The organism is Phocaeicola salanitronis DSM 18170 (genome assembly GCF_000190575.1).
Taxonomy (GTDB): domain Bacteria; phylum Bacteroidota; class Bacteroidia; order Bacteroidales; family Bacteroidaceae; genus Phocaeicola; species Phocaeicola salanitronis.
Window position 1 is genome coordinate 3413185 of the sequence record NC_015164.1, and the last position, 57124, is coordinate 3470308.

The following is a 57124-nucleotide window of genomic DNA, read 5'->3' on the forward strand; positions in this document are numbered from 1 at the left end:
AATTGTTTTCTTGCCATGAAATACAACCTGCTTCCGATGGGGACCCATCCGCACGAATGGTTTATGTTTCATGGCGCGCAATTCGGTTACAAGCATGCCAATTATATGGCTTTAGAGAATTGGGTAAATGTGTATGACGGCGATTTGGGTACAGCTTTGTCGGACACATATACGTCAGATGCTTTCCTTTCGAATTTCAGTCGCAAGCAAGCCAAACTGTTCGATGGGGTACGGTGTGATTCCGGAGACGAGTTTGAGTTTGTAGAACATCTGATTGCCCGGTATAAGGAATTGGGGATTGACCCTACTACGAAAACCATTATTTTCAGCAATGCGCTGGATTTTGAGAAAGCGCTTCACATTTTTGAATATTGTCAGGGGAAAATTCGTTGTTCTTTTGGCATCGGAACGAATCTGACTAATGATACAGGCTATACTCCTTCTAATATCGTGATGAAGTTGTCGCGTTGCAAGATGAATGTAAACCAGGAGTGGCGCGAATGTGTGAAACTGTCTGATGATATGGGAAAGCACATGGGAAGTAGCAAAGAATTGGATGCTTGTCTGTATGAATTGCGCTTAAAGTAGGCTTAAATGTGTAAAATTGTTGCTGAATTTGATAAAAAACTTTCATTCTATTTTGTTTTATCGAAATAATGTCTACCTTTGCATCCGTAAAATAAAAAAAGAAACAGATGAATGCATTGTTTATACATATTTTGCTATGCGGTTTGATTATTCTATTGGTGAAGCCAGTGGGAAGCAAGGCGCGTGCGTAAATGTATAACGGTACAAGATATATGTAAAGCCTTTCCCACTTCTATGTGCGAAAGGCTTTTTGTTTGAATGACGATTAAAGATAATAAATGCTATGAGTGAAAGATTGTTTATTTTTGACACGACCTTGCGCGACGGGGAACAGGTTCCCGGATGCCAGTTGAATACGGTTGAAAAGATTCAGGTGGCAAAACAGTTGGAAGCGTTGGGTGTGGATGTGATTGAAGCCGGATTCCCGGTTTCCAGTCCGGGTGATTTTAATTCGGTGATTGAGATATCAAAAGCGGTTACGTGGCCTACCATTTGTGCGTTGACTCGTGCCGTGCAGAAAGATATTGACGTGGCAGCCGAAGCTTTGAAGTATGCCAAGCATAAACGTATTCATACGGGTATAGGCACTTCCGACTCGCATATCAAGTACAAGTTCAACTCCACGCGTGAAGAAATCATCGAGCGTGCGGTGGCTGCCGTGAAATATGCCCGCCGCTATGTAGACGATGTGGAGTTTTATGCCGAAGATGCCGGACGTACCGACAATGAATACTTGGCACGGGTGGTTGAAGCGGTTATTAAGGCGGGAGCCACGGTGGTGAACATTCCCGATACTACGGGGTATTGCCTGCCGGATGAGTATGGGGCTAAAATCAAGTATTTAGTCGACCACGTGGACGGCATTGACAAAGCTGTCATTTCTACCCACTGCCACAATGATTTGGGTATGGCTACTGCCAATACCATCAGCGGTGTGCTGAACGGTGCCCGTCAGGTGGAAGTGACCATCGACGGTATCGGAGAACGTGCCGGCAATACAGCGCTCGAAGAAGTGGCAATGATTTTGCGTTGCCACAAGCATCTGAACATTGATACCAACATCAATACCCAGAAGATTTATCCTACCAGCCGTATGGTTTCCAGCCTGATGAACATGCCCGTGCAGCCCAACAAGGCGATTGTGGGACGGAATGCCTTTGCACACTCTTCGGGTATCCATCAGGACGGTGTGCTGAAGAACGTGCAGACGTACGAAATCATTAACCCGAAAGACGTGGGAATCGATGATAATGCGATTGTACTGACTGCCCGGAGCGGACGTGCGGCATTGAAGCATCGTTTGCATGTGCTGGGTGTGGAAATGAATCAGGAGAAGCTGGACAAGGTGTATGAGGATTTCCTGAAACTTGCCGACAAGAAGAAGGATATTACCGATGACGATATTCTGGTGATTGCAGGTGCCGACCGCAATGTGAATCATCACATCAAGCTGGAATACTTGCAGGTGACCAGTGGTGTCGGCGTGCGTTCGGTGGCAAGCCTGGGCTTGAATATCTCGGGCGAGCATTTCGAGGCTGCCGCTACCGGTAACGGGCCGGTGGATGCTGCCATTAAGGCGGTGAAACAGATTATCAAACGTCAGATGACCTTGAAAGAGTTCACCATTCAGGCAATCAGTAAAGGGAGCGACGATGTGGGTAAGGTACACATGCAAGTGGAATACGACGGACAGATGTATTATGGCTTTGGTGCCAATACCGATATCATCGCGGCTTCAGTGGAAGCGTATATCGACTGCATTAATAAATTCAGAAAATAACGGAACGAGATAACATTTGAAACGTATGGCTAATACTTTATTTGATAAGATTTGGGATGCACACGTGGTGCAGAAAGTGGAAGACGGTCCCACGCAATTGTACATCGACCGCCTTTATTGTCACGAAGTGACCAGTCCGCAGGCATTTGCCGGCATGCGGGCGCGGGGATTGAAATGCTTCCGTCCGGAACGGATTTATTGCATGCCCGACCATAATACGCCGACACACGACCAGGACAAACCTATCGAAGACCCGGTTTCGAAGGCGCAGGTGGATGCATTGGCAAAGAATGCCGCTGATTTCGGATTGACTCACTTTGGTATGATGGACAAGCGGAACGGCATTATTCACGTGGTGGGTCCCGAACGGGGACTGACATTGCCAGGCATGACGATTGTCTGTGGCGATTCGCATACTTCTACACACGGTGCGATGGGAGCGGTTGCCTTCGGTATCGGCACCAGCGAGGTGGAAATGGTAATGGCTTCGCAATGTATCTTGCAGGCACGTCCGAAGACCATGCGTATTACCATTGACGGCAAATTGGGAAAAGGAGTGACTGCCAAGGACGTAGCCCTTTATATGATGTCGAAAATGACGACCAGCGGCGCGACCGGTTATTTTGTGGAATATGCCGGCGAGGCTATCCGTAGCCTGACGATGGAGGGACGTCTTACTTTGTGTAACTTATCTATCGAAATGGGTGCCCGTGGCGGTATGATTGCTCCCGATGAAGTGACTTTCGAATACATCAAAGGGCGTGAATATGCGCCGAAGGGAGCAGATTGGGACAAGGCTGTGGCGTACTGGAAGACGTTGAAGAGCGATGAAGATGCCGTGTTCGACAAAGAAGTGCGTTACGATGCCGCCGATATCCAGCCGATGATTACTTACGGAACCAATCCCGGTATGGGGATGGCAATCACCGCTCACATTCCTGTTACGGAAGGAATGAGTGACGTAGAGAAGGCGTCTTTCGAAAAGTCCCTGCATTATATGGGCTTCCAGCCGGGAGAACCCTTGCTGGGAAAGAAAGTCGATTACGTGTTCCTCGGCGCTTGCACCAACGGTCGTATCGAAGACTTCCGTGCTTTTGCATCTATCGTGAAGGGACGTAAGAAAGCGGAGAACATTACCGCTTGGCTTGTGCCGGGTTCGTGGATGGTAGATGCGCAAATCCGTGAAGAGGGGTTGGATAAAGTGCTTGAGGAAGCAGGCTTTGCTATCCGTCAGCCGGGATGTTCGGCTTGTCTGGCGATGAACGACGACAAGATTCCCGCAGGCAAATATGCCGTATCTACCAGCAACCGTAATTTCGAAGGCCGTCAAGGTCCTGGCTCACGCACGTTGTTGGCAAGCCCGCTGACCGCAGCCGCCGCAGCCGTAACGGGAGTGATAACAGATCCGAGAACATTAATGTAAGTTTTTGAGTTTGTAAGTTCGTGAGTTTGTAAGTTTCCCATAATTTATTGAAAAACTCAAAACTTAAGAACTCAAAAACTAAATAACTAAGAACACATGAAACAGAAATTTGATATAATTACCAGCACTTGTGTGCCTTTACCGCTCGAAAATGTAGATACCGACCAGATTATACCGGCACGTTTCCTGAAGGCCACTACACGCGATGAAAAATTCTTTGGTGATAACCTGTTCCGCGATTGGAGATACAATCCGGACGGTTCGCTGAACAAAGACTTTGTGTTGAACAATCCGACATATGGCGGGCAAATCCTGGTGGCAGGCAAGAACTTCGGAAGTGGTTCCAGCCGCGAACATGCGGCGTGGGCGATTGCCGGTTACGGCTTCCGTGTAGTAGTATCCAGTTTCTTTGCCGATATCCACAAGAATAACGAATTGAATAATTTCGTGCTTCCGGTGGTGGTAAGCGAAGGGTTCCTGAAAGAACTGTTCGACTCTATCTTTGCCGACCCGAAGACGGAAGTAGAAGTAAACCTTCCTGCCCAGACCATCACCAACAAGGCGACAGGCAAGTCGGAAACCTTCGAAATCAATGCCTATAAGAAGCATTGTCTGATGAACGGGCTGGACGACATCGATTTCCTTGTAGAAAACAAGGATAAAATCGAGGCTTACGAGGAAGAACACAGATAACACGTTATATTTTTCACCACAGATTACGCAGATTTTTTCTGTTTATAATTAATTTTTGATTAAAGATTAATGAATATCCTCATAGATAAAAGGAGTTAGAAGGGAGTTATGCCTTCGGCAGGAGTTAAATGCCAATAGCACAGAAGTATTGGCTTCTTAACTCCTTGCCGGCTAAATGCGGACATTTATAAAAGATTAAATCTGTGTAATCTGTGGCGAGTAAAAAAAGTTTTATGGAAAATCATCCGAGAATAGAAATCATGGACACCACGCTTCGCGATGGCGAGCAGACCAATGGCGTGTCGTTCGTGCCCCATGAAAAATTAATGATTGCCCGCTTACTGCTTGAGGACTTGAAAGTCGATCGTGTGGAAGTCGCTTCGGCACGGGTGTCTGAAGGGGAATTCAATGCGGTAAGGATGATATGCGACTGGGCAGCACGGCGGAACATGCTTCCGCGGGTCGAAGTGTTGGGGTTTGTCGACGGTCACGTGTCGGTCGACTGGATTCACGACGCTGGATGCAGGGTCATTAACTTACTTACGAAAGGCTCGGAGAAGCATTGCACCTACCAGCTGAAGAAGACCCTTGACGAGCATATCGAGGACATACGGGCGGTGGTATCCTATGCGCATGAGCGGGATTTGGATGTCAATGTGTACCTGGAGGACTGGAGCAACGGCATGAAAGATTCGCCTGCTTATGTCTTTGGGCTGGTCGACGGCTTAAAGGATTGTGGTATCCGTCGGTTCATGTTGCCCGATACGTTGGGAATCCTCAATCCGTTGCAAGTCATCGAGTATATGCGGAAGATGAAGAAACGTTATCCCGACTTGCACTTCGATTTTCATGCGCACAACGATTACGACCTTGCCGTGAGCAACGTGCTGGCGGCTGTGCTGAGTGGGGTGAAAGGACTTCATACCACCATCAACGGTTTGGGCGAACGGGCGGGCAATGCTCCCCTTGCCAGTGTGCAGGCGATTTTGAAAGATCATTTCCATGCCGTGACCAATATCGATGAAAGCCGTCTGAACGATGTGAGTCGGGTGGTCGAGTCGTATTCGGGCATGAGTATTCCTGCCAATAAGCCGATAGTGGGCGAAAGTGTTTTCACGCAGGTAGCGGGCGTGCATGCCGACGGGGATAATAAGAATAACCTGTATTGCAACGATTTGCTTCCCGAACGTTTCGGCAGGGTACGTGAGTATGCTTTGGGAAAGACTTCGGGCAAGGCGAATATCCGCAAGAATCTGGAAAGCCTGGGCTTGGAACTGGACGAAGATTCGATGCGGAAGGTGACCGAACGTATCATCGAATTGGGCGACCGGAAAGAACTGGTGACACAGGAAGATTTGCCCTATATCATCAGTGATGTGCTGAAACACGACGGAGCGCAAAACAAGGTGAAACTGTTGAGTTATTTCGTCACCCTTGCTCAAGGATTGAAGCCGATGGCTACGCTCAGCATCGAAATCAACGGCAAGGTGTATCAGGAAAGTTCATCGGGCGACGGTCAGTATGATGCTTTCGTGCGTGCCTTGCGCAAGATATATAAGGGTACGTTGCAGCGCAAGTTTCCGATGCTGACCAATTATGCCGTGACCATTCCTCCCGGCGGACGTACCGATGCCTTTGTGCAGACCGTCATCACGTGGAATTACGAGGACCGTGAGTTCCGTACCCGCGGTTTGGATGCCGACCAGACGGAAGCGGCAATCAAAGCGACCATTAAAATGTTGAATATAATTGAAGAATAAGTTTTGAGTTCTTGAGTTTTTAAGAATCGTATTTAAGAACTCAAAAAACTCAGGAACTCAAAAACTCAAAAACTTAAAGACCTATGGAATTTAAAATTGCAGTATTAGCCGGTGACGGCATCGGTCCTGAAATCTCTGTTCAGGGTGTCGATGTCATGACGGCTGTTTGTGAGAAGTTTGGACATAAAGTAAGTTACGAATACGCTATCTGCGGTGCAGATGCCATTGATAAGGTGGGCGACCCGTTCCCGGAAGAAACCTATCAGGTATGCAAGGATGCCGATGCCGTATTGTTCTCGGCGGTGGGAGACCCCAAGTTCGATAATGACCCTACGGCAAAGGTACGTCCCGAGCAGGGCTTGCTTGCCATGCGCAAGAAGCTGGGACTGTTTGCCAATATCCGTCCGGTGCAGACCTTCAAATGTTTGTTGCACAAGTCTCCCTTGCGTGCCGAACTGGTGGACGGTGCCGATTTCCTTTGCATCCGCGAGCTGACCGGAGGCATGTATTTCGGCGAGAAATACCAGGACAACGATAAGGCGTATGACACCAATTATTATACCCGTCCCGAAATCGAACGTATCCTGAAGGTCGGTTTTGAGTATGCCATGAAGCGCCGCAAGCACCTGACGGTAGTCGATAAGGCGAATGTGCTTGCATCGTCACGCTTGTGGCGTCAGATAGCCCAGGAGATGGCTCCTCAATACCCCGAAGTAACCACCGACTATATGTATGTCGACAATGCGGCAATGCGCATGATTCAGGAACCGAAGTTCTTCGATGTCATGGTGACCGAGAATACGTTCGGAGATATCCTGACCGATGAAGGCTCTTGCATCAGCGGCTCGATGGGGTTGCTTCCTTCGGCTTCTACGGGCGAAAGCACACCGGTGTTCGAACCCATCCACGGTTCGTGGCCGCAGGCTAAGGGGTTGAACATAGCCAATCCGTTGGCGCAAATCCTTTCCGTAGCCATGTTGTTCGAATACTTCGATTGTAAGGAAGAGGGTGCCCTGATACGCCGTGCCGTAGACGCTTCGCTGGATGCTTGCGTGCGTACGCCCGAAATCCAGGCAGAAGGCGGTGCCAAGTATGGTACAAAAGAAGTTGGCGCATGGATTGTGAATTATATTAAAGAAGCGTAAAGTTATCGGATTGAAACGCAGATTAACGCAGATTTCCGCAGATTGTATTTTTTCTATTTTTATCTTTGCATGGTAAAAAGAATCCGTGGAAATCTGCGTTAATCTGCGTTTTACCCAAAAGAATTTCTTAAATATGCGAAGACTGATTATCATAGCGTGTGTCTGCCTGTGCTCGTTCGGACTGTATGCCCAAAACTATAACGAACTGGTGGAAGAAGCGATGGCTTGTGCACAGAAGGACAGTTTGGCGCGTGCCGAACAGCTTTTCCGCGAAGCCTTGAAGCTCGACCCCAAGAATGCCCGCAACGCCTTGCTTTTTTCCAATCTCGGCACGGTCTTGAAGCGTCAGGGAAAGGCGGATGAAGCCATCGAAGCCTATACCATGGCGTTGAATATCACGCCATACGCTACGGCTATCCTTCTGAACCGTGCGGCATTGTATCTGGATAAAGGCTTGCTCGAAAAAGCATACATTGATTATTGTAACGTCATCGACCTTATTCCCGAAGAGAAGGAAGCACGCCTGTTCCGCGCCTATATCTATATGCAGCGGCGCCAGTACAAGGAGGCACGCATTGATTATAATGTCTTGCTGGGGAAAGACATGAAAAACAAGCCGGCACGCATCGGATTGGTGATGCTCGACCAGAAGGAAGGCAAATACATCGCCGCGCGCGACCGTCTGAACCAGCTTGTGGCAGAATATCCTGAAGACGCTTCGCTCTTGAAGATGCGTGCCAATATCGAGCTGGAGCAGGGCTTCGCCGATGCGGCGTTGCTCGACCTCGAAGCTGCTTCTGCATTAGAACCTGATGACGCTGATGTTTACGTGATGATGGGCGATATTTATGTGCAGCAGAAGAAAAGACGGCAGGCACGGGAAGCATACGAGCATGCTATCGAGCTGGGCATCCCGGCACCTCAGTTGGCAGAAAAGCTGAAGGAAGTCAAATAAATGAAGAATGAAGAATTCCATGCGGGCGAAGCCGATTCTTCATTCTTAATTCTTCATTTATCAAAGCTTTCTGTACTCCAGCGGGCTCATGCCTACATAACGCTTGAAATATTTTCCGAAGAAAGAGATGTTGGCGAAGTTCAGCGAATCAGATATGGCTTGGATGGTGAGGTTCGTGGATTTGAGTTGCGATTTTGCGTCCATAATCACCATCGCAGCGATGATGTCGACACACGTTTTTCCCGTGGTTTGTTTTACTACGGCACACAGGTGTGCATGGGTGATGCCGAGTTTCTGTGCATACCAGCCTACGTTGCGTGTCTGGCTGTAGTTTTGCGTGACCTGTTGCATGAAGCTGCGGCAGATGAGTTCGCTTTTCGAAAGGGAGTTCTTGTCGTATTGTCGGCTTTTATAGAGGATGGATATGCCGGTATGGATATCGGCATAGAGGTTAGGGGCTATTTCGCGGCGTATCTTTTCGGTAAAACGTTCGTACATGGCAATCAGCATCTGCAGGTATTGTTCGAGCATGGCGGCTCCTTCGGGTTTCAGGGGAATGGCGGGGCGTCCTAATGTCAGGAAGATGGCGTCGAGCATGGAATGCGATTGTCCTCCCCGCTCGATAAATTTTGACGAGAATCCCAAAAAATAAATTCTCAGGTCCCCTTTTATTTCGTTTATCTGGAAGATGCTTCCCGGCATCAGGGTGATTACCTCGTTGGGATGCACGTGCATCTCGTTCAGGTTGACCAGGGCTTCCACTTCGCCTTCGAGGCACAATACAAATATTTCGCATTTAAGCCTTACCGGATAGTGGGTATACAGCCCCAGCAGGTCTTTGTTTATGTCGGTCCCGATTACCCAGTCCTCGGGTAAGTCTATTTTAGGCAATTCGTTTTCTTCCATGGAGCAAAGTTTTTTCAGTTAACAATTAATAATCGGGTGAAATGCGGAATGCATAATCAATTATTAATTGTTAACTGTTAATTATTAATTAATCATGAGCCGGATTTTTTTGAGCTGGTTGGTGTCGGAAGTGCCTCCGTACAGCAATTCATACTCGCCGCTAATCAGGTTCATGTTGTTGGTAGAAGTGTCAAACCATAAGAAATTGTCATCGGACAGGGTGAACTTGATTTCTTTGGTTCCTCCTTTGGGTACATAGACCCGCTTGAATGCGCGGAGCGTATGCGAAGGGGCATCGGCATCGCCCGGACGCCTGAGGTATACTTGCACCGTTTCTTCTCCGTCACGGGTTCCGGTGTTGCTTACCGGAATGGTGAGGGTCAGGGTTTCGCCCTTGCTGAAGGTGTTTTGGCTTAGCCGGGCTTTGCCGTAGTCGAAGGTGGTGTAGCTCAGTCCGTGTCCGAAGCGGAAGAGCGGCGTTTCGGTCATGTAGCGGTAGGTGCGTCCTTTCATTGCATAATCTTCGAAGTCGGGAAGCTGTTCCGTGTTGCGGTAGAATGTGACCGGAAGCTTTCCGGCAGGGTTATAGTCCCCGAACAGGACATCGGCGATGGCTGTTCCTCCGGCTTGTCCCGGATACCACGCTTGAATCATGCCGTCGCAGATTTCGCTTTCGGGAGCCAGTCCCATTGCCGAACCGGAATAGTTGATGAAGACAATGGGCTTGCCCAGCTTCTTCAGCTCGCCCACCAGCTGGCGCTGGATAGCGGGAAGCTCGATGCTGGTGCGGTCTCCTCCGCGGAATCCCTCGGCGTCTACCGGCATTTCCTCGCCTTCCAGAGTGGGCGAGATTCCTCCGGCAAAGAGGATGACATCGGCATCTTTTACTTTGTCTGCCGTTGCTTGCAGGTTGACCGGAATGTCGCGTCCCATGTCAAATTCCAGTTGGGCGGCACGGTCGTTGCTATAGAAGACGAATTCGAATTTCACGTCATACTGCTTTCCTTTCTCGGCTTTCAGGGTGTAAAGGGTGGCATGGTTTTGCACGTATTTGCCCGATGCCACTTCCTCTCCGTTGATGTAAAGGCGGATGATGCCTTGTGCCGAGAACTGGAAATTGATGTCTTCGGTCTTTTCGGGAGTGAACACGGACTCATAGCGTGCGGAGAAGTTGGAAATGTTTACTCCCGGAGCGAATACGGTTGCGCCTAACGTGGTGAAGTGGAAAGGAGTGGAGGTCTGTACGACCGTAGCGGGTATGCCTTCCAGCTTGATGTTGTTCCAGTAGGTCGACCTGAAGCCGGGTTTCCCGTCGATGGCGCATTGTGCGAACACGCTTTCCAAGGCTACCGGAGAGGTGCGGTCGCATCCGAATTCATAAATCAGTTGGGAAGCGGGAAGGCGTTTTTTCAGGGCTTCGTACAGGGTCTCGGTATGCGAAGGGAATCCGTTGTAATTTCCCCAATGCATGATGGAATCGTTGGCGTTCGGGCCTACTAAGGCAATCTTCATGTCTTTCCGCAGGGGCAAGATGTTGTTGCGGTTCTGTAAGAGCACGATGCTTTCGCGTGCCATCCGCAGGGCAAGGTCCTTGTGTGCTTGACAATCTACCACCGAGTAGGGAATCGTGTCCCAGCAGACATCTTTGTCCATTTCTCCCAGCTCGAAGCGGGCTTTCAGGAGGCGTTTTACCGAAATATCCAGTTGGCTTTCAGCAATCAGTCCGGCTTTTACGGCTTCGGGCAGCGACTTATAGTTGCTTCCGCATTCCAGGTCGGTTCCGCTCAGCACGGCTCCGGCGCTGGCATGCGCCTTGTCGGGATGGGTTTCATGGTCGCCTTTGCGCCAGAAATCGCTGATGGCTCCGCAATCGGAGACTACAATCCCCTGATATCCCCATTCGTCGCGGAGGATATGGGTCAGCAGGCGGTTATTCCCGCAACAAGGTTCTCCCTCCAGCCGGTTGTAGGCGCACATCACTTCTTTGACATGCGCTTTCTGCACAAGGTCTTTGAAGGCAGGCATATAGGTCTCCCACAGGTCGCGCGGGGCGATGTTTTCGGCATTGAACTCATGCCGGTTCCATTCCGGACCGGAGTGGACGGCAAAGTGTTTGGCACAGGCGTGCAGCTTGTCGTACGGAGCGTCTTCGGGACCCTGCAAGCCTCTTACTACTGCCATTCCCATTTGCGAAGTCAGATAGGGGTCTTCTCCGTAAGTCTCTTGTCCGCGTCCCCAACGCGGGTCGCGGAAGATATTGACATTGGGTGTCCAAAAAGTCAGCCCCTGGTAACGCTTCAGGTCGCCTTCCTTGCGGAATTGGGTATATTTGGCACGTGCTTCGTCTGATACGGCGGTAAACACTTGGTAAAGAAGCTCGTCATCGAACGATGCCGCCATGCCGATGGTTTGCGGGAATACCGTGGCAATGCCTGCGCGTCCTACTCCGTGCAAGGCTTCGTTCCACCAGTCGTATGCCTTGATGCCCAGACGCGGAATGGCGGGGGAAGTGTTTTGCATTAACGATGCTTTCTCTTCCAGTGTCAGTCTGCCTACGAGGTCGTTGGCACGTTCTTCGGGTGTCAGCTTCGGATTCTGATACGGAAGCTGTTGCCCCATTGCGGGCAGGACGGCTATGAAAGCCAGTGTCCCCATCCATGTCTTCAGTTTGTTTCTCATGCTTTTTCAGGTATTAATTAATGTGCTAATGAATAATGTGCTAATGAACAATGTGCTAATTAGCTCTTGCTCGTCAATTATTAATTGTTAATTATTAATTATCAATTGTCGATTGCTGATAGTTTCTCCTTCAGGTATTGCCCTGTGTACGAAGCCGCGCATTGCGCCACTTCTTCGGGTGTGCCGCATACGACGAGGTTTCCTCCCTGCCCGCCTCCTTCCGGACCTAAGTCGATGACATGGTCGGCGCATTTGATGACGTCCAGGTTGTGTTCGATAATCACCACGGTATGCCCCCGCTCGATTAAGGCGTCGAAGGCCTCCAAGAGTTTCTTTATATCGTGGAAGTGCAAGCCTGTGGTGGGTTCGTCGAAGACAAAGATGGTGGGCTGTACCTTTTCGATGCTGAGGAAATAAGCCAGCTTCACACGCTGGTTCTCGCCTCCCGACAGGGTGGACGACGATTGCCCCAGCTTGATGTATCCCAGCCCTACTTCCTGCAGGGGCTGGAGCTTCTTCACGATTTTCTTTTGCCCGTGCGCGGTGAAGAACTCGATGGCTTGGTCTACGGTCATTTCCAGTACATCGTAGATGTTCTTTCCTTCGTATTTCACCTCCAGCGTGTCGCTCTTGAAGCGTTTCCCGTGGCACGACTCGCATTCCAGCACCAGGTCTGCCATGAATTGCATCTCTACGGTCACCGTTCCTTCGCCCTTGCATTCCTCGCATCGTCCGCCTTCGGTGTTGAACGAGAAATAGCCTGCCGTATATCCCATTTGTTTGGCAAGGGGCTGTTCGGCGAAGAGCTTCCGGATTTCATCGTAGGCTTTCACGTAGGTCACCGGGTTGCTTCGCGAAGACTTGCCTATCGGGTTCTGGTCTACGAACTCGATGTCCTTCACCATGCGGATGTCGCCTTCCAGCGATACAAACTCGCCCGGACGCTCGCTGGCTTCGCTGTATTCCCGCTTCAGTGCCTTATAGAAAATGTCGCGCACCAGGGTGCTCTTCCCCGAACCGCTCACTCCGGTCACCACCGTCATCACGTTGAGCGGGAAACGCACGTCGATGCCTTTCAGGTTGTTTTCGCGTGCGCCTTTCACTTCGATGTAGTTGTTCCACGAGCGGTGCGAGGCGGGGAGGGGAATGGTGTCTTCGCCCAGCAGGTATCTCACGGTGTAGCTCGGGCTTCCCGGCTTCAGGTCTTTCATGTCGCCTTCGTACACGATTTCGCCTCCCAGCCTTCCGGCTTTGGGACCGATGTCGATGATGTAGTCGGCGGCACGGATGATTTCCTCGTCGTGCTCTACCACTACCACCGTATTGCCCAATTGTTGCAGCTGGCGCAATACCTTGATGAGGCGGTCGGTGTCGCGGCTATGCAGCCCGATGCTGGGCTCGTCTAATATATATAAGGAGCCTACCAGGCTGCTTCCCAGCGAGGTGGCAAGGTTGATGCGCTGGCTTTCTCCGCCCGATAGCGAATTGCTCAGGCGGTTCAGCGTCAGGTAGCTCAGCCCCACGTCTTCCAGAAAGGCGAGGCGGCTGTTTATTTCGTTCAGAAGCCGGGCGGCGATTTGCATGTCGTGCCCGCTCAGTTCCAGGGTGCGGAAAAACTCCTTGAGCCGGCTGATGGGCATGTCTACCAGTTCGGCGATGGTGCGTCCCCCTACCTTTACATATAAGGCTTCTTTCTTCAGCCGGCTTCCGTGGCATTCGGGGCAGGTGGTCTTCCCCCGGTAGCGTGCCAGCATCACCCGGTATTGTATCTTGTACTGGTTCTCTTCCAGCATCTTGAAGAACGAGTCGATGCACACCTTGTCGCGCGGGCCGTGCCAGAGGTAATCCTTTTGCGCCTGGGTCAGCTCGTAGTAAGGCGCAAAGATGGGGAAGTCGTGTTCGGGAGCTTCGCGCAGGAAGGCTTGAAGCCATTCGCCCATTTTCTCCCCGCGCCAGCACATCACGGATCCGTCGTATACGCTCAACGCACGGTTGGGGATGACCAGGTGCTCGTCGATGCCTATCACCTTGCCGAAGCCTTCGCACTTCGGACAAGCCCCTAAGGGCGAGTTGAACGAGAACATCTGGTCGCTCGGCTCTTCGAACTTGATGCCGTCCGCCTCAAACTTCGTGCTGAACCGGTAGAGGCTGGTCGAACCGTCGGGCTGGTAGAAGCGGAGCAGGCAGGCTCCGTCGCCCTCGTACATGGCGGTCTCCGCCGAGTCGGTCAGGCGGCTTACCGCGTCTTTCGAGTCGTCCGCGCTCATGCGGTCTACGAGCAGGTAGACCGTATCTTTCGGGTTGTACTGGTATTCTTCGATGCGCACCATTTTCCCGTTGACTTCCAGCCGGGTGAAGCCTTCTTTCATGTCGGTCTCGATTTGCTGGGCCACGTCGCGCCCTTCACGGGGCAGGATGGGGGTAAGCACCGTATACCGTGTGCCCTTCGGATACGAAAGCATGCATGCCACGATGTCTTCGGGGCTGTCTTTCTTGACCAGTTGCCCGCTTACGGGCGAATAGGTCTTCCCTATGCGGGCAAAGAGCAGGCGCAGGTATTCATAGATTTCGGTCGAGGTGCCCACCGTAGAGCGCGGGTTGCGGCTCACAACTTTCTGTTCGATGGCGATGGCGGGCGGGATGCCTTTGATAAAGTCGCATTCGGGCTTGCTCATGCGTCCCAGAAACTGGCGGGCATACGAGGAAAGGCTTTCCACGTAGCGCCGCTGCCCTTCGGCGTAGAGGGTATCGAACGCCAGCGACGACTTGCCCGAGCCCGACAATCCGGTGATGACCACCAGCTTGTTGCGCGGGATGTTTACGTCGATGTTCTTCAGGTTGTTCACCCGTGCGCCTTTTATGGATATATAGTTGGTTTCAGACATGCGTTTTCATTCAATGGTTTTTCCGGCAAATGTAGGGAAAATAACTGGGAAAAACAATGTAAGACGTTATCTTTGCAGAAAAGTTACCGTTATAATGGAGGTGTAGAAAGATGATCTTAGTCTTATCCGGTGCGTTTACTGGAACTCTTCAAGCAATTCAGGAGTTATCACGAAAACGATTTCCGAAAACGTGCCATTGATTTGAAAGGCTACAGAAGTTTCCCAATTTGCCCGGTCGGTAAAGAAGCTTCGAGGAATGGAAACACCTCCGCATTTCATTGCAGTGATGTATTTCCATGCCGGAACGACTGAAGACGGGATTTCGTGCGGATTCGGATTGTCGCCCACGATTTGGCTGAACTGCATGTTGTTATTGGGGGAAATGGTTTCGCTTTCGCTGAATTTATGGCGAGAGTCGTACATGCCATCGATATACACATGATAAGCTCCCCATGACGAAAGTTCTATGGTAATAGGTGTTTCGGTTGCGTTGTGTATGATAAAGTTATACTGTACTTCATCCTCTTCCATGCGGCAAGACGATAATAAGAAAATCATGCATGCACAAAGTATGCTCCAGCCTATCCGTTTTTTTGTTTCCATATACTTTCGGCGTTTTCATTATCACAATATGTCCGGAAATCCGGATGAGGCAAAGATAGCGTTTATTTTCTGTATAGCAATAAATAAAATTGTGTATCTTTGTCCCCCGACTATAAAATGTACGTAATCAAAAAAAGAATCATGAAAGCGAAGATGATTTTGACGGCTTGCTTGCTTTGCTTGTCCGTATGGCAGGCTATGATGGCGCAAACCGTATATCCGAAGCGGGAGTTCCGCGGAGCGTGGATACAGTGTGTGAATGGACAATTTCAGGGAATGCCTCCCCGGCAGATGCAGGCGATGCTTGTCAAGCAATTAGATAAATTGGAAAAGGCGGGTATCAATGCCATTATTTTTCAAGTACGGGCAGAGTGTGACGCGCTGTATAAATCTTCATACGAGCCTTGGAGCCGATTTCTGACAGGGGTGCAAGGGCAGGTGCCCAATCCGATGTGGGACCCTTTGCAATTTATGATAGACGAATGCCACAAGCGGAATATGGAGCTTCATGCGTGGATTAACCCTTATCGGGCGCAGACCAAGGGCACGACGGCGCTTTCTCCGCTTCATCCCTATAATAAATATCCCAACCTTTTCGTGCGCTATGCCGGCCAGTTGTATTTCGACCCCGGACAGCCCGAGTCGCGCAAGTACATTTGCCGCATTGTGCGCGACATTGTCTCGCGCTACGACATCGATGCCATCCACATGGACGATTATTTCTATCCCTATCCGGTGAACGGTATGGACTTTCCGGATAACGTCAGTTTTGCGGCATACGGAAGGGGCTTTACGAACAAGGCGGACTGGAGGCGCGATAATGTGAACGTATTGATAAAGGAGATTCACGAGACGGTGCGCCAGTGCAAGCCGTGGGTGAAGTTCGGCGTGTCACCTTTCGGTATCTACCGCAACAAGAAATCAGACCCGAACGGAAGCAATACGAACGGGCTTCAGAACTACGATGACCTGTATGCCGATGTGCTGTTGTGGGTGAACAACGGCTGGGTGGATTACAACATCCCGCAGGTATATTGGGAAATCGGGCATCCGGCGGCAGACTATGACACCTTGGTGCGCTGGTGGGCGAAGCATTCGGCTGCACGTCCGTTGTATATCGGTCAGGACGTAATGCGTACGGTTTCGAAAGCTGATCCGAAGAAGCCTGCCCAGCATCAGATGCCGGCAAAATATCAGTTGCAGCGCTCGCTTCCTGCCATCGGAGGAAGTTGCCAGTGGTATGCCGCCGCGGTGGTGGACAATCCGGGAAGTTATTGCGACATGCTGAAGAAGGTTTATCACAAGTATCCTGCCCTCCAGCCCCGTTATCCGTTTATGGACGACAAGGCTCCGAAGAAGGTGCGCAAGGTGAAGCCGGTATGGACCGAAGACGGATACATCCTGTTCTGGACGGCTCCGAAAGCCAAAGACGTGATGGATGAGGCGGTGCAATACGTGGTGTACCGCTTCGGGAATAAGGAAGATGTCAACCTGAAAGACCCTTCGCACATCGTAGCCATTACGCGCGATTGCTTCTATAAGCTTCCGTATGAGGACGGGAAGACAAAGTACCGCTATGTAGTGACTGCCCTCGACCGCTTGCAGAACGAATCGAAGGCGGTGAAGAAGAAGGTGAAGCTGTGATGCGTCAATGTGCCAATGTGTGAATGTGCCAATGTGTTTTGCTTGTCACACCGGGTTTGTAATCCGCATCCTCAGCAAATGTTTTCGGATTGCAAATCCGGCGTAAAAATAAATTATAGTCGTGAAAAGTGGATGAATAGTCGTGTTTTTCGCTTATATAGTTAGCAAAATGGACTTTTGTGCCGCTTTTTCTTAGAAGGAATTTTGCAAATGCAAGGGATTTTTCTTAATTTTGTGTTAACAGAATGTGTCGGGAATGGCTTTTCATAGTAAAAAGTTATCCCTTCATTCCCGACAAAAGTGAATCTAAATCAGATTGTGCTTTAAAGGGATGGGCAGTAACTTTAAAATGCATAGACTATGAAAAAGTTAGTATTGACAATGTTGTTTGGGCTGATAGCTCTTGCAGGGTATTCGCAAGCTCGTTGGGACGTTCAGTTTGGTATGAACTTCAGTAACATGACGAAGTTGGATGAAACAAAGGCTTTGCCCGGTTTTAAGTTGGGAATAGGGATGGATTATGCCTTTACTGACAATTGGTCTTTCCAGTCGGGATTGATGTTTGCTTCAAAGGGTTTTAAAGTAAAGGAAGGCGGTTGGAAAGCTACCCAACGGCCTATTTATTTGGATATTCCTTTGCTGGCTGCTTATAAATTCAATATTACAGATGACATTAAATTTGTAGTTGATGCCGGTCCTTACTTGGCAATTGGATTGGGAGGTAAATATAAAGACGATGACGATGATGATTGGAAGGTTTTTGATGATGAAGGCTCAAATTGGAAACGCTTTGATTTAGGTATCCAATGGGGGGTTGGTGTAGAATTAGGTGAACACTATTTGGTTAATTTTACCGGTCAGAATGGCTTCATTACTCCGTATGATTTTCCTAGCGAATATGATGGAGACAAACCGAAAAATATGACTTTCACAATTGGTATAGGTTATAGATTCTAAGTCATATACCCATACATCTAATGTGCAAATGTGCTAATACGGAATTGGCACATTTGCACATTCTTATATTAGCACATTACTTTATATGTCCTCGAATCTTTTCCAGATAGGCACGCATCCTCCCGGCATCTTTCTGGCTGATGATGTCCAGCAGCTCGTTCAGTTCGGTGCGGATGCCTTCCACGTGTGCCGGGGTGCGGGGGTTGAACAGGATTTCCTGTAACAGGTAATCGTCTTCGCTCAATACGCCTTTGGCGATAGCCATGTGGCGTTTGAATGTGGTGCCCGGCGCATCCTGGTGCTTCATCACCGCCGCAAAGGCGAAAGTAGACACAAACGGGATGGAAAGCGAGTATGCCATGGTCTCGTCGTGCTCCTCGAACGTATATTCGAAGATGTTCAAGCCCAGGCGTTGATACAGGTCTTTAAAGAATATCTTGCCCAGATGGTCGCCTTCCTTGATGATGATGGCGTTCTCCGAACTCAGTTGGTCTAAGTTAGCAAAGGTCGGTCCGAACATCGGGTGGGTAGATACATAACGGAATCCGCATTGCTCGTAGAACGCCTGCAGGTCGGTCTTGACCGAAGCGATATCGCTGATGATGCAATCCTTGGGCAAGAACGGCATCACCTGGTTGAAGGCTTGAAGGGTGTATTTTACGGTTACGGCGTTGATGACCAGTTCGGGACGGAAAGCCTCGATTTCTTCTTCTTTCGTAAACCGGTAGCAATTGTACATGAAGCGCAACCGCTTCGGGTCGGTTTCGAATACAGCCACTTCGTGCTCAAAGCTCAATACATCGGTAAAGAAGGAGCCCATTTTGCCGGCTCCCAATATCAATATTTTCATCTTTTTCAGTTAGGAATTAGGAGTTAGAAGAAGTTAGGGGGAGTTATGCTTCGCTTTGCTCACAGGAGTTAAAAGCCAATACTTTTACTTACGTAAATCATAGCAGCACTATTGGCTTCTAACTCCTTCTAACTCCTTTAGCTCCTGAATACATCATTTATTGATAATCTCTAATTGCTGGCGCACACTTTCTTCGTGGATGGCTTCGAATACGGTCTTTACGAATTCTGGATCCATGCCGCAGAGGCTTCCCTGCGCTCCGCGCTTGTCGAGTATTTCGTTGTAGCGTCCGGTTTGGAGCACGGTCATGTTATGTTCTTTCTTGAACGTACCGATTTCGCGGCAGATACGCATACGCTTGGCGAGGATTTCCATCAGGGTATTGTCACACTCGTCTATCTGCTGGCGCAATTCGTGCAGGCTTTCGGTGGTCTGGTGCTCCTTGCGGATGACCAGCAGGTTGAGGATGTAATCCAGCACATCGGGCGTTACTTGTTGGGAGGCATCGCTCCAGGCACTGTCCGGATTGCAATGTGATTCTATGATAAGCCCGTCGAAACCTAAGTCCATGGCCTGCTGGCAGAGCGGGGCAATCAGTTCACGTTTGCCTCCGATGTGGCTCGGGTCGCACAGGATGGGCAGAGCCGGGATGCGGCGGCGCAATTCGATGGGGATATGCCATTGAGGCAAGTTGCGGTAGATTTTCTTGTCGTACGAAGAAAAGCCGCGGTGGATAGCTGCCAGACGTTTCAGCCCTGCGGCGTTGATGCGTTCCAGTGCGCCAATCCATAATTCCAAGTCAGGATTAACAGGGTTCTTTACCAATACCGGGATATCCACGCCTTTCAGCGCGTCGGCTATCTCTTGTACGGCAAAGGGGTTTGCCGAGGTGCGTGCGCCAATCCACAGGATATCGATGCCGGCTTTCAGGCATTCGTACACGTGTTTGGCAGTAGCCACTTCGGTAGCTACATACATGCCGGTTTCCTTCTTCACGTTCTTCAGCCAAGCCAGCCCTTCCACGCCGATTCCTTCGAAGCCTCCGGGTTTGGTGCGTGGTTTCCAGATGCCTGCACGGAAGATTTTGACTCCTTTGTTGGCAAGTTGGGTTGCGGTTGACATCACTTGTTCTTCTGTTTCTGCACTGCAGGGGCCTGCAATGACAACGGGACGTTCTTTCGATACGCCTTCCAGTTCGATGGGTTGTAATTCGAGTTCCATATCTTTTGAATTTTTTGAGTTCGTAAGTTTAAGTTTGCTAAAACGCAGATTATTGCAGATTTTTATTGTTACAGAAAATGCAGAACTTTAAATTATTATCTGTGAAAATCTGCGTTAATCTGCGTTTCATATCTGATTACATGATTGCTTGAATCCGTTTGAGCGCTTCCGCCAGCTTCTCGTCTTTGGCGCAGAGCGAGATGCGGATATACCGCTTGCCGTTGCTTCCGAAGATGAATCCGGGGGTGATGAATACACGGGCTTCGTGCAATACCTTTTCGGTCAGGTCTTCCACATCGGCATATGTGTCGGGGATTTTCCCCCACAGGAACATGCCTACTTGTTCGGGGTCGAACGTGCAACCTAAGGCGTGCATGATTTCCTCTGCCAGCTTCCGGCGGCGACTATATACGTTATAGTTAGCTTCCTCGTGCCATTCCGCGCTGTTCCGGTATGCTTGCGCTGCGGCAAGCTGCAAGGGGCGGAACGTGCCCGAGTCGATGTTGCTCTTTATCTTCAGTATCCATTGGATGAATGTGGCATTTGTGGCAATCATACCTACACGCCAGCCCGGCATGTTGTGGCTTTTGCTCATCGAGTTGAACTCGATGCAGCACTCTTTCGCCCCTTCAATGTTCAGGATGCTGATGGGCTTGCGGTTCAGAATGAAGCTGTACGGGTTGTCGTTTACTATCACGATGTTGTGCCGGCGTGCGAAGTCTACCAGCTTTTGATACAGTTCCAAGGTGGCATTGGCTCCGGTGGGCATGTTCGGATAATTGGTCCACATAATCTTCACGCGGCTCAGGTCCATCCGTTCCAGTTCGTCGAAGTCAGGTTGCCAGTGATTGTCTTCTCTGAGTGTATAGTTGACGATTTCGCTTCCCAGTATCTTGTTCAGGGATGTATAGGTAGGATAACCCGGATTGGGCACCAATACCTGGTCGCCCGGATTCACCAAAGCCAGTGTCACGTGCAGGATGCCTTCCTTCGAGCCGATAAGCGGCTGGATTTCGGTATCCGGATTCAGGTCTACATCGTACCAGCGCTTGTACCAGTCTGCCATGGCACGGCGCAATTCAGGGATGCCCACGGTAGGCTGATAGCCGTGCGCGTCGGGTTTCTTGGCGTTCTCGCACAACACGTTGATGGTTTCTTCCGAAGGCGGCATGTCAGGGCTTCCGATGCCCAGGCTGATGACGTCTTTTCCTTCGGCATTCATGCGTGCCACTTCTTTCAGCTTGCGGCTGAAATAATATTCGCTTACATTCGCCAGCCGGTCGGCAGGCTGGATGTTATAAGGTTGATTCTCCTTCTGCATATTCTCCTAATATTTTAAGTGCTTTGGTAAGCGGGGTTACGGCATCAATGGATTGTTTGTATCTCAGGTAATCGCTGAACATCACGTCCACGTAGAACATGTATTCCCATTCGCGTCCGATGATGGGCAGCGACTGTATCTTGGTCAGGTTGATGTGGTAGAACGAAAAGATAGACAATACCTGCGAGAGGCTTCCTTCGTTGTGGGGGAGGGAGAAGACGATGTTGGCTTTGTTCACCTTCGAGCGGTCTTTCAGCTCGTCGGCAAGCCAAGGGTCGCACACCACCAGAAAGCGGGTGAAGTTGTGCTTGTTCGTCTCGATGCCTTCCTGCAGGATTTTCATGCCGTACAGCCCTGCGGCGTATTTCGAGCAGATGGCGGCATGTCCCTTGAGTTGCTTTTCGTGGATATCCTGAGCGCTTTTGGCAGTATCTTCGGTTTCCACCACCTTCAGTTCGGGATGGTGTTGCAGGAAGTCGCGGCATTGCGCCAGTGCCACGGGATGCGAGTTGACTTCGGTCAAGTCTTTCCAGTCCTCGTCGGGCAGGCACATGATGCTGTGGCTGATGCGCAGCTTGTGTTCGCCGATGATGGTCATGCCGCTGTCGCGAAGCAGTTCGTAGTTGTGGAGCAGGCTGCCCGCAATGGTGTTTTCGATGGCAACTACACCGATGACGCTGCTGTCTTTGCGCATCGACTCGAATACGTTTTCGAACGTGTCGCAACAGAGCAGTTCGATTTCCTCGTCCTTGAAATACTTGTGCGCCGCGATGTCGTGATACGACCCGGGCACTCCTTGTATGGCTATTCTTTTCATGTCTTTTCAGATGCTTTTAAACTAAAAAATCCCGTCTTCTTGGCAGAAGCGGGATTTCGGTATATTCATTCGTTATTTTTTGTTTTCTCGTTTTAATGTACACATACAAACTCCCGCTTCACTTCATTGCTAAAGTAAAAGTAATAAAAGAAAAAGAAGAAGTATGTAGCAAATGTTTTCATACGTTTGTTTTGTTAGTTTGTTAGCTTTACGGGTGCAAATGTAATACTTTTCTTTAAAAAACAAGTGATTTGCGAACTTTTTTCTTAAAAATATTTTTTGCGTTTTCCAAAACAACGGGAAACAGTTGCATGCGTCAAGGCTTGGACGGACGGTTTACACGGGAAAAGTCAGTGTAAACGTACTGCCCTTGTCGGGCTCTGAAGTAACGGCTATCTGTCCGCCGTGCAATACGGTGTGAAAGAAAAGATAGCACAATAACAGGTTTAAGAACATCAAGGTTACATTAGATTGTGTATTCAACAGTTCACCATAGAGGACATTCTTTATAAAAAGTTCTGTGCCCTCTGTGGTGAAATATGGATTATTACCCCCTCATTAAGAAGCTGTTTTGAATTTCTCCAAAAAGTTTTTCTTGGCTTGATGTATTCGTTTTCGTGTGTGCTTTGGGCGATTTTTTGGTCCTTTTCGCTCCTGTTCTTCGTCAGATAGCCCGCTATCTTCCTCATCACACAAGCGAAAATGCCTCAAAAACTCATCCCAAATCATCGCACGATAAATTCAAAACAGCTTCTAAAAATTGTCGAACTTCCCGTTGATTTCCACTTCGGCATCGGGATTCAGTTCGAGGGCTTTCGTCATGTCGTCTATCGCCCCTTCCTTGTCCTCGTTCAGGTAGCGGACGCGTCCGCGCTCTTGGTAGAGGGCTGCGTTCTCCGGCATCAGCTCCAGGGCTTCTGTGTACAGCCCGATGGCTTCATCGAAAGCCTTTTTCCCGGCAAGCAGCCTGCCTTTCAGCACGTATGCCTTTTCGTTGAACGGATTCTCTTCCAGCACCTTGTCGGCGCATTGCCCGGCTTCTTCCGCTTGCCCCTGTGCGGCGAGAACCGTTCCTTTCAGCAAGAGGGCATCCTCGTCGTCGGGGTTGATTGACAATACTTTTCCGATGTCTTCCAGCGCTTCTTTGGCTTGCTTCATCTCCCAAAGCGTTTCGGCACGGAAGCGGTAAGCGGCTGCAAAGCTTTCGTCAAGGGCGATGGCTTGGGTTGCCCTGGCGATGGCTTGCAGGGCGTTTCCCATTCCCTGTGCGGCTTTTGCGGCGAGGTAATGGGCAGAAGCGTTTTTCTCGTCAAGGCTGATTGCCTGCTGGCAGGCAAGGTCCATGTTGCCGTAGTCTTCTTGCATGTAGCAGGTATGTGCCAGGGTAATCAGGGCAGACACATCATCCGGATCCGCTTTAATCAGCTTGTCCAAGATGATGCGCGCCTCGTCCAGGCGCTGCGTCTTGATGTAGGCATCTGATAAGTAATGCAGCGTTTCGGGGTCTTCCCGTAGGGCGATGGCTTGCTCGAAACACCGGATGGCGTAATCCAGCTGGTTCATGTTGCGTGCGCGTATGCCGTCGTACTTCAGAATCTCGAAGTTTTTCTGTTCTTGTTTCTCCTGTTGGTTGTCTTCCGGCTTCTTCCCGCCGAAAAGTGCTGATAATAAACCCATGTCGTTCGTGTTTTTAGATGGTTGCAAATATAAGCTTTTTATCCGAAAATTCGATATATAAATGGGAATATATCCGTCACGCTGGATTTGTAATCCAGCGTCATCAGCAAACGGTTTCGGATTACAAATCCGATTCTTTTATTACGCCGGATTACAAATCCGGCGTGACAAGCGTGACAAACTCTGCGTCTTTGCGTCTCTGCGTTCGGTTTTTATCGCAACCGATTATAATAATATTGGTTAACGGGCGAGGGGAAACAATGGAAATATCAGGATTTTTTTATATATTGCAACCGTTAACCCTTTAATTGATTTGTTGATATGGAAGTACATCATGATGAAGCGCAGAGAAAGTTCTGGGTAGAAGTTGACGGATTTAAGGCAGACATGTCTTATCATCTGAAAGAAGGGCATTTGGACATCCGGCACACGTTGGTTCCGGAAGCGATTGGCGGGAGGGGAATAGCCTCGATGCTGGTGAAAACCGCATACGACTATGCCCGCCACAGAGGCTTGAGGCCCATGGCTACATGCTCGTATGCCGTGCGTTGGTTGCAGAGGCATCCCGAATATCAGGGCGTAATCAGCGACGAGTATGGCGGAAGCGGAACGTGTGCCTTGTAGCATGCAGTCATTTTACGTACATCGGGCTAATCTCTTGGCTGCTGCCCTGTCGGGCTTTCCGGTTCCGGTCAGCGGAAGAGCAGCCACCGGTATCCATTGCTTGGGGCGCCAATAAGCCGGGAGTTGCTGGCATGCCCGATGTATTTCCTGTTTTTCTTGTTCGTTGAGGAAGGGTGCGTGCTGGACAAGCAGCACAATCCGCTCGCCGAACTTGGCGTCGGGGGCGGAAGTAATGGCAAAGGGGAAGGGAAGCAGCGGCTTCAGGGCGTTTTCCACTTGCTCTATCTGTACTTTTATTCCTCCTGTATTGATGGTGTTGTCTTTTCTTCCGAGGATACGGAATTGTCCTCTCTCATTCAGTTCTACAATGTCGTTTGTGATGAGCCGTTGCGGGCAGACCAGCGGAGCGTCGATGATTAGGGTTCCTTCGTCCGACCGGCTTACGGATACCTGGCTGAAAGGGGTGTACCATTCCGAGGCGTCCGCTCCGTTCAGTTTCCGGAGGGCGATGTGCGAAAGGGTCTCGGTCATGCCGTACGTGCTCCATACGCCGTTGGGAAAGCGTTTCAGTGCCGCTTCCATGTCGGGATCGATGGCTCCTCCTCCGATAATCAGGTGCCTGATGTTTTTCAGCCGTCCGCATTCTTCGGGATGTTGCAGGGAATTGTAGACTTGCATGGGTATCAGCGCGCCGAAGGCGAGGGGCTGGCTTACGCTTTGCAGGGGATGGCCGCAGGGAGTGACGGAAATCAGGTTCAACCCTGCCGTGAGGGCACGCACCACCACCATTTTGCCGGCGATGTATTGCAGGGGCATGCAGAGCAGGGCGTTGTCGCCTTGTTTCAGCCCGAGGAAAGAGACCGTCAGCATGGCGCTGTTCATCATGCGCCGTTTCTCTACGCGGAGTTCTTTCGGCGTGCCGGTAGAGCCGGACGTATGTACTGTTACCGTATCTGAAGCGTCGAACCATTCGGCAAGGAAATCTGCCAGTGCCGCCAGGAAGCTGTCCGCGCCTGCCTGTTCGCGGAAAAGGGCTTGCAGGCGGCTGGGCTTCTGACCGTGGGCACAAGCGTCTTGGGCAGTATACGTCCTGCCGTCAATCGTAAGGGTCTGGTCGGGGATGTGGGTGGTGAAGTTGTTCATTTTCGGTTGATAATTAACAGTTAATAATTGGTGACAATTTCTATTGAACACAGAGGCACAGAGACACGGAGAAATAAATATAGAGAAGGCAAAGTTCACAGAGTTATATCACGTATGTCACATACGTCACGCCGGATTTGCAATCCGGCGTAATGAAAGAATCGGATTTGCAATCCGAACCGTCAGCGTGGATGATGCGGATTACAAATCCGCAAGTTCGTTTACGCCGGATTACAAATCCGGCGTGACAAAAACGTGACAAAAATATTCGTTAAAAATAAAACTCTGTGCCTTCGTGTCTCTGTGTTTTATTTTTTCACAAGCACAGCAACTCGCCAAACTCCGTTTCGGGCTGTCCGGGCAGAAACCAGAGGCAGTCGCCTTGGATATCGAGAGGGTAAGGAATGTTGTCGATAAAGAGCTGCCCTGTACCCAATCCTTGCGGCATCTGAGGGTTTAGCGTGGCACACCATTGCGCGATGCTGTTCAGCCCCACGTTCGATTCGAGGGCGGAGGTCACCCACGAGCCGATGCCTCTTTCTCCGGCAAGCCTAATCCATTCTTCCGCCCCTTTCAGCCCTCCGTGAAGCGAAGGTTTCAGGATGATGTATTGCGGACGGACGGTGTCGAGCAGCCGGGCTTTCTCTTCGGGACGGTTGACGCCTATCAGTTCTTCGTCCAGCGCGATGGGGATGGGGGTGTCTTGACACAATTTCCTCATCTCTTCCCATTGTCCGGCGCGGATGGGCTGCTCGATGGAGTGCAGCCCGAAGCGGCTCAGCTGTTCCAGCTTACGGGGTGCGTCGAGGGGCGTGAAAGCGCCGTTGGCGTCTACCCGCAGCTCGATTTCCTGCGGAGAGAAATGCTGGCGGATGTGTGCCAGCAGCTCCAGTTCCTGCTCGAAGCCGATGGCTCCGATTTTCACCTTGATGCAGCGGAAGCCCGCTTTCATCTTTTCTTCTATCCGGCGGTACATCTCGTCGAAGTTGCCCATCCAAATCAGCCCGTTGATGGGGATGCCCTCTTCCCCCCGTGAGAAAGGAGTGTCCCAGAAGCGGAGGCTTCCGGCTTGGAGGTGGAGGAAGGCGGTCTCCAGCCCGAAGAGCATGGACGGGTAGGGGCGCAGCGCATCGTAGTCGATGCAGCCTTGTTCGGCACTGCGCTGGCAATGGCAGGCGAGCACGTCTTCGTAGTCGGGGATGTCGTCGCAGCTCAGTGCGGGAAGCGGGGCGCATTCGCCGATGCCGCAGCGTCCGTCCGCCGGGTCCCGCAATACGAGGTACCACACCTTGCGGGTGCGGTAGACCCCTCTGGAGGTTCCTGCCGGTTGTTTGAAGTGCAGCGTGCGCGGGATAATCTTGATTGTGTACATAGGCTTACGGCAGTTTGGGATATTTCGACCAGTCGGGCTTGCGCTTCTCCAGAAACGCCTTGCCGCCTTCCTGGGCTTCATCGGTCATATAGTATAACATCGTGGCGTCGCCGGCAAGCTCCTGGATGCCCGCCTGTCCGTCCAGTTCGGCGTTCAGTCCGGCTTTTATCATGCGGAGGGCGAGCGGGCTGTGCTGCATCATGGTTTCCGCCCATTCCACCACTTCATCTTCCAGCCGGTCGAAGGGCACGACTTTGTTCACCAGCCCCATTTCCAGGGCTTCCTGTGCCGAATACTGGCGGCAGAGGAACCAGATTTCGCGGGCTTTCTTCTGCCCTACGACACGCGCCAGATACGATGCGCCGAATCCGGCGTCGAAGCTGCCCACACGCGGTCCGGTCTGTCCGAAGATGGCGTTCTCCGAGGCGATGCTCAGGTCGCATACCACGTGGAGCACGTGCCCTCCACCGATGGCATATCCGTTCACCATGGCGATGACCGGCTTCGGGATGGAGCGTATCTGCTTCTGCACGTCGAGGATGTTCAGGCGAGGCACGCCGTCGGTGCCTACATAGCCTCCGTGTCCTTTTACGTGCATGTCGCCGCCCGAGCAGAATGCCTTGTCGCCCGCACCGGTCAGCACGATGACGTTGATGTCCGGGCATTCACGGCAATAGAGCAGGGCGTTGCTCAGCTCCATGGTCGTGTCGGGGGTGAAGGCGTTGCGGTAGCGCGGGCGGTTGATGGTGATTTTCGCGATGCCGTTGTAATAGTCGAAAAGAATATCCTTGTATTCTTTGATGGTTTTCCATTCTCTTTTTTCCATAACTAAATGAGTTTTTTGGTTCTCTTTTGTCAGTCTGTTTTTTGTAGAGACTTCACACTATGGCGTCTCAGCATTTCATTGTTACGTCATTGATTGTCACGCCGTAACAGGAAAATCGTAAATCGCCAAACCGTAAATTTAAAACTGTTTCAGGCTATGATAATACGCTTTCAGCAGTTCGATGTCCTTGTCCTTGTCGGTAAATGCCTCCAGCAGCATCGGCTGGCGGGTGACGGAGGGCTGTGTGAAGCTCTCCAGTGCCGCCTGTAGTTCTTCTTCGTTGCGCGCGCAGAGGTATTCGAATCCCCGGTCTTCCGCCCATGCCTTCCCCGACGCGTGGTGGGTGCCCGTCACGAAGCGGCGTGCGTTCTCGTGCAGGGTCAGTCCGGGCAGGGCATGGAAGATTTCGCCGCCTTCGTTGTTGAGCAGGAGGATGCGGATGTTGCTGCCGTAATTGGAGTTCCACAGCGCGTTCATGTCGTAGAAGAAGCTCAGGTCGCCTATCACGATGAAGTTCAGCTTGTCCGATGCCGTGGCATAGCCCAGTGCGGTAGAGAGCGACCCTTCGATGCCGTTTGTGCCCCGGTTGGACAGCACCTCCACTTCGGGCGGTAGGTCGAAGAGCTGGGCGTAGCGCACCGCCGAGCTGTTGGCAAGGTGGAGCGAGCAGGGTGAGGGGAGGCGCCGGAGCGTCTCGCCTATCGCGCGCATCTCGGAGTAGGCGAACTGCGCTTTGGGGATGGCTTTCGACTTCGTTTCCCACCTTTTGGGATATTCGGGCGTGGGTGCGTCTATCAGGACGGCTATCTTTTCGAGGAACTCGAAGGGGTCCATTTCGATGACTACGCTCAGCGAGCCGTACAGGTCCATGATTTCCCCGTCTGCCGAGATGTGCCAGTGTTCCGTGGGCGGATGCTTCCGCAGGAATTTCTTCAGGCGTTTCGAGATGACGTGCCCCCCGTAGGTAATCAGCAGTTCGGGGCGCATCGCCTCCTGCATGTCGTTGTTCATCGAGCACAGCAGGGCTTCGATGTTGCGGATGGGCATCCCCGGCACGGTCTGGTTGCCGATGCTCTCGGCTATCCAGGCGAAATGCTTGTACAGCAGCTTCGTATATTTCTTGTCGAAGAGGTAAATCAGGTTCATCTGCCCTGTCACCGCCATACGCTTCTGGTATTTGTTCAGCCGTTCGATGAGCGGCTGGTAGTCCTTGTCGTAGATGTTCAGCCCCTGGTAGCGGGTGATGACCCGTGCCTCGGGCAGCTCGTTTACGGGGAGCAGGAAGAACGGTTCGCCGACGGGGACATTGATGTGCACCGGTCCCTTGCCGTGGTGGTGCGTTTCCAGCAGTGCCTCGTTGATGAGCCGGTTGCAGAACCATTCGTCTTCTTCGTCCTTCACGTCGGGCAGGCTGACCGATTTCTTGACCAGTGTGCCGAATACGCCCGGCTGGGGAAGGGTCTGCCCGTCCATCTGCCCGATCCATGCGGCGGGGCGGTCGGCGGATATCACCACCAGGGGCACCTGCTGGTAGTAGGCTTCCGCCACGGCAGGATGCAGGTTGAGTAGGGCAGTGCCCGAGGTGCAGCATACGGCTACGGGCGCTCCGTCGTGCAGGGCAAGCCCGAGGGCGAAGAATCCCGCGCTCCGTTCGTCGGTCAGCGGATAGCACGTGAAGTCGGGCACGTTGGCAAAGGTCTGCGTCAGCGGGATGTTCCGGCTTCCGGGACAGAGCACAATCCGCCTGATGCCGTGCGCGCGCAGCAGTGCCGCCAGTTGTAAAATGTTTTTCTTATCGGTGTACATGTTTTGTTTGTTTGTTTGTTTTATTCGTATATTTCACCCAATGACTGTAGGGGCGTATCGCATACGCCCTAAAAGCATTCACGTGGATAAGTTGGCGCATTCGGGCGTATGCGATACGCCCCTACATGAACTGTTTTTTGTTACGCCGGATTGCCTTATACTCTTGTCATTCTTGTCATTCAGTTTTTAGTAGAGACGTCACATTGTGGCGTCTCAGCACCCACTTGAAGGTATGTGTAGTGTCATTCCCTTTGGACGGGGAGACGCCACAATGTGACGTCTCTACATCTTGTTTTGTCACGCCGGATTACAAATCCGGCGTGACAGCGCGTGACAGCAGCCTTCCCCACGGGGGGAGGTTGGAGGGGGCTACAACACATTCAGCATCGTATTCAGCTTCTGCCGGGTTTCTTCCCATTCCGCTTCGAGGACAGACGAGGGGAGGATGCCTCCTCCGGCGTAGAGCGTGCTTTCGCTGCCTTCCACTTTCATGCACCGCAGGTTGACGTAGAGCGACGTGTCTCCTTGCGGGTCGAGCCATCCGATGATGCCCGCGTAATACTTCCGGTCGATTCCTTCGTTCGCTTCGATGAAGGCATAGGCTTCCTGCTTCGGCAGCCCGCATACGGCGGGCGTGGGATGCAGTTCGTTCAGGATGTCGCCCAGGCGCGACGTGTCTTTTAGCTGGAAGCTGAAGTCGGTCTTCAGGTGCACCAGCCCTCCGGCACGTGCCGTGTACGGTCCTTTTTCGGTGATTTTGCTTCCGAACTGTTTCACGGTCTTGCGGATGTATTCGCTCACGAACGCCTGTTCCTTCCGATTCTTCTCGCTCCATTCGTCGGGCATCGTGTCGCCCTGCATCGGCATGGTGCCGGCGAGCGATACGGTATGCCATTGGGTGTCGTGCCCGCTCAGGATGATTTCGGGCGTGCTTCCTATCCACGTCCCCGTTGCCGGCGTGTGCGTCAGCGATATCATCATCCGCGGATAGCTGTTGCACGCGTTCACGAACGTGGAAAGCGGGGAGAAGCCTTCGGGCAGCTTGCGGTGCAGGCAGCGCGACAGCACCAGCTTTTGGAAGGTGTTCTGCCGCAGGGGCACGATAAACCGTCCGAAGGCTTCCGCGTAGGCTTCCTGGTCTTGCCCGCCGGTTTCCTGCCTGGCTTCCTGTCCCGCCGAGGGCTGAAGGGGTCCGGCTGGCGGAGCCGGGATTTCCGCCGCATGCGTTTGCGCGTATTGCGCCAGCAGGTCGCTGATGCTTTCCCAGCCGTGTGCGCAGTGGTCTGCCTCGATTAAGACAATTGGGTGCTTTCCGCCGGGCTTGAACGGAGCCATCAGGAAGCCCCGTTTCCCGTTCAGCCCGCTCATGCCGTCTACGGTCTGCGCCCCGCCGGCCTCTTGCAGCACCAGCAGCGGCTCGTCGGTCCAGGGCTGGCGGTAGAGGGCAAAGCTGGCGTTGCTCCGTGTCAGGCTGTCTATCAGTTTGTGGATGGATGAAAAAGGCAGGTTCATACGCGTTTCTTTATAATCAGGTTGGTGATGCGGGCGGTGGATATCAGTTTGCCTTCCGGCGTAACGATGTCCACGTTCCATACATGCTGGGTGCGTCCGCGGTGCACGATGGTGGCGCGGGCTTCTACATACCGCCCTTCCCCTACGGGAGTCATGCCCACGTGGTTGGCGCTCACCTGTATGCCTACAGGCTCTTCGTCGTCCTTGCACAGGACAATCGACCCGTAGCCGCTTACGATTTCGGCGCATGCCAGCGAGGCTCCGCCGTTCAGGATGTCGGTCGGCGTGCAGGGGCGTGCCGTATGCTCGTCGACGGGCATGGTCGCCTTGATGTATCCTTCTTTGATTTCCACCAGCCGGATGCCGAGGTGACGTGCGATGGCTTCTTTCGGCTCGTATGGTTTTCCGGGTTCTATTTGCATCATTTTCTTGTTATTTTAAGTTTGGGTTTTGTTTGTCGTTACTATTTGAATCTTTGTCTGTTTGTTTTTTGTAGAGACGTCACATCGTGGCGTCTCCCCGTCCGCATGGCGGATGTATTTGTGTATGTTTTCAGAGACGCCACAATGTGACGTCTCTACTTTATACGCTATTTCTTTCGTTACGCCTTCACCCTGCAAAGGTACATTTATTTTCCGGCATATTCTATCTTTCCAATTGAATTCTGATGTAATTTTGTGGCAGATTTTTAAAAAAGATGTTTTTTATGGATACACAGAAATTGAAAGGGCACGGAGCCATGCTTTGTGCCAACGCCATGTGGGGGCTGATGTCGCCGCTGGCAAAATTCGTGATGGCGGGAGGGCTGGTCAGCTCGCTGGTGGTGACCGACTTGCGTGTCTTCGGCGCCATGCTTCTGTTTTGGATTGTCTCGTTTTTCCGCAAGCCCGAACACGTGGGGCATAAGGATTTGGCAAAGCTTTTCGTGGCTTCGCTGCTCGCCATCGTGTTCAATCAGGGATGCTTCATCTTCGGCGTGGGGCTGACTTCGCCCGCCGACGCTTCCATCATCACCACCAGCATGCCGCTGTGGGCGATGGTGCTGGCTGCCATTTTCCTGAAAGAGCCGATTACGGGGAAGAAGGTGCTGGGCATCGCCTTCGGTGCCGGAGGCGCGCTGCTGCTGATTATGGGAAGCTCGCACAGCGGCGCCGCGGCGGAGAACCCCTACAGCCTGTGGGGCGACTTGCTGGTGCTTACGGCGCAGCTCAGCTATGCCTTCTACCTGGTATTGTTCAAGGACTTCGTGAGCAAATATTCGGTGTTCACCATCATGAAGTGGATGTTCACCTACGCCTTCATCTGCCTGCTCCCCTTCTCTTACAACGACCTGCTGGCGGCGGGATGGGAGAGCCTGGGATGGGCAGAGGCTGGCTCGCTGCTCTTCATCGTGGTGGGAGGCACGTTCCTGTGCTACATCTTCGTCATCGTGGGGCAGAAACACCTCCGTCCTACCGTGGCGGGCATGTACAACTACGTGCAGCCGGTGGTGGCGTGCATCGTGGCGATATGCTGGGGGATGGATACGTTCAACTGGGTGAAGGTGCTTTCCGTCCTCTTGATATTCGGCGGGGTGTATATGGTGACGATGAGCCGTTCGCGCGCCGAGATGGAAGCCCACGCGCGTGAGGCGGAGGGCGCACGGCGATAGGGTGCCGTCCGCCCGCGTCTCCCTCCGTGTCCGCCCGTGTTTCCCGCCACGGGCGGACGTGTTTTCCGCCCCGGGCACAGGCGCTGCTTTTTCGTCCCATAAGGGGACGGATGGTTGCATTTGTCTACATTTTTCTGCAAATTTGTAGACATAAGCATACGACGTTTTGTCTTTTTCTTGTCATTTTGCAATGTGAGCGAAAGATTCTTCGAGGATGTTTCGCACGCAGTGCAGAATGACATTTTTTTTGTCGTGACAGCATGAAAATACAGCACGTAGTAGAGACGTCACGCCGGATATTGTCACGCCGGATTTGCAATCATGAGTGGTTGGAAGATCTAAGGCGTTAAGCCATTTGCTTCCAGACGCTTGTGTTTCCCTTTTTGGCTTCCGTGCGGTGTCCCGCGATTTCCGGCAGCCATCTCCGAGGCAAGCCCCATCGCATAGTCTTCCATTTCCAAATCGAGAGTGAAGACGGCCATGGAATACCCCAGCTTATTCTCACGCTTGTATATCATGACAAGCATGGCCGTTATGAGCGTCATGTAAAGGATGACCTGCAGGCCGTTCTCGTTGACCGACAGGAAATGGCTGAAGGAGAGTTCCTGCTTGAGGAAACGGAAAAACACCTCGATGTCCCAACGGCGGCGGTAAATTTCGGCAACCTCCTTGGCCGGCAGTTCCATGTCGTTGGTGATGAAGCATATGCGGTTTTCCACGCGTTTGGCTTTCCCTTTGTTTTGGGGGCGTGTGGTGTCACGCGGCTCCTTGAAATGGGCCGTGATGACGCGGTACTCCTCCGTGCCGAATTTGCGGCTCCCCCCTTCACGCAGGTGTACGACCTTGTCCTCATCCAGCACCAGCTTTTCCGGAGCGCACTTGTCGGCCTCCGGGATTTCCAGCACGCGCACCGTCTCCATGCTGCGGTTGGTCTTGATGCGGCCCACGAACCTGGCGTGCTGTCCCGTCATCGAATCGTATGCGCGCAACGATGACAGCCCGCGGTCAAAGACGTAGAGGTTGCTGTGTTCGGGGTCCTTCTTTATCATCCCGTCTATCGCCTTGGGCAGGGCGACGTCCTCGCTCAGATAAGCCGGCTCGTCCAGCACCTCGGCCAGCTTCGCGGCGAAGCCTTCGTACCCCATCGTGTATTTCACCTGCCGCCGTTGCCTGCAGGCATCCTTTCCAACCGGACGCTTGCCTACGGTGAAGCCCTTCTTGAGCTTGTTGCAGGTTTCGGCCACGAGGGTGCTGTCCACCCTTACCAGCAGCTTGCGCTCTATCTCACGCGGAGTGTAGAGGCTGTGCAGCTTGTCGTAGAACACTTCGTATGCCTTGCGGAAAAACTCCACATTCACTTTCGAGAGGCGTTCCGAGATGGAACTGTGCGAAACCCTTTCCCCAAGCGAGTAGTCGAACAGGGTGCAGAAGGCGCGGCTCTCGAACACCTTCTCCAGTTTGCGCTGGCTCAACCGCTTGCAGCGGATCAGCCCATAAAGCAGCAGGTTGAAAAGGCGCTCCCCCTGCAGTTCCTTGGCGTAGCGGTCCACTTCCGTGGATTTCGCGAGCCGTGCCAGCATCTGTCTGGGGAGAAGGCGGACGAGGTCGGTCGCATGGCATTTCAATTCATCAAGATGCATAATGTTTCTGTGTTTGTTTGATTCCGCAAATATAAATATTTTACTTACAGCTTGTTTCACTTTTATATCTTCCGACCACTCATGATTACAAATCCGGCGTGACAAAAACATCCCATGTAGGGGCGTATCGCATACGCCCGAATGCGTCAACTAACCCATGCGGGTGTCTTCGGGGCGTATGCGATACGCCCCTACAAGGCAATTGGGTGGAATGCGGATATTAAATTAATTATTGATTGTTTTGTTGCATTTCGTCTTCGCCCCAGTGGGTTTCCGCCTCTCTTTTTTCGCGTTCTATGACTTCTTGTGCCTTGCGGGGGTAGAGGATGAGCCGGAGCGAGTGGTCGTAGGTCAGGTAGCTCCACATCCAGTTGAGCAGTACGTTGATTTTGTTTCGCACGCCCAGGATGGAGCGGAGGTGGACCACCAGCCACAATAGCCAGGCTATCCAGCCTTGCGTTTTCAGGGAGCTGAATTCTGCCACCGCCTTGTTTCTGCCCACGGTTGCCATGCTTCCCAGGTTGCGGTAACGGAAGGGCTTCATGGCTTTTCCTTTTTGCAGGCGGATGAGGTTTGCGGCGAGGAGGCTTCCTTGCTGGATGGCTACCTGGGCGAGTTGCGGATGTCCGCCCGGATATTCCTTGTCGCCGCTCATGATGCACTGGTCGCCGATGCAGAAGATGTTGTCGAATCCTTCTGCCTTATTGTATGCGTCTACCTTGATGCGTCCGCCGCGTCCCAGCGATGCGGCAGGCATGTTTCCGATGGTGTTGGCACGCACGCCGCTCACCCAGATGAAGGTGCGGGTGGGGATTTGCGTACCGTCTTCGAGGATGACTTTGTGGTTGCGGTAGTCCATCACTTTCTTGTCCAGCCACACGTTGATGCCCATGCGCCGCAAGAATTCCGCCGACTTTTGCGACGACACCGGCGCCATTCCCGAGAGCAGGCGGCTGCTTGCCTCTATCAGGTAGATTTGCAGCAGGTTTTCGTTCATGTCGGGGTAGTCTTTCGGGAGCACGTAGCGTTTCATTTCCGCCAACGCTCCGGCTATTTCCACGCCTGTCGCTCCTCCGCCCACGATGACGATGTTCAGCAGTTCGCGGCGTTCTTGTTCGGTGGCGCAGGTCACGCTCCGTTCGAAGTTGCCCAGCAGGGCGTTGCGCAGCCCCATGGCTTCTTGCAGGGTTTTCATGGGGATGGCTTCCCGCTCGATGTTCTGGTTTCCGAAGAAGTTGGACGTGGTTCCGGCTGCAAGCACGAGGTAGTCGTATTCGATTTTCCCGATGGAGGTCTGGAGGATGTTTTTCTCGGGGAAAATCAGCCGGGCTTCTGCCATGCGGTAGTGCACGTGCGAGTTTTTCCCGAATATTTTCCGGAACGGGAAGGAGATGGAACTCGGTTCGATGCCTGCGGATGCCACTTGGTAGATGAGCGGCGGGAATTGGTGATAATTGTTCTTGTCAATCAGGATGACCTGAAAGTTTGACTTTGATAATTTGTTTGCCAGCTTGAGGCCTCCGAAGCCTCCTCCTACGATGACAACTCTCTTTTTACCTTTTTCTCTTTCGATGTTGAAACTCATGTCATTTTGTTTTTGTGTAAAGCTGGCGCAAAGTTACAATTTTATCAGGACTCAGGCATGCGTTTTGCGGTAAATTACGGAAAAATTTCAGTAATTCGTATACATCGGTGTGTCTGATATTTCATTATTTTTGCACCGCTATGATGTAAACTAACCGTTAAATAAACAGAACGATGGAACTGAAAGAATTTTTGGAATACGTGAAAACAGGAAAAGCGTTAAGTTCGGACGAGATACACCGGTTTATGGACGAGATGAGCGACGAGGCGCGGCGTGTCACCTTCAGGCTCAACACGGCTTATCACACGCCCGACGAGGTGCGGGCGTTGCTCTCGGAGCTGTTCGGCAAGGAGGCAGACCCTACCTTGCGGGTGTTTCCTCCGTTTTATACCGATTTCGGGAAGAACATCACGATAGGCAGGCATGTGTTTATCAACGCTTGCTGCCATTTTCAGGACCATGGGGGCGTGACGTTGGGCGACGGTTGCCAGATAGGGCATAACGTGGTGTTCGCCACGCTGAACCACGGCATCGCTCCCGGGGACCGGGTGCATACGTATCCTGCTCCGATTGTGCTGGGCAAGAACGTGTGGGTAGGCTCGAACGCCACCATCCTGCAAGGGGTGACGGTAGGCGACAACGCGATTATAGCCGCCGGTGCGGTGGTGACGAAGGATGTGCCTGCCGATACGATTGTCGGGGGAGTGCCGGCGAAGGTGATACGGAGGATAAATGAAAAATTTATGTAAAATGGGTAAGATTATCTGTAAAGCGGATACACGGATATGGGCGGGAACGCTTATCTTTGTATCTTGAAAAAAGTAACTGAAGACGATGGAATATAATTTTGACGAACTGACAGACCGCCGCCATACCGGGTCGTATAAATGGGACTCGGCGGCGGAAGACGGTGTGCTTCCGATGTGGGTGGCGGATATGGATTTCCGGACGTTGCCTGCCATTGTGGAGGCTTTGCAAAAGCGGGTGGCGCATGGGATATTCGGTTATACCAAGGTGCCCGGCGCGTATTACGATGCCATTATCCGCTGGTTTTCCGGGCAGCACGGGTGGAGCATGGAGCGCGAATGGATAATCTATACCATCGGCGTCGTTCCGGCTGTGTCTGCCATTATCAAGGCGATGACCCGTCCGGGCGATAAGGTGATTGTGCAGACTCCGGTGTATAACTGTTTCTTTTCTTCTATCCGCAACAACGGGTGCGAGGTGCTTTCCAGCCCGCTGGTGCGCAAGGGCGACACGTATGCCGTCGATTTTGACGACCTGGAGGCGAAGGCTTCCGACCCTCGGGCGAAGGTGTTCCTTCTGTGCAACCCTCACAATCCGGCAGGGCGCGTATGGACTGCCGAGGAGCTGCGCCGCATGGGGGATATCTGCATCCGTCACGGCGTGTTTATCCTCTCTGATGAAATCCATTGCGAGCTGGTGATGCCGGGCTATGCCTATACGCCTTTCGCTTCGCTGGGCAGGGAGTATGCGGAACATTCGTCGGTCTGCATTTCGCCCAGCAAGGCTTTCAATATCGCGGGGCTTCAGATAGCGAACATCGTGACTGCCGACGCGGAAATCCGGAAGAAGATAGACCGCGCCATCAATGTCAACGAGGTGTGCGACGTGAATCCTTTCGGGGTGGAGGCGCTGATGGCAGCCTATAGCGAAGCGGGGAGCGAATGGCTGAAGCAGCTGAATGCTTACATTGCCGGCAACTACCGGTATATGCAGGAGTTCTGCAAGGAGCGTCTGCCGCAGTTCCCGGTAGCCCGGCTGGAGGGGACTTACCTGGCATGGATGGACTGCTCGGCATTGGGCATGAAGTCGGAAGCGCTGGAAGAGGAATTGGTAAGCAAAGCCAAGCTGTGGCTGAACGCCGGAACGATGTACGGTGCGGAAGGCGAGGGATTCATGCGCTGGAACCTGGCTTGTCCGCGCAGCCGGGTGGAAGAGGGGTTGAACCGCTTTCTCCGGTATGTGGAGGCAATTGATGATTGACAAAACATTTAAATAACATGAAGTCAAACATTTAAATAATAAGAGTATGGAATCAGTAGTAAAACTTTATTCGTTGCCGTATTCCAATGTGAAAACGTATGGAGCGGCTTTGCTGTTCGTAATCGGCAATATCGCTTTGCCTCAGTTGTTCCATTTGGTTCCTCAGGGAGGGATGACGTGGCTGCCGATTTATTTCTTCACCCTGGTGGGGGCATACAAGTATGGCTGGAAGGTAGGCTTGCTTACCGCTGTCGCTTCGCCATTGGTTAATTCGGCGTTGTTCGGCATGCCTGCTCCTGCGGTGCTTCCGGCTATTTTGCTGAAATCGGTCTTGCTGGCAATCGGTGCGGGATATGTGGCACACCGTTTCCGGAAAGTGTCTGTTCTGGCGCTGCTGGCAGTGGTGTTGTTCTACCAGTGCATCGGTACGTTGGGCGAATGGGCTTTCTTTACCGACAGCTTCTATGCGGCGGTTCAGGATTTCCGCATGGGCATTCCGGGCATGCTGCTTCAGGTATTCGGAGGCTATGCGTTTATCCGTTGGCTGATTCAGAAGTGAATTTTAATAATGTGCTAATGGGATAATGTGCTAATGTGTCAATGAGTTAATGTGCTAATTCATTTTCCCATTATCCCATTGGCACATTGACACATTATCACATTAATCACCCTTTCCGCTGGTAGGCGATGCGGGGCGTGCCGTTGGCTACGTAGATGATGCCGCAGCGGACGAATCCGTTTTCCTCTAACAGGTGTTGCATCACTTTGTTGTCGGCATGGGTGTCGGCACGGAGGTTGGAGTCGTGTGAGGCGCACCAGGCGATGCATGCCTTGAAGATTCCTTTTCCGCTTCCGTCGGAGGCAAGTCGGTGGATGACGTGATAGGGTGCGCCGTTCAGCCATGCTCCGTCTTCGATGTGGGCATAGTTGGGGTCCGGGCTGGGCACGAAGCAGAAGGTCCCTATGGCTTTCCCTTCGGCGTTTTCGCATACGTAGCAGTGTCCGTTGCTTATTTCTTCGGCTATCAGCCCGCGTTGCGGGTAACCGTTTATCCATTGGTTCGGGTTTCCGGTGGAAGCCATGAAGCGGCGTGCCGCCTCGAATATTTCCATCAGGCGGTCTAAGTCGGCAGGTGTGGCGGGGCGTATGTTCGGTTTCATATCAGGACAGTAAGTTTCAAATTGCAAGTTAACAGGCTTTGTGACGCCTTGTATCTTAAAATACAAAAAGAGGATTTCCCTGTTTCGGGACATCCTCTTTTTGTCGTATTTGAAGAATGCTTTAGAACTCGATAATCAGCGAGCGGTTTGCCGGAACAACGAGGTTTTGGCTGAAGTTGACCTTCTTGCCGGTTGTAATGACAATACCTTCTTTGGAGTCTTGGGTCAAAGCATTGTAGTGCTGGCTTGGCAGAACTTGTTCTTTGTCAGTGCTGTTTAATACAATCATTTCTGTCTTGCCATCGTTCGTACGAGCATACAAGTAGATTCCTTGTTCAGGAATGTGATACTTTACAGTTTTGTTTTCTGACATTTTCTTGTTTAGTTTTAGTTTTGCGCTTCAAAAGTAGGGCTTTCATTCTAAACAAGCGGAAAGAAAAGGGTTAAAATTGCAAGTTTTATGCGGTTTTTATGATATAAATCAAGTAAGCATGTGTTTACGGATTCACCACAGAGGGCACAGAGGCTTTAAGATTTTTCTCTGTGAGCCTCTGTGCCCTCTGTGGTGAATTTTATCATCTGCCGGATTAAATCAGGAATCCCAGCAAGATACCTGCCGCTACGGCAGAACCGATGACACCGGCTACGTTCGGGCCCATGGCGTGCATCAGCAGGTAATTGGTCGGATCGTATTCGGCGCCTACGATTTGCGAGATGCGTGCCGAGTCGGGCACGGCAGATACGCCGGCATTTCCGATAAGCGGATTAATCTTGTTGTCTTTCTTCAATACCAGGTTGAATATCTTGACGAAGAGCACTCCCGATGCGGTGGCTATCACGAAGGACAAGGCACCCAGCCCGAAAATCTTCAGTGAATCCCAGGTGATGAATTCCGAAGCCTGCGTAGAGGCACCTACGGTCAGTCCCAGCAAGATGGTGATGGTATCAATCAGCGGTCCGCGGGCAGTTTCTGCCAGACGGCGTGTCACGCCGCTTTCCTTCAGCAGGTTGCCGAAGAAGAGCATGCCCAGCAGGGGAAGGCCCGAAGGCACCAGGAAGCAGGTCAGCAGCAGACCCATAATCGGGAACAGGACCTTTTCGGTATGCGACACGGCACGCGGGGCTTTCATGCGGATGAGACGCTCTTTCTTGGTGGTGAGCAGGCGCATGATGGGCGGCTGGATAACCGGCACCAATGCCATGTAGGAGTAGGCAGACACGGCGATGGCTCCCATCAGGTTGGGCGCCAGCTTCGATGAAAGGAAGATGGCAGTGGGGCCGTCTGCGCCACCGATGATGCCGATAGCGGCTGCCTGCATGGGGTCGAATCCCCATTCGAGGGCAATCATGTAGGCACCGAAGATACCGAATTGGGCTGCCGCCCCGATAAGCATCAGCTTCGGATTGGAAATCAGTGCCGAGAAGTCGGTCATGGCACCGATGCCGAGGAAGATGAGCGGCGGATACCAGCCCGATGTCACGCCTTGGTATAAGATGTTGAGTACCGAACCCTGTTCGTAGATGCCGACTTGCAGTCCGGCTTCCATATTGAACGGAATGTTGCCTATCAGCATACCGAATCCGATAGGAATCAGCAGCATCGGCTCGAATTCCTTTGCTACGGCAAGATAAATGAAGAATATACCGACGGCTATCATGATGAAATGCTGGTAAGTGGCATTGTAGAAGCCGGTATACGTCCAGAAATCAGCCAGGTTGCTCTGTAAGAAATTGATGAATTCTCCCATAGTTATTCGATGATTATAAGGTCTGTACCTTCAAGAATAGATTCTCCTTTGCTCACGTTGATGGCAGTCACTTTGCCGTCGCGGTCCGACTTGATGTCGTTTTCCATTTTCATGGCTTCCAGTATCAGCAGGGTCTGTCCGCGTTTCACCGTGTCGCCTTCCTTTACCTTGATGTCGAGGATGACTCCGGGCAGCGGCGACTTTACGCCTGATTTGCCTTGCGACACTGTGGGGCGGGTTACGGCAGGAGGAGGAGCGGCAGGCGTGGTGGAAGCCGTACGGATGACCGGCTTGATTTTCGGGCTTGCGTGTTTCTCCAGTTCTACGGTGTAGGGCGTACCGTTTACTTCTACGTGTACGTTGTTTTCTTCGATGTCTCCTACGGTCACTTTGTATAAGTTTCCGTTGATTTTGTATCTATATTCTTTCATGGTTATCTATTCGTTAGAGGGTTATTTCTTGTGAGGATTTTCGCGCAGGGTGTAAATCTTCGAGCTCCACGGCGAGTAGCTCCGTTTCACGCGGCTGATGGTCAGGATGGTTTCTTCCACGTCGTGGTCGCTTCCCTGCGCTTCATGCAGCGCCATGGCAATGGCGGCTATCACGTCGCCCGGCGCTTCGCCCAGCCGGCGTTCCTTGGCTTCCTGCTTGTCGGTGATGTTGTGTGCCTTCATGGCGTTGCGCTTGCGCAGCTTGACGGCAATCTTGCCTACTATCCGGAAGCTGATGTACAGCAGGATAAGTCCTGTAAACACTACGCACATGGCCGTAATGGTCATGCCGAATCCCGCCGAGTCGTGCTGTTCGAACTTGTCCATCTTCGGATTCCCTTCCAGCGTCTGGTTGTTCGTGCTGGGAGTGACGTATTTGGTTTCGCTGTCATCCTTCACTTCCCATTCGTCTGATCCGTCGCTTATCCGTGCATACGACTGGTCTGTCTTCAGGACTCCTGCCGGCACCACGATTTCGTCCAGCAGCTTTTTGCCCGAATCGTACAGCCCTATCCAGTTGTCTTTCGTCTTGCTCAGTACGAAATTGGTATGGAAAGTGCCTCGGCGCGGTGCTCCGTCTGCCCAGAACAACGCATGCTGGCGCGGGCTGATGGCGGTCAGCACGTCGCCCTTCGGAATGAAATAAGAGAGGGTGTCGCCCGGCTCGCTGCTTACTTTCAGGTAGCATCCGGCAAGGTTGACACTGTTGTAAGAGGTGTTGAATATTTCCACCCATCCGCTATGCACGCCGTAATCGTCCTGAAAGTTTTCCTGGTTGTCTACCAGCACTTCGTTGATGACGATTTTACTCTTGGCTTCCGGCGTGGTGCACGAACAGAATGCTCCCAGCAGGGCGGATGCGAAAAATATTCCGGCTATATATTTATTCATAATTAAACGCGTTTTTTTGAGTTTTTAAGTTCTTAAGTTCTTGGGTTCGTAAGTTCTTGAGTCTTTAAGTTTTTAAGTTTGTAAGTTGAGAAACTCAAGAACTCAAGAACTTAAAAGCTCAAAACTTATAAACTCATTTACAAAGGAATGTTCCCGTGTTTCTTTGCCGGATTGGTCTGCTTCTTGGTCTGCAATTGCTGCAGGGCACGGATGATGCGGAAACGTGTGTTGCGCGGTTCGATGACATCATCGATATACCCGTACTTCGCCGCATTGTATGGGTTGGCAAACAACTTGGTATATTCGGCTTCCTTCTCTGCCATAAAGGCTTTCGGGTCGGCAGCTTCCTTGGCTTCCTTGGCATAGAGCACTTCTACGGCTCCTGCGCCTCCCATGACGGCGATTTCGGCAGTAGGCCATGCGTAGTTCATGTCGCCGCGCAGCTGCTTGCAGCTCATCACGATGTGCGAGCCTCCGTACGACTTGCGGAGGGTGACGGTCACCTTAGGCACCGTAGCCTCGCCGTATGCATACAGCAGTTTGGCTCCGTGCAGGATGACGGCGTTGTATTCTTGTCCGGTACCCGGCAGGAAGCCCGGCACGTCGACCAGTGACACGATGGGGATGTTGAACGCGTCGCAGAAGCGGACGAAGCGTGCGCCCTTGCGTGAGGAGTTGCAGTCGAGCACGCCTGCAAGGAATTTGGGTTGGTTGGCTACGATGCCCACCGACTGTCCGTTGAAGCGGGCGAAACCGATGATGATGTTTTTGGCGAAGTCGCGTTGCACTTCCAGAAACTCGCCGTTGTCGACAATGGCTCCGATTACCTCATACATGTCGTAAGGCTTGTTGGGGCTGTCGGGGACGATTTCATTTAATGAGTCTTCCAACCGGTCTATCGGGTCGGTACAGTCCACGTAAGGCGGTTCTTCAAGGTTGTTTTGGGGAATGTAGCTCAGAAGCTTGCGGATGAGGGTCAATCCTTCTTCTTCGGTGGCGGCGGTAAAGTGTGTTACGCCCGAGCGGGTAGAGTGCACGCTGGCGCCTCCTAAAATTTCCTGAGTCACGTCTTCGCCGGTAACGGTCTTCACCACTTTCGGCCCGGTGAGGAACATGTACGACGTTCCTTCCATCATCAGGGTGAAGTCGGTCAGGGCAGGAGAGTAAACGGCTCCTCCCGCGCAGGGACCGAAGATGCCGGAGATTTGCGGAACTACGCCGGATGCCAGAATATTGCGCTGGAATATCTCGGCATATCCTGCCAGCGCGTTAATGCCTTCCTGGATGCGTGCGCCTCCCGAGTCGTTCAGCCCGATGACGGGTGCGCCCATCTTCATCGCCATATCCATCACCTTGCAAATCTTTTGCGACATGGTTTCCGACAGCGAGCCTGCCGATACGGTAAAGTCTTGTGCAAAGACATACACCAACCGTCCCTCGATGGTTCCGTATCCGGTTACTACGCCGTCGCCCAGGTATTGTTTCTTGTCCATGCCGAAGTTGGTGCAACGGTGTTTCACGAACATGTCCATTTCTTCGAAGCTGCCTTCGTCGAGCAGCATGGAGATGCGTTCGCGTGCTGTATATTTCCCTTTCGCGTGTTGTTTCTCAATCGCTTTCTCGCCGCCTCCCAAACGGGCTTGGGCACGCAGCTCGATCAGTTCTTTTACTTTTTCAAGTTGGTTACTCATGGCATTAAGTTTAAATGGTTATTTTTCACACAATTCAGTCAGTACACCCATCGTCGATTTAGGATGCAGGAAAGCAATCTGCAGGTTTTCCGCCCCTTTGCGCGGAGCCTTGTCAATCAGGCGTATGCCCGCTCCCTCGGCTTCTGCCAAGGCGTTTGCCACTCCGTCTTCGATGGCGAAGGCGAGGTGATGGATGCCCATGCCTCGCTTTTCAATGAAACTGGCGATGGTACTGTCCGGACTGGTCGGTTCCAACAATTCGATTTTGGTGTCTCCGCATTTCAGGAAAGCGGTCTTTACTTTTTGGTCTTCTACAGTCTCTATGTTGTAGCAGGTCAGTCCGAGAACTTTTTCGTAATACGGAAGGGCTTCTTCGATGCTCTTTACGGCAATGCCCAAGTGTTCGATGTGAGAAATTTTCATACTTGTTGTTTTTTATAGGGTATTAAATACTAAAGTCGTTCGTAATAACTGCACAAAGAAAAGAAAAATGTGCGAAATACGAAATTTTTCTTCGATTTATTTTAAAGAGAAGGCGTGAGATTGTTTCTGCCGTGCGGGTTGTTGCGTAGCTGGGATAAAATGCTTACTTTTGTGGTATATCTGTAAACGCAATGTGTATGAAACCCATAGAACGAAGAAAATACCCGTATGGCATTCAGGTGTTTTCGATAATCCGGAAAGAGAATTATCTGTATGTCGACAAGACGGAATACGTCTACCGCATGACGCATTCCGACAACAGATACATGTTTCTGAACCGTCCGCGCCGTTTCGGCAAGTCGTTGCTTACCGATACGCTGCACTGTTATTTCGAAGGTCGCAAGGAGCTGTTCGAGGGGCTTGCCATCGAACGGCTGGAAACGGAATGGACCTCGTATCCGGTGCTGCACTTCGATATGAGTACGGCAAAGAACTTGAGCAAGGAAGGATTGGAAAGGGAATTAGACAGGAAATTGTTCGCTTATGAGAAAATCTATGGACGGGAAGAAAAAGACATAGAAATCAATCAACGCCTGCAAGGGCTGATAGAACGCGCTTTTCAACAGACGGGTAAGGGAGTGGTGATTTTGATTGACGAATACGACGCCCCTCTGCTGGATGTCATGCACGAAGACGAGAATCTGCCTGTGTTGCGCAATGTGATGCGCAATTTCTACAGTCCGCTGAAGGCGTGCGGGCAGTATTTGCGTTATGTGTTCCTGACAGGCATCACCAAGTTCTCGCAGCTTAGCATCTTCAGTGAGCTGAACAACATAGAGAATATCAGCATGGATACGTCTTATGCCGCCGTGTGCGGCATTACGGAAGAAGAGATGCGCACACAGATGGACGCCGATACCGTATGGCTGGCAGAACGGATGGGGACCACCAAGGAGGATGCTTTGCAGCAGTTGAAGACCTATTACGACGGCTATCATTTCGCCTGGCCCTCGCCCGATGTGTACAATCCGTTCAGCCTGATGGCGGCGTTCAGCAAAGGGAAGATAGAATCTTACTGGTTCGGGAGCGGCACTCCGACGTACTTGATTGAGATGCTGGACAAATACCAGGTGATTCCGCAGGAGATAAGCGGGCGGAAGTGTGAAGCAAGCGATTTTGATGCCCCTACCGAGCGCATGACCGATATCACTCCGCTTTTCTACCAGAGCGGCTACCTGACCATCAAGAACTATTCGGCTTTCTCCGGCCTGTATCTGCTGGATATCCCGAACCGGGAGGTGCGCATCGGGCTGATGAGAAGCTTGCTGCCTAACTACGTGCGCCGTCCTGCCGAGCTGAATACGCTGGTGGGCGAAATGGCGGAATGCATCCATTTCGGAGACATGGACGGGGCTTTGCGCCTGATGCAGACGGTGCTTTCCACCGTGCCTTATTGCGAGAACACGCGTTACGAGGGGCATTATCAGCAGATGCTTTACCTGATATTCACCTTGCTGGGCAGTTTTGCGGATGTGGAGGTCCGTACGCCGCAGGGCAGGGTAGACGTGGTGATGCGCACGCACGACACCTTATATATAATAGAGGTGAAACTCGATAAGGATGCCGGTGAGGCGATGAGGCAAATCGACCTGAAGCAATACCCCGAACGCTTCGCTCTTTGCGGGCTTCCGGTAGTGAAAGTGGGCGTCAGCTTCGACAGCGGACGGCATACATTGTCCGGCTGGGTCATCGAATGAAAACGCCGGAAGATATAAAATGAAAAAAATATCACCGGACATTGAACAAAACGCCTCGGCGGTTGTTCTCCTTAATGCAAGCAAGAGCGTGCTTGCTTGTTTCATTAGCAACTAAAACGTATTTATATCTCTATCAATCGTGGGGAAGCGTCCTCACACACACATTTTACTTATATTAGTAATCTATGTTATAATCGGCTCGCAGGGATGCGCGCCGATTTTTTTTGGTGCAGTTGGTTCGTTACGGCGTGACGCAAAGACTCTGTGGTGAAACACATGTTATATATAGAAATAAATCAGCAGCCTGTTCAGCCATTTCCAGCGGATGCGGAACCAGCGGCGGGTGCTCAACTGCCTGCCTCCGAAACGGAGGATGAAATCGCGGTAGGTATATTTTTTGAACGGAATGCCTGCTTCGATGAATTCGAAATGCCGGTAGCCTTGCTGGCGGGCGTAGGTCATGGCATTCCATACGGCAAGCACACCCGGGTAGAGGAGGGGGTAGGTTTTGCTCATGCCTGCCGAGAAAAGCAGGTAGGCCGTTTCTTGCGAGAACAGGCATACCGAGCCGCCGATGACTTTGTCCTTGTAGCGGACGAGGAAGATTTGCCCTACTTCCCGTTCGGAGGGTTGTTTCAGCAAGGCGATGAAAAAGCGCAGGTCGGGAAGGTGGCGGTGTATTTTTGCCGCGTAATATTTCCTCAGAAGGCCGAAGAAGGATTCGATGTCTTCCTGCGTCCGTGCAATCTCCATTGTGGCGCCGTTTTTCAGCCCTCGGGCGATTTGTCTTTTGCGTGACGCGCTGATCCATTTGTCGAGGGTCTGGTGGTGGAGGGAGTTGCGCACCCGGAGCCAGCGGACGGGGAAGAATCCGTTCTGCCGGAAATAGCGGTAGCCGAAAAGAGGCTCTTCCAGGTTCCTGAATTCCAGGAAGAAAGACTGCTCCTGAAACTTTACCGTAAAGTAGGAGAGGAATTCCCCGAAGATTTCATCGGCTTTGCGCGGGGTGTTGAAATATTCGCCGGTGCCGTATGCGTATGTCTTTTTCCGAAGTCCGGTAAGCCGTGCGTTGCGGCGCGTGATGCAAAGCAGCTTCCCGATGGGAAGCTCGTTTTCCCATGCCACCAGCAAGGTCGGGCGGTAGCCGGGAGTTTGTTCCAGTACCCGGAACAATTCGGTAGAATGAAAGATATTCGTTCCCGGAAGAACCGGAATATCTTTCGAGCGGTCGTATGTGCATATTCGGATAGCCATAGCAATGCAAAGATAAAACTTTTTTTAAATTTACGATTTTACGGTTTGCTATTATTGAACACATAGGTTTGGACACAGAGGCACAGAGACACAGAGATACGGAGAAATAAACATTCCTTATGTCACGCCGTGACGACAATTGCCATGTAGGGGGCGTATTGCATACGCCCTGAAAACATCACGTGGATTAGTTGATGCATTCGGGCGTATGCGATACGCCCCTACATAGGATGTTTGCGTTCCATTCTGTTATTTTTATTGCGGCTGCCCTTGTCTTCCGTCGCGGGCGTCCGTGTTTCCCCGCATGAATGGAGGAGTTGCCGGTTGCGGGCGGTGTGACAATTGTTCTCGTAAAATTTGACCTTTCCAGTTTTTACGAGTATCTTTGTCCGGATAAATAATAAGGGTTTATGGAAAATTTCAGTGATTTGATAAAGAGGCGGCGCAGCATGCGCAAGTTTACCGGAGAAGAACTGACGCAGGACGAAGTGGTGGCTTTGTTGCGGGCAGCCTTGATGTCCCCTTCTTCCAAGCGGAGCAACTGCTGGCAGTTTGTCGTGGTCGACGAGAAGCATACGCTTGAGCTGTTGTCGAAATGCAAGGCTTCGGGAGCCGATTTCCTGAAAGACGCTCCGCTTGCCATTGTCGTGCTGGCAGATCCGTTGGCAAGCGATGTGTGGATAGAAGATGCTTCGGTGGCGTCTCTCATGATTCAGCTTCAGGCAGAGGATTTGGGGCTGGGGAGTTGCTGGATTCAGGTACGCGAGCGTTATACCGCTGCGGGGATGCCTGCCGGCGAATACGTACAGGGTGTATTGGACATCCCTTTGCAGCTTCAGGTGCTTTCCATCATTGCCATAGGGCATAAAGGCATGGAGCGGAAACCGTTCGATGAAAGCAAGCTGCTGTGGGAGAAAGTCCACCTTAATAAATACAAGGGAGAATGACGGCAAAGGCTTCGAATCACAAAGACACCTACCGGGCTGTGGCGGTGTTCCTGGCTCTTATGGGCATCTTGTATTTGGCAGACCGCCTGATTGGCTTTGCCTCGCACGGCTTGCCGTGGGTGATGCAGAAAGACACGATGCTGCTCTATGCGGCGGTGATTTTCCTATGGTTCAAGTCGGACAAGTCGGTAGGACTCGTTTTGGCAGGCATCTGGCTGATACAGAATATCGGGCTGGTGGTTTCCTTGCTGGGGCAGATGTCGGGCTATCTGCTTCCGGCGGCATTGCTCCTGATAGGCATCCTGCTCTATTGGCTTTCCTCACGGTAAATGAAGAATGAAAAATGAAGAATGAAGAATCATTGTCAATTGAAAAAATAGTATTAGTGGGTGCCGGAAACGTGGCGACCCACTTGGGGACGGCTTTGTGTGATGCCGGATATGCCGTGGTTCAGGTGTTCAGCCGCACCGGGGAGTCTGCCTCGGCATTGGCGGAGAAACTGGGATGCCCCTATACGACGGACATCAGCCGGATAGTGCCGGATGCCGGGCTTTACATCGTATCTGTCAAAGATTCGGTATTGGCAGAAGTGGTTCCGCCTTTGGTGCGCCGCAATCCGGAAGCCTTGTTCGTGCATACGGCAGGAAGCATGCCGATGGATGTATGGAAGGGTGAAGCCCACCGTTACGGGGTGCTTTATCCGATGCAGACCTTCAGCAAGGGCAGGGCGGTAGACTTTACGGCTGTTCCTTTCTTTATCGAAGGTTCGGGCGAAGAAGAGGCCGGAGCGTTAAGGGCGCTGGCGGAGCGGATAGGCGGGCACGCCTACGAAGCTACGTCCGAGCAACGCCGGTATCTGCACATTGCGGCGGTGTTCGCCTGCAATTTCACCAATCACATGTATGCCTTGGCACATCGCCTGCTGGCTGCCCACGGCTTGCCTTTCGAGGCTATGCTGCCATTGATTGACGAAACGGCACGGAAGGTGCACGAATTGCCTCCGGCGGAAGCGCAGACCGGTCCGGCACGGCGGTATGACGGGAACGTCATCGGAAAGCACCTGGAAATGCTTGCCGGCGAACCGCGTCTGGCAGAGCTGTATGAGAAGATCAGCCGGAGCATTCATGAGGAGGACAAGTCTCAATTAATTCACAAACTCAAATGATAAATTACGATTTGACAAAGATAAGGGCAATGGCATTCGATGTCGACGGGGTATTGAGTGCGGAAACTGTTCCGATGGATGCGAAAGGGGAGCCTATGCGGACCCTGAATATTAAGGACGGATACGCCCTTCAGTTTGCCGTGAAATGCGGCTTGCACGTCGCTATCATTACCGGCGGGCGTTCGGAAGCCATCCGGAAGCGCTACGAGGCGTTGGGCGTGAAAGACATTTACATAGGTGCGTCTGTCAAGACGAACGAGTTTGCCGACTGGCTTTCCCGGCGCAGCCTGAAGCCGGAGGAGGTGCTGTATATGGGCGACGATATCCCCGATTATGACGTGCTGCGTCTGGCGGGCCTGTCTTGTTGTCCAGCCGATGCCGCTCCCGAAATCAAGGCGGTGTGCCGGTACATTTCCCACCGGAACGGGGGATGCGGATGCGGGCGCGATGTGATAGAGCAGGTCTTGCGGGCGCAAGGCAAGTGGATGTCGCACGCTGATGCGTTCGGATGGTGAATTTCTTTGTTCGCCACAGAGGGCACAAAGGCGCACAGAGGCTTTAAAATCTTTCCTCTGTGGTGAGTTTTTTTCATAAGTAAATAAAATATATGGTGTTAGAGAATTTGCAGAAATACAAGGTGAAGCTTGCTTCCAATTCGCTCCGGCGCAGGGAATTGCTTTCGGGGCTGGGCATTGCGTATGAGGTTAAAGTGTTGCCGGGCATTGACGAGACATACCCGGATACGTTGAGCGGGGAGGAGATTCCGGTGTACATCGCCCGTGAGAAGGCGGACGCATACCGCAAGGACATGGAAGCGGACGAGTTGATTATTACGGCGGATACCATTGTTTTCGTCGACGGGGAAGTGTTGGGAAAGCCGGCAGACGAAGAAGATGCGTGCCGGATGCTCCGCAAGCTGTCGGGGCGGACGCATCAGGTCATTACAGGGGTATGCCTGACTACGGTTGACTTCCAGAAGGCGTTCGCAGCGGTGACGGATGTGACGTTCGCGGCGCTGGGCGAGGACGAAATCTGGTATTATGTCTCCCGTTACCGTCCGTTTGACAAGGCGGGCGCCTACGGGGTGCAGGAATGGATTGGGTATGTGGGTGTCACCGGCATGCAAGGCTCGTTTTATAATGTGATGGGGCTTCCCGTGCAGCGGCTTTACCAGGAACTCAAGGCGTTATAGGAAAACAAAACCGGTTTGCGGAAAATGGAATGGAACGCAGAGACGCAAAGACGCAGAGTTTTATAGTCAATCAGAAATGAATTGCGAAAAACTATAGCCCGTTTTTAGTAGAGACGTCACATTGTGGCGTCTCTGAATGCATCTGCAAGACATTCACATACAAAAACATATAGTAACCCTTCGGTTGGGGAGACGCCACAATGTGACGTCTCTACTGCATGCTCTGTGTCTATGTGTTCAATAGAAAGAATCACGATTATATGAGTATGTGCGGAAAAAAAGCTGTCTCAAAATGAAAAAACAGCTTCCATTTTGAGACAGCTTTTCTGAAAATCAGACGGACTTCTTTTTACTTGATTTCGAACTCCTCTTTCATGTCGATTTCCTCATTGTGGGCATCGTAGAATTTATATTGCAGGAAGGCAAGGCTTTGGTTCGGGATAATCTTGATGCCGAAGCCGTATTTCATCTGCCATTTCCGTTTCAGCGATACAATCCCTTGGTTGATGTATGCCGCTACGTAGGGGTGGATGTGCAATGTAAATTTCTTTACCTTCAACTTATTGACCAGGTAGTCTATTTTACTTTCCAGCGTATCTGTGAACAGGATGGAGGGCTTGATTTTCCCTTTCCCGAAACAAGTGGGGCAGTTTTCGTCGGTGGTGACATCCATTGCCGGACGCACGCGCTGGCGCGTTATCTGCATCAGCCCGAATTTGCTGAGGGGCAGGATGTTGTGTTTCGCGCGGTCTTTCTGCATGTTCTGGCACATGCGTTCGTAGAGCTTCTGCCTGTTCTCGGCAAGGTTCATGTCGATGAAGTCGACGACAATGATGCCTCCCATGTCCCTCAGCCGTAGCTGGCGCGCCAACTCATCGGCTGCGCCCAAGTTCACATCGAGGGCATTGGCTTCTTGTCCGTTGGCAGATTTCGAACGGTTACCGCTGTTCACGTCCACTACGTGCAGCGCTTCGGTATGCTCGATAATCAGATAAGCCCCGCTTTTGTAGGAGACGGTCTTGCCGAACGATGACTTGATTTGTTTGGTGATGGCAAAGTTATCGAAAATGGGAAGCTGGCCTTTGTATAGCTTGACAATACCCACACGTTCGGGGGCTATCAGGGCTACATAATTCTTTACTTCGTTGTAAACGGTCTCGTCGTTCACGTAGATGTTTTCGTACGAAGGGTTGAACAGGTCGCGCAGCATGGCTACCGTGCGGCTTGTCTCTTCGTAGACCAGTGTAGGCATTTTGGTTGCCTTTTGTACTTTTGTGATGGTCTCTTCCCAATGTTTCAGCAATACTTTCAGTTCGGCGTCCAGTTCTGCCACGCGCTTCCCTTCTGCCACCGTGCGTACGATGACGCCGAAGTTTTTCGGCTTGATGCTTTGCAGCAATTGTTTCAGGCGCGCGCGTTCTTCGCTCGACTTGATTTTTTGCGAGACCGAAACTTTATCGTTGAAGGGGATAAGCACCAGATACCTTCCGGCGAACGACAGCTCGCACGTCAGGCGCGGCCCTTTGGTCGATATGGGCTCTTTTACGATTTGCACGATTACTTCCTGTCCTTGCTGAAGGATGTTCGAGATGCTTCCCTCTTTTTCGATGTCGGGCAGCATGGAAGCTTTCGCCATGGGATAAAGTTTTTTCCGGTCGCTGATAACTTGCTTCAGATACTTCTGAAAAGAAAGGAATTGAGGTCCGAGGTCTAAGTAATGAAGGAAAGCGTCTTTTTCGAAACCGACATCTACAAAGCAGGCGTTCAGTCCGGGCATCAGTTTCCTGACTTTGCCCACGTACATGTTGCCGACAGAGAAAGAAAGGTTCCTTTCTTCTTTCTGGAACTCTACCAGATTCTTATCCTCCAGCAGGGCGATTGAAATCTCTTTCGGCTGTACATCTACTACTAATTCGCTTGTCACTTGATTACTTGTTTTTTTGAGGTTAATAATTTAATGATTATAAGGCTCTTCATACACAAAGAACAAACCTGAAAGACTATGTAGGAGCTTTGCAAGTTTGTTCTTTATTGAAGTCGGACAGACTAACAATTATTTTTTGCTTTTATGTCTGTTCTTTCTTAGTCTTTTTTTGCGCTTGTGTGTAGACATTTTATGTCTTTTTCTTTTCTTTCCGCTTGGCATAGCTTCAAAATTTTATAGGGTTAATACTAATGTTGATTTATTTTTTTACTGAAAGAGTAAACGTCTTTGCCGGCTTGAATGCCGGAATGTTGTGTTCCGGGATTATAATCGTTGTGTTTTTTGAAATGTTGCGGGCAGTTTTCTGCGCTCTTTTCTTCACGATGAAACTGCCGAACCCACGGAGGTATACGTTTTCATCATTTGATAATGACGTCTTTACTGAATTCATAAATGCTTCCAGCGTAGTGAGTACCGTTTGTCTGTCGATGCCGGTATTTCTGGCAATTTCGTTTACAATCTCTGCTTTAGTCATTGCGCTAATAATTATTGTTATACGTTATCTTAATTTTTTGGACTGCAAATATATAGCTTTTCTCGCTCATGGCGAAATTTCTTGTGAACAAATTTTAGAAAAAGTGTTTTTTGCGTTTTCAAAACCTGTATTTTTGCAGGACTTTACGTGTTTTTAATTTTGAAAAGGATAAAAAGATGAGTCGGTTCGGAGAAACATTGATACGTTGGTATCAGGAAAACAAGCGGGATTTGCCTTGGCGGGATACGAAAGACCCTTATAAGATATGGATATCGGAAATCATTCTGCAGCAGACCCGTGTCGCGCAGGGGTATGATTATTATTGCCGGTTTGTCGAGCGTTTCCCCGACGTGTTTTCCCTGGCGCGGGCGGACGAGGACGAGGTGATGAAGTATTGGCAGGGGCTGGGCTATTATTCCCGTGCGCGGAATTTGCATGAGGCGGCCCGCTCGATAGCCGCGCGGGGGGCTTTCCCCGATACGTATGAGGAGGTGCGCGGGCTGAAGGGGGTGGGCGACTATACTGCCGCCGCTATCTGCTCGTTTGCTTACGGCATGCCTTGTGCCGTGGTGGACGGGAATGTATACCGGGTCTTGTCGCGCTGGCTGGGGATAGAAGAGCCGATAGACACGGGGAAGGGGAAGAAGCTGTTTGCGGCGCTGGCAGACGAGCTGCTGGAACGGTCTGCGCCGGCTCTGTACAATCAGGCGATTATGGATTTCGGTGCGGTCCAGTGTGTGCCTTCCTCTCCTTCGTGCCTGCTTTGCCCGTTGGCGGACAGTTGCGCCGCCTTGCAGAAAGGGCTGGTGGCGGCGCTTCCCGTCAAGCGGCATAAGGCGAAGGTGGCGAACCGCTATTTCGTTTATTTTTATGTCCGTGCGGGCGCGTATACCTTTCTTCATAAGCGCGGAGCCGGCGACATTTGGCACAACCTGTATGAATTCCCGCTGGTGGAGGCCGGCAAGGAAGTGGCAGAGGAGGAGGTGCCCGGGCTTCCCGGATACGTCCGGCTGTTCGGAGGATGCGAAGTGCAGTCCGTCCGTACGGTAGCCCGGCAGGTGAAGCATGTCCTGTCGCACCGGGTGATTTACGCCGACTGTTATGAAATCACCCTGGCTGAGGGAGAGATGCCTCAAGGGGCGTTTCAGAAAGTTTTGATGGAGGATGTGCACAAATTTGCGGTCCCGCGCTTGATATCTCGTTTTTTTTCGCTACTTTTGAAACCAAATATTTAAAACGGGAAAGATTATGTCATTGAATAAAGTTCAGTTGATAGGCAATGTGGGAAAAGACCCGGATGTGCGCTATCTGGATAATGGAGTGGCGGTGGCGGCATTCCCGCTTGCCACTACGGAAAGAGGATATACCCTGGCGAACGGCACGCAGGTGCCCGAACGTACGGAATGGCACAACATCGTGTTGTGGCGCGGACTGGCTGAAACGGCAGAGAAATACGTGCACAAAGGCGACAAGCTGTATATAGAAGGGAAAATCCGTTCGCGTTCGTATGACGACCAGAACGGAATCAAACGCTATGTGGTGGAGATTTTCGGCGATAACATGGAAATGCTGACGCCGCGCCCCGTTGCCGGCGGACAGCCCCAGCAGGCGGCTTCCCAGCCACAGCCTTCCGCTCCTGTACAGCCTGCCCGTCAGGCGGATGCCGCAGAGGACCTGCCTTTTTAAGGACTGGGCGTATGAACTTGATGTTTAACTAAATTATAGTATTTTGGACCCTGACTCGTATTTATCTTTTCTTAAAGATTGGTTTGACGGATTAAGTATTGTGCCTCCTTCGGCGGGGGCGGTGACAGCCGTTGTTCTGGCTGTCGTTTTATTGTGTGTGTCCGGACTGGTTTCGGCTTCGGAGATTGCTTTCTTTTCATTGGCGGAAGATGACCTGGACAAGGTAGACGAAGGGAAGTCGGTTGCCGACCGCCGGATTCGGAGCTTATTGGACGATTCCGAACATTTGCTCGCGACGATTCTGATTTCCAACAATGTGGTGAATGTCGCCATCGTCCTCTTGTTTGCCTGTTTCTTTTTCGATGTGGTCCATTGGGCAGGCGGATATGCCGTAGAGTTTGTGTTGCTTGTTGCGGTTCTGGTTTTTCTGTTGTTGCTTTTCGGCGAAATCATGCCCCGCATTTATTCGGCGCAGCATCCGTTGGGCTTTTGCCGGAGGGTTGCCGCGTTGCTTTGTTTCCTGCGTTCGTTGTTCAGGCCTGCTTCCAATGTGTTGGTGCGTTCTGCCTTTTTCGTAACGCGGATGGCGGCGAAGCACAACAAGACCGCCCGCCTTTCGGTAGACGACCTGTCGCAGGCGCTGGAACTGACGGACAAGAACGAGATTTCGGAAGAAAGCGGCATGTTGAAAGGCATCATCCGCTTCGGTGAAGAAACGGCGAAGGAAGTCATGACCTCCCGTCTGGATATGGTGGATTTGGAGATTGGAACTCCTTTTCCGGAAGTGATTCAGTGTGTGGTGGAAAATGCGTATTCGCGCATCCCCGTCTACGAGGAATCCCGCGACCGCATCAAAGGCATCCTCTACATCAAAGACCTGTTGCCTTTCCTCGACAAGGGGGAAGACTTCCGGTGGCAAAACCTGATTCGTCCGGCTTATTTCGTTCCGGAGACGAAGATGATTGACGACCTGCTCCGCGATTTTCAGGCCAATAAGATTCACATCGCGATTGTGGTGGATGAATTTGGAGGCACGTCGGGGCTGGTTACGATGGAAGACATCATCGAGGAGATTGTAGGGGAAATCAACGACGAATACGATGAGGAGGAGCGGAATTATGTGAAGCTTTCGGATAACGTGTATGAGTTCGAAGGAAAGACATTGCTTGCCGACTTCTATAAGATTGTGAACGTAGACCCCGACGAGTTCGAAGACGTGGCAGGCGATGCCGACACGTTGGCGGGGCTTGTGCTGGAGCTGAAAGGCGAGTTCCCGGCATTGCATGAGATTATCCGTTATAAGGATTTTGTGTTCGAGGCGCTCGAAATGGACGCGCACCGCATCGTGAAAGTAAAAGTGACGAAGAAAAATGCCTCTGTTTAGCTGTTGGAAGGACGAAGCGGGCACGTTTGCCATTTGGAAAACGGAAGAATCCAATGAGGCGTTGCGGGCTTCGCTGAAGGGAGCGTTCCCTTACGATGCCGACCTTTCCCGCCTGAAAGCGGAATCGCGGCGCAGCGAGTACCTGGCGGTAAGGGTATTGCTTGCCGAAGTGTGCGGCGAAGAGAAAGCGATTTGCCATGAACCGTCGGGGAAGCCTTTTCTGGCGGATGGAAGTTTCCGTTTGTCCATCTCCCATACCAGGGGCTACGTGGCGGTGGCGCTTCATCCGGAAAGGGAAGTGGGCATAGACATCGAGCAGGTTTCGGAAAGGGTATTGAAAGTGGCAGACCGCTTTATGTGCGGCGAGGAACTGGCAGGGCAGGCGGAAGCGTTGAAGGGCTGTCCGGAAGAGGCGGAACAAGCCGCTTTGTATTACGTGCTGCTGCACTGGTCGGCAAAAGAGACGCTGTATAAGCTGATGGGCGAGGAGGAGGTTGATTTCAGCCGCCATCTCCGCATCTTGCCTTTCCGCCTTCGTCCGGAGGGGCGTTTCAGCGGTTGCGAATGCCGCACCCGACAGGGGATGCGATACGAGATACGCTACATGCTTCATCCGGATTTCGTCTGTACGTGGAGCATGGGCGGTTAACTGTTCATGTAAAATGGATATTCGCAAATCCCATGTAGGGGCGTATTGCATACGCCCGTATACATCAACTTATTCACGCGGACGTTTTTAGGGCGTATGCGATACGCCCCTACATGGGATTTGGCAAAATGAAGACATTATTTAATGTAATATAAAA

The 57124-nt window shown here is 51.7% G+C and carries 52 protein-coding genes (1 of these 52 cut by a window edge); 24 read left to right on the plus strand and 28 right to left on the minus strand.

What is annotated here, in order from left to right; translation table 11 throughout:
- From pncB to BACSA_RS14610, 7 genes are all read left to right on the plus strand, one after another.
- Window positions 1-588, plus strand: the 3' portion of a protein-coding gene (pncB, locus tag BACSA_RS14580) for a nicotinate phosphoribosyltransferase (RefSeq protein WP_013618796.1). It extends 579 nt beyond the left edge of the window; only the last 588 of its 1167 coding nucleotides appear in the window; the start codon falls outside the window, past its left edge; its stop codon occupies window positions 586-588.
- Between the two features lie 283 nt (window positions 589-871).
- Complete coding sequence (locus tag BACSA_RS14585) at window positions 872-2368, plus strand: 2-isopropylmalate synthase (protein WP_013618797.1); 1497 nt, start codon at window positions 872-874, stop codon at window positions 2366-2368.
- Between the two features lie 25 nt (window positions 2369-2393).
- Window positions 2394-3791 (plus strand): 3-isopropylmalate dehydratase large subunit, encoded by a 1398-nt coding sequence (leuC, locus tag BACSA_RS14590; RefSeq protein WP_013618798.1) that lies wholly within the window; start codon window positions 2394-2396, stop codon window positions 3789-3791.
- 96 nt (window positions 3792-3887) lie between these two features.
- Window positions 3888-4484: a 3-isopropylmalate dehydratase small subunit gene (leuD, locus tag BACSA_RS14595; RefSeq protein ID WP_013618799.1), complete on the plus strand. Its 597-nt coding sequence runs from the start codon at window positions 3888-3890 to the stop codon at window positions 4482-4484.
- 233 nt (window positions 4485-4717) lie between these two features.
- Window positions 4718-6244, plus strand: coding sequence for an alpha-isopropylmalate synthase regulatory domain-containing protein (locus BACSA_RS14600; protein WP_013618800.1), 1527 nt, complete (start codon window positions 4718-4720; stop codon window positions 6242-6244).
- Window positions 6245-6327: 83 nt separating this feature from the next.
- The gene (gene leuB / locus BACSA_RS14605) at window positions 6328-7389 is read left to right on the plus strand and encodes a 3-isopropylmalate dehydrogenase (protein ID WP_013618801.1); all 1062 of its coding nucleotides are present in this window, start codon (window positions 6328-6330) and stop codon (window positions 7387-7389) included.
- A gap of 133 nt (window positions 7390-7522) precedes the next feature.
- Window positions 7523-8344 carry a tetratricopeptide repeat protein gene (locus BACSA_RS14610; protein WP_041584447.1) on the plus strand — a complete coding sequence of 274 codons (822 nt, stop codon included), beginning with the start codon at window positions 7523-7525 and terminating at the stop codon, window positions 8342-8344.
- Window positions 8345-8404: 60 nt separating this feature from the next.
- On the opposite strand, the gene BACSA_RS14615 is transcribed toward BACSA_RS14610, so the two are convergent.
- From BACSA_RS14615 to BACSA_RS14630, 4 genes are all read right to left on the minus strand, one after another.
- A complete protein-coding gene (locus tag BACSA_RS14615; RefSeq protein WP_013618803.1) occupies window positions 8405-9250 on the minus strand; it encodes a helix-turn-helix domain-containing protein in 846 nt (281 codons plus the stop codon).
- Between the two features lie 84 nt (window positions 9251-9334).
- Entirely contained in the window at window positions 9335-11929 is a 2595-nt protein-coding gene (xyl3A, locus tag BACSA_RS14620) for a xylan 1,4-beta-xylosidase (protein WP_013618804.1), read from the minus strand.
- A 101-nt stretch (window positions 11930-12030) separates the two neighbouring features.
- Entirely contained in the window at window positions 12031-14814 is a 2784-nt protein-coding gene (gene uvrA, locus BACSA_RS14625; protein ID WP_013618805.1) for an excinuclease ABC subunit UvrA, read from the minus strand.
- 135 nt (window positions 14815-14949) lie between these two features.
- On the minus strand, window positions 14950-15417 hold the full coding sequence (locus BACSA_RS14630; protein WP_013618806.1) for a hypothetical protein: 468 nt from the start codon (window positions 15415-15417) through the stop codon (window positions 14950-14952).
- A gap of 141 nt (window positions 15418-15558) precedes the next feature.
- Here BACSA_RS14630 and BACSA_RS14635 point away from each other — a divergent pair, with 141 nt between their 5' ends.
- Together BACSA_RS14635 and BACSA_RS14640 are read left to right on the plus strand one after the other, a co-directional pair.
- A complete protein-coding gene (locus tag BACSA_RS14635; RefSeq protein ID WP_041584449.1) occupies window positions 15559-17061 on the plus strand; it encodes a glycoside hydrolase family 10 protein in 1503 nt (500 codons plus the stop codon).
- A 360-nt stretch (window positions 17062-17421) separates the two neighbouring features.
- On the plus strand, window positions 17422-18018 hold the full coding sequence (locus BACSA_RS14640; protein ID WP_013618808.1) for a porin family protein: 597 nt from the start codon (window positions 17422-17424) through the stop codon (window positions 18016-18018).
- A gap of 76 nt (window positions 18019-18094) precedes the next feature.
- On the opposite strand, the gene BACSA_RS14645 is transcribed toward BACSA_RS14640, so the two are convergent.
- From BACSA_RS14645 to BACSA_RS14665, 6 genes are all read right to left on the minus strand, one after another.
- Window positions 18095-18868 carry a prephenate dehydrogenase gene (locus BACSA_RS14645; RefSeq protein WP_013618809.1) on the minus strand — a complete coding sequence of 258 codons (774 nt, stop codon included), beginning with the start codon at window positions 18866-18868 and terminating at the stop codon, window positions 18095-18097.
- Between the two features lie 153 nt (window positions 18869-19021).
- Window positions 19022-20089, minus strand: coding sequence for a bifunctional 3-deoxy-7-phosphoheptulonate synthase/chorismate mutase type II (locus tag BACSA_RS14650; protein ID WP_013618810.1), 1068 nt, complete (start codon window positions 20087-20089; stop codon window positions 19022-19024).
- Between the two features lie 136 nt (window positions 20090-20225).
- The gene (locus tag BACSA_RS14655) at window positions 20226-21410 is read right to left on the minus strand and encodes a pyridoxal phosphate-dependent aminotransferase (RefSeq protein ID WP_013618811.1); all 1185 of its coding nucleotides are present in this window, start codon (window positions 21408-21410) and stop codon (window positions 20226-20228) included.
- Window positions 21385-22227, minus strand: a complete 843-nt coding sequence (locus BACSA_RS14660) for a prephenate dehydratase (RefSeq protein WP_013618812.1) — start codon at window positions 22225-22227, stop codon at window positions 21385-21387. The genes BACSA_RS14655 and BACSA_RS14660 overlap by 26 nt, the downstream gene beginning before the upstream one ends.
- Before the next feature lie 558 nt (window positions 22228-22785).
- Window positions 22786-22956 (minus strand): hypothetical protein, encoded by a 171-nt coding sequence (locus BACSA_RS19485; protein WP_158100085.1) that lies wholly within the window; start codon window positions 22954-22956, stop codon window positions 22786-22788.
- Window positions 22957-22980: 24 nt separating this feature from the next.
- A complete protein-coding gene (locus tag BACSA_RS14665) occupies window positions 22981-23904 on the minus strand; it encodes a tetratricopeptide repeat protein (RefSeq protein ID WP_013618813.1) in 924 nt (307 codons plus the stop codon).
- Window positions 23905-24225: 321 nt separating this feature from the next.
- On the opposite strand from BACSA_RS14665, the gene BACSA_RS14670 reads away from it, so the two are divergent.
- Complete coding sequence (locus tag BACSA_RS14670) at window positions 24226-24528, plus strand: GNAT family N-acetyltransferase (RefSeq protein WP_013618815.1); 303 nt, start codon at window positions 24226-24228, stop codon at window positions 24526-24528.
- Window positions 24529-24540: 12 nt separating this feature from the next.
- Here BACSA_RS14670 and BACSA_RS14675 read toward each other — a convergent pair whose 3' ends face one another.
- The 6 genes from BACSA_RS14675 to BACSA_RS14700 all read right to left on the minus strand — a co-directional run bounded on the left by BACSA_RS14675 (window position 24541) and on the right by BACSA_RS14700 (window position 31612).
- Entirely contained in the window at window positions 24541-25671 is a 1131-nt protein-coding gene (locus BACSA_RS14675) for an AMP-binding protein (protein WP_013618816.1), read from the minus strand.
- A 316-nt stretch (window positions 25672-25987) separates the two neighbouring features.
- Window positions 25988-27043, minus strand: coding sequence for an o-succinylbenzoate synthase (locus BACSA_RS14680; RefSeq protein WP_013618817.1), 1056 nt, complete (start codon window positions 27041-27043; stop codon window positions 25988-25990).
- Window positions 27044-27047: 4 nt separating this feature from the next.
- On the minus strand, window positions 27048-27869 hold the full coding sequence (menB, locus tag BACSA_RS14685; protein ID WP_013618818.1) for a 1,4-dihydroxy-2-naphthoyl-CoA synthase: 822 nt from the start codon (window positions 27867-27869) through the stop codon (window positions 27048-27050).
- 138 nt (window positions 27870-28007) lie between these two features.
- On the minus strand, window positions 28008-29675 hold the full coding sequence (menD, locus tag BACSA_RS14690; RefSeq protein WP_013618819.1) for a 2-succinyl-5-enolpyruvyl-6-hydroxy-3-cyclohexene-1-carboxylic-acid synthase: 1668 nt from the start codon (window positions 29673-29675) through the stop codon (window positions 28008-28010).
- Window positions 29676-30044: 369 nt separating this feature from the next.
- Window positions 30045-31187, minus strand: a complete 1143-nt coding sequence (locus BACSA_RS14695; protein ID WP_013618820.1) for an isochorismate synthase — start codon at window positions 31185-31187, stop codon at window positions 30045-30047.
- Entirely contained in the window at window positions 31184-31612 is a 429-nt protein-coding gene (locus tag BACSA_RS14700) for a PaaI family thioesterase (RefSeq protein ID WP_013618821.1), read from the minus strand. The genes BACSA_RS14695 and BACSA_RS14700 overlap by 4 nt, the downstream gene beginning before the upstream one ends.
- Before the next feature lie 281 nt (window positions 31613-31893).
- Between BACSA_RS14700 and BACSA_RS14705 the strand changes: the two genes are divergently transcribed.
- Entirely contained in the window at window positions 31894-32838 is a 945-nt protein-coding gene (locus tag BACSA_RS14705) for a DMT family transporter (RefSeq protein WP_013618822.1), read from the plus strand.
- A gap of 338 nt (window positions 32839-33176) precedes the next feature.
- On the opposite strand, the gene BACSA_RS14710 is transcribed toward BACSA_RS14705, so the two are convergent.
- Together BACSA_RS14710 and BACSA_RS14715 are read right to left on the minus strand one after the other, a co-directional pair.
- The gene (locus BACSA_RS14710) at window positions 33177-34538 is read right to left on the minus strand and encodes an IS4 family transposase (protein WP_245546550.1); all 1362 of its coding nucleotides are present in this window, start codon (window positions 34536-34538) and stop codon (window positions 33177-33179) included.
- A gap of 169 nt (window positions 34539-34707) precedes the next feature.
- Complete coding sequence (locus tag BACSA_RS14715) at window positions 34708-36063, minus strand: NAD(P)/FAD-dependent oxidoreductase (protein ID WP_013618824.1); 1356 nt, start codon at window positions 36061-36063, stop codon at window positions 34708-34710.
- A 173-nt stretch (window positions 36064-36236) separates the two neighbouring features.
- On the opposite strand from BACSA_RS14715, the gene BACSA_RS14720 reads away from it, so the two are divergent.
- The 3 genes from BACSA_RS14720 (at window position 36237) to BACSA_RS14730 (ending at window position 38629) form a co-directional block, all read left to right on the plus strand.
- Window positions 36237-36812, plus strand: a complete 576-nt coding sequence (locus tag BACSA_RS14720; RefSeq protein WP_013618825.1) for a sugar O-acetyltransferase — start codon at window positions 36237-36239, stop codon at window positions 36810-36812.
- Between the two features lie 85 nt (window positions 36813-36897).
- A complete protein-coding gene (locus tag BACSA_RS14725; RefSeq protein WP_013618826.1) occupies window positions 36898-38070 on the plus strand; it encodes a MalY/PatB family protein in 1173 nt (390 codons plus the stop codon).
- 46 nt (window positions 38071-38116) lie between these two features.
- The gene (locus tag BACSA_RS14730; protein ID WP_013618827.1) at window positions 38117-38629 is read left to right on the plus strand and encodes a hypothetical protein; all 513 of its coding nucleotides are present in this window, start codon (window positions 38117-38119) and stop codon (window positions 38627-38629) included.
- A gap of 106 nt (window positions 38630-38735) precedes the next feature.
- Here the strand turns inward: BACSA_RS14730 and BACSA_RS14735 are convergent, their stop codons facing one another.
- The 7 genes from BACSA_RS14735 to mce form a co-directional block, all read right to left on the minus strand.
- On the minus strand, window positions 38736-39230 hold the full coding sequence (locus BACSA_RS14735) for a GNAT family N-acetyltransferase (protein WP_041584062.1): 495 nt from the start codon (window positions 39228-39230) through the stop codon (window positions 38736-38738).
- A 121-nt stretch (window positions 39231-39351) separates the two neighbouring features.
- Entirely contained in the window at window positions 39352-39603 is a 252-nt protein-coding gene (locus tag BACSA_RS14740; protein ID WP_013618829.1) for a cyclomaltodextrinase C-terminal domain-containing protein, read from the minus strand.
- Window positions 39604-39817: 214 nt separating this feature from the next.
- Entirely contained in the window at window positions 39818-40978 is a 1161-nt protein-coding gene (locus BACSA_RS14745) for a sodium ion-translocating decarboxylase subunit beta (RefSeq protein WP_013618830.1), read from the minus strand.
- A gap of 2 nt (window positions 40979-40980) precedes the next feature.
- Window positions 40981-41409: an acetyl-CoA carboxylase biotin carboxyl carrier protein gene (locus BACSA_RS14750; protein WP_013618831.1), complete on the minus strand. Its 429-nt coding sequence runs from the start codon at window positions 41407-41409 to the stop codon at window positions 40981-40983.
- A 21-nt stretch (window positions 41410-41430) separates the two neighbouring features.
- The gene (locus tag BACSA_RS14755) at window positions 41431-42360 is read right to left on the minus strand and encodes an OadG family transporter subunit (RefSeq protein WP_013618832.1); all 930 of its coding nucleotides are present in this window, start codon (window positions 42358-42360) and stop codon (window positions 41431-41433) included.
- Window positions 42361-42497: 137 nt separating this feature from the next.
- Window positions 42498-44051, minus strand: a complete 1554-nt coding sequence (locus tag BACSA_RS14760; RefSeq protein ID WP_013618833.1) for an acyl-CoA carboxylase subunit beta — start codon at window positions 44049-44051, stop codon at window positions 42498-42500.
- An 18-nt stretch (window positions 44052-44069) separates the two neighbouring features.
- Window positions 44070-44474, minus strand: coding sequence for a methylmalonyl-CoA epimerase (mce, locus tag BACSA_RS14765; RefSeq protein WP_013618834.1), 405 nt, complete (start codon window positions 44472-44474; stop codon window positions 44070-44072).
- A 197-nt stretch (window positions 44475-44671) separates the two neighbouring features.
- On the opposite strand from mce, the gene BACSA_RS14770 reads away from it, so the two are divergent.
- On the plus strand, window positions 44672-46231 hold the full coding sequence (locus BACSA_RS14770) for an ATP-binding protein (RefSeq protein WP_013618835.1): 1560 nt from the start codon (window positions 44672-44674) through the stop codon (window positions 46229-46231).
- 279 nt (window positions 46232-46510) lie between these two features.
- Here BACSA_RS14770 and BACSA_RS14775 read toward each other — a convergent pair whose 3' ends face one another.
- Window positions 46511-47485 carry a GNAT family N-acetyltransferase gene (locus tag BACSA_RS14775; RefSeq protein WP_013618836.1) on the minus strand — a complete coding sequence of 325 codons (975 nt, stop codon included), beginning with the start codon at window positions 47483-47485 and terminating at the stop codon, window positions 46511-46513.
- Between the two features lie 410 nt (window positions 47486-47895).
- Between BACSA_RS14775 and BACSA_RS14780 the strand changes: the two genes are divergently transcribed.
- The 5 genes from BACSA_RS14780 to BACSA_RS14800 all read left to right on the plus strand — a co-directional run bounded on the left by BACSA_RS14780 (window position 47896) and on the right by BACSA_RS14800 (window position 50789).
- Window positions 47896-48432, plus strand: coding sequence for a nitroreductase family protein (locus tag BACSA_RS14780; RefSeq protein WP_013618837.1), 537 nt, complete (start codon window positions 47896-47898; stop codon window positions 48430-48432).
- Complete coding sequence (locus BACSA_RS14785) at window positions 48429-48761, plus strand: hypothetical protein (RefSeq protein WP_013618838.1); 333 nt, start codon at window positions 48429-48431, stop codon at window positions 48759-48761. The genes BACSA_RS14780 and BACSA_RS14785 overlap by 4 nt, the downstream gene beginning before the upstream one ends.
- A gap of 14 nt (window positions 48762-48775) precedes the next feature.
- On the plus strand, window positions 48776-49597 hold the full coding sequence (locus tag BACSA_RS14790; RefSeq protein ID WP_013618839.1) for a Rossmann-like and DUF2520 domain-containing protein: 822 nt from the start codon (window positions 48776-48778) through the stop codon (window positions 49595-49597).
- Entirely contained in the window at window positions 49594-50112 is a 519-nt protein-coding gene (locus BACSA_RS14795) for a KdsC family phosphatase (RefSeq protein ID WP_013618840.1), read from the plus strand. Before BACSA_RS14790 ends, BACSA_RS14795 begins: the two co-directional genes overlap by 4 nt.
- Before the next feature lie 95 nt (window positions 50113-50207).
- Window positions 50208-50789, plus strand: a complete 582-nt coding sequence (locus BACSA_RS14800) for a Maf-like protein (RefSeq protein WP_041584450.1) — start codon at window positions 50208-50210, stop codon at window positions 50787-50789.
- Between the two features lie 349 nt (window positions 50790-51138).
- On the opposite strand, the gene BACSA_RS14805 is transcribed toward BACSA_RS14800, so the two are convergent.
- A complete protein-coding gene (locus BACSA_RS14805; protein WP_013618842.1) occupies window positions 51139-52713 on the minus strand; it encodes an Rne/Rng family ribonuclease in 1575 nt (524 codons plus the stop codon).
- A 259-nt stretch (window positions 52714-52972) separates the two neighbouring features.
- Window positions 52973-53248 carry an HU family DNA-binding protein gene (locus tag BACSA_RS14810; RefSeq protein ID WP_013618843.1) on the minus strand — a complete coding sequence of 92 codons (276 nt, stop codon included), beginning with the start codon at window positions 53246-53248 and terminating at the stop codon, window positions 52973-52975.
- Window positions 53249-53424: 176 nt separating this feature from the next.
- Here BACSA_RS14810 and mutY point away from each other — a divergent pair, with 176 nt between their 5' ends.
- Genes mutY through BACSA_RS14830 form a run of 4 tightly spaced genes read left to right on the plus strand, consistent with a single transcriptional unit; the run spans window position 53425 to window position 56967 of the window.
- On the plus strand, window positions 53425-54483 hold the full coding sequence (mutY, locus tag BACSA_RS14815) for an A/G-specific adenine glycosylase (RefSeq protein WP_041584063.1): 1059 nt from the start codon (window positions 53425-53427) through the stop codon (window positions 54481-54483).
- 13 nt (window positions 54484-54496) lie between these two features.
- Window positions 54497-54934, plus strand: a complete 438-nt coding sequence (locus tag BACSA_RS14820; protein WP_013618845.1) for a single-stranded DNA-binding protein — start codon at window positions 54497-54499, stop codon at window positions 54932-54934.
- A gap of 43 nt (window positions 54935-54977) precedes the next feature.
- A complete protein-coding gene (gene gldE / locus BACSA_RS14825) occupies window positions 54978-56318 on the plus strand; it encodes a gliding motility-associated protein GldE (protein ID WP_013618846.1) in 1341 nt (446 codons plus the stop codon).
- A complete protein-coding gene (locus tag BACSA_RS14830; RefSeq protein ID WP_013618847.1) occupies window positions 56305-56967 on the plus strand; it encodes a 4'-phosphopantetheinyl transferase family protein in 663 nt (220 codons plus the stop codon). The genes gldE and BACSA_RS14830 overlap by 14 nt, the downstream gene beginning before the upstream one ends.
- The last annotated feature ends 157 nt before the right edge of the window (window positions 56968-57124 follow it).

What these genes read in the sequence shown, in the direction of transcription:
- mutY (WP_041584063.1), top strand. Translation starts at nt 53,425, where the DNA reads ATGAGTCGGTTCGGAGAAACATTGATACGTTGGTATCAGGAAAACAAG.
- BACSA_RS14790 (WP_013618839.1), top strand. Translation starts at nt 48,776, where the DNA reads ATGAAGAATGAAGAATCATTGTCAATTGAAAAAATAGTATTAGTGGGT.
- BACSA_RS14680 (WP_013618817.1), bottom strand. Translation starts at nt 27,043, where the DNA reads ATGTACACAATCAAGATTATCCCGCGCACGCTGCACTTCAAACAACCG.
- BACSA_RS14810 (WP_013618843.1), bottom strand. Translation starts at nt 53,248, where the DNA reads ATGACTAAAGCAGAGATTGTAAACGAAATTGCCAGAAATACCGGCATC.
- BACSA_RS14740 (WP_013618829.1), bottom strand. Translation starts at nt 39,603, where the DNA reads ATGTCAGAAAACAAAACTGTAAAGTATCACATTCCTGAACAAGGAATC.
- leuD (WP_013618799.1), top strand. Translation starts at nt 3,888, where the DNA reads ATGAAACAGAAATTTGATATAATTACCAGCACTTGTGTGCCTTTACCG.
- BACSA_RS14755 (WP_013618832.1), bottom strand. Translation starts at nt 42,360, where the DNA reads ATGAATAAATATATAGCCGGAATATTTTTCGCATCCGCCCTGCTGGGA.
- BACSA_RS14725 (WP_013618826.1), top strand. Translation starts at nt 36,898, where the DNA reads ATGGAATATAATTTTGACGAACTGACAGACCGCCGCCATACCGGGTCG.
- mce (WP_013618834.1), bottom strand. Translation starts at nt 44,474, where the DNA reads ATGAAAATTTCTCACATCGAACACTTGGGCATTGCCGTAAAGAGCATC.
- BACSA_RS14670 (WP_013618815.1), top strand. Translation starts at nt 24,226, where the DNA reads ATGGAAGTACATCATGATGAAGCGCAGAGAAAGTTCTGGGTAGAAGTT.
- BACSA_RS14630 (WP_013618806.1), bottom strand. Translation starts at nt 15,417, where the DNA reads ATGGAAACAAAAAAACGGATAGGCTGGAGCATACTTTGTGCATGCATG.
- leuB (WP_013618801.1), top strand. Translation starts at nt 6,328, where the DNA reads ATGGAATTTAAAATTGCAGTATTAGCCGGTGACGGCATCGGTCCTGAA.
- BACSA_RS14615 (WP_013618803.1), bottom strand. Translation starts at nt 9,250, where the DNA reads ATGGAAGAAAACGAATTGCCTAAAATAGACTTACCCGAGGACTGGGTA.
- uvrA (WP_013618805.1), bottom strand. Translation starts at nt 14,814, where the DNA reads ATGTCTGAAACCAACTATATATCCATAAAAGGCGCACGGGTGAACAAC.
- menD (WP_013618819.1), bottom strand. Translation starts at nt 29,675, where the DNA reads ATGTACACCGATAAGAAAAACATTTTACAACTGGCGGCACTGCTGCGC.
- xyl3A (WP_013618804.1), bottom strand. Translation starts at nt 11,929, where the DNA reads ATGAGAAACAAACTGAAGACATGGATGGGGACACTGGCTTTCATAGCC.
- BACSA_RS14660 (WP_013618812.1), bottom strand. Translation starts at nt 22,227, where the DNA reads ATGAAAAGAATAGCCATACAAGGAGTGCCCGGGTCGTATCACGACATC.
- BACSA_RS14640 (WP_013618808.1), top strand. Translation starts at nt 17,422, where the DNA reads ATGAAAAAGTTAGTATTGACAATGTTGTTTGGGCTGATAGCTCTTGCA.
- BACSA_RS14655 (WP_013618811.1), bottom strand. Translation starts at nt 21,410, where the DNA reads ATGCAGAAGGAGAATCAACCTTATAACATCCAGCCTGCCGACCGGCTG.
- BACSA_RS14785 (WP_013618838.1), top strand. Translation starts at nt 48,429, where the DNA reads ATGACGGCAAAGGCTTCGAATCACAAAGACACCTACCGGGCTGTGGCG.
- BACSA_RS14665 (WP_013618813.1), bottom strand. Translation starts at nt 23,904, where the DNA reads ATGGGTTTATTATCAGCACTTTTCGGCGGGAAGAAGCCGGAAGACAAC.
- BACSA_RS14700 (WP_013618821.1), bottom strand. Translation starts at nt 31,612, where the DNA reads ATGATGCAAATAGAACCCGGAAAACCATACGAGCCGAAAGAAGCCATC.
- BACSA_RS14820 (WP_013618845.1), top strand. Translation starts at nt 54,497, where the DNA reads ATGTCATTGAATAAAGTTCAGTTGATAGGCAATGTGGGAAAAGACCCG.
- BACSA_RS14730 (WP_013618827.1), top strand. Translation starts at nt 38,117, where the DNA reads ATGGAATCAGTAGTAAAACTTTATTCGTTGCCGTATTCCAATGTGAAA.
- BACSA_RS14585 (WP_013618797.1), top strand. Translation starts at nt 872, where the DNA reads ATGAGTGAAAGATTGTTTATTTTTGACACGACCTTGCGCGACGGGGAA.
- BACSA_RS14775 (WP_013618836.1), bottom strand. Translation starts at nt 47,485, where the DNA reads ATGGCTATCCGAATATGCACATACGACCGCTCGAAAGATATTCCGGTT.
- BACSA_RS14600 (WP_013618800.1), top strand. Translation starts at nt 4,718, where the DNA reads ATGGAAAATCATCCGAGAATAGAAATCATGGACACCACGCTTCGCGAT.
- BACSA_RS14760 (WP_013618833.1), bottom strand. Translation starts at nt 44,051, where the DNA reads ATGAGTAACCAACTTGAAAAAGTAAAAGAACTGATCGAGCTGCGTGCC.
- BACSA_RS14695 (WP_013618820.1), bottom strand. Translation starts at nt 31,187, where the DNA reads ATGAACCTGCCTTTTTCATCCATCCACAAACTGATAGACAGCCTGACA.
- BACSA_RS19485 (WP_158100085.1), bottom strand. Translation starts at nt 22,956, where the DNA reads ATGATTTGGGATGAGTTTTTGAGGCATTTTCGCTTGTGTGATGAGGAA.
- leuC (WP_013618798.1), top strand. Translation starts at nt 2,394, where the DNA reads ATGGCTAATACTTTATTTGATAAGATTTGGGATGCACACGTGGTGCAG.
- BACSA_RS14645 (WP_013618809.1), bottom strand. Translation starts at nt 18,868, where the DNA reads ATGAAAATATTGATATTGGGAGCCGGCAAAATGGGCTCCTTCTTTACC.
- BACSA_RS14720 (WP_013618825.1), top strand. Translation starts at nt 36,237, where the DNA reads ATGGAACTGAAAGAATTTTTGGAATACGTGAAAACAGGAAAAGCGTTA.
- BACSA_RS14795 (WP_013618840.1), top strand. Translation starts at nt 49,594, where the DNA reads ATGATAAATTACGATTTGACAAAGATAAGGGCAATGGCATTCGATGTC.
- BACSA_RS14675 (WP_013618816.1), bottom strand. Translation starts at nt 25,671, where the DNA reads ATGAACAACTTCACCACCCACATCCCCGACCAGACCCTTACGATTGAC.
- BACSA_RS14715 (WP_013618824.1), bottom strand. Translation starts at nt 36,063, where the DNA reads ATGAGTTTCAACATCGAAAGAGAAAAAGGTAAAAAGAGAGTTGTCATC.
- BACSA_RS14770 (WP_013618835.1), top strand. Translation starts at nt 44,672, where the DNA reads ATGAAACCCATAGAACGAAGAAAATACCCGTATGGCATTCAGGTGTTT.
- BACSA_RS14610 (WP_041584447.1), top strand. Translation starts at nt 7,523, where the DNA reads ATGCGAAGACTGATTATCATAGCGTGTGTCTGCCTGTGCTCGTTCGGA.
- BACSA_RS14635 (WP_041584449.1), top strand. Translation starts at nt 15,559, where the DNA reads ATGAAAGCGAAGATGATTTTGACGGCTTGCTTGCTTTGCTTGTCCGTA.
- BACSA_RS14745 (WP_013618830.1), bottom strand. Translation starts at nt 40,978, where the DNA reads ATGGGAGAATTCATCAATTTCTTACAGAGCAACCTGGCTGATTTCTGG.
- BACSA_RS14705 (WP_013618822.1), top strand. Translation starts at nt 31,894, where the DNA reads ATGGATACACAGAAATTGAAAGGGCACGGAGCCATGCTTTGTGCCAAC.
- BACSA_RS14780 (WP_013618837.1), top strand. Translation starts at nt 47,896, where the DNA reads ATGGAAAATTTCAGTGATTTGATAAAGAGGCGGCGCAGCATGCGCAAG.
- BACSA_RS14750 (WP_013618831.1), bottom strand. Translation starts at nt 41,409, where the DNA reads ATGAAAGAATATAGATACAAAATCAACGGAAACTTATACAAAGTGACC.
- menB (WP_013618818.1), bottom strand. Translation starts at nt 27,869, where the DNA reads ATGGAAAAAAGAGAATGGAAAACCATCAAAGAATACAAGGATATTCTT.
- BACSA_RS14735 (WP_041584062.1), bottom strand. Translation starts at nt 39,230, where the DNA reads ATGAAACCGAACATACGCCCCGCCACACCTGCCGACTTAGACCGCCTG.
- BACSA_RS14650 (WP_013618810.1), bottom strand. Translation starts at nt 20,089, where the DNA reads ATGGAACTCGAATTACAACCCATCGAACTGGAAGGCGTATCGAAAGAA.
- BACSA_RS14830 (WP_013618847.1), top strand. Translation starts at nt 56,305, where the DNA reads ATGCCTCTGTTTAGCTGTTGGAAGGACGAAGCGGGCACGTTTGCCATT.